This window comes from Schlesneria paludicola DSM 18645, assembly GCF_000255655.1.
GTDB classification, from domain to species: domain Bacteria; phylum Planctomycetota; class Planctomycetia; order Planctomycetales; family Planctomycetaceae; genus Schlesneria; species Schlesneria paludicola.
The window spans coordinates 692,661-750,331 of sequence record NZ_JH636434.1 but is presented as its reverse complement, the minus strand read 5'-3'; the positions used below and the strand labels follow the sequence as shown (position 1 = coordinate 750,331).

Genomic DNA, 57,671 nt, shown 5'->3' with positions numbered 1-57,671 from the left:
GGCACTTTGCAGGTCGTTAACCCACTTACGCGTTGCGGATGGATCAAGCCCCCCTGATTTCGTCGAGGACTTGGCGAATTCCTGCAGCGCCTTGACTCCCTCGTCGCGGGTGTTGATCGAGCAGCCAAAATCCGCTTTACCCGAGGCAAATGTCCGCAGCACCGTGACGAGGTCATCGAGTTGCAGCGTCGGTCGGCCATCGTTAAGCGAAATCGGTTGTCCCTGCGGATTGTATTCCCAGCCGTTTGCGGGGCCGGCGACGACAATTTCGTTTGTTTCTGGATAGACGAAGACAAACTTGACCTGCGACAGTCCGGCCAGTTGTGACATGGTTTCCGGAATGGGCAGCCCTTCTTCCATTCGTCGAGCCACTTCGCGTTCGAGCCGCGTGAGCGACACCATTCGAAGTTCGCTCTTATGAGAGACATCGCTATTCAGGTCTGCCTGCCGGGCGCGAACACCCATCGCCTGCAACTGGCCGGAGTTTTCTTGTTCCGTCACACGATGCAGAAGTCCTGCGGGGGAAACACGGACCCCCGTCTGAAAAGGGGTGATCGCCGATTCACCTTCGACGTCGTCCCATTTTCCGCTGGTATTTCGCTGAATCAGGTTGATGAGCATCCCGAAGTTGGCCTGCCCTCCTGCCAGCCGGGCCGTGTCGGGGCGTGCTGCCAACAGATTGCTTTTGGTGGCAGCAGCCCGCGGCATGCGTCGGCTCGTGCCCTGTGCCGCATCGTGATCACCAGCCTCTTGCTGTGCGGTGGCAATTTGTTTCAAGAGCGATGCTTGTTCATCGGTATTCGCGGTTTCTGTTGCGATCGCCAAGGCGGGGCCGAATTCTCCGGCGGCAAGATGATCGGCGACGCGTTGATCGCGATCACTGAGTGAATCCGCAGCCAGACCGGAGCAGGCCAGAACCGCGACACAGCTTGAGTGCGTCAGCAGTTGTCCGACGATGCGGCGAAAACCGAAACAGACGCGGCCTTGGTGGACCATACGAGGTTCCTCGTGGCAGACGGGGAGGGACGCAGAGCAATGCCGAAAAATTCAGTTGCAACAATTCACCGACAATTCCGGCACTCTAAGTATCAGATTAGAATCGTCCGTGTGTCGGGCAACGTCAAGCAGATTCTGCGAATTCCGGCTTGTGCCGTTTGGTCCGGTCGCGCTGATCGCCAGAATGCGATGGACGGCTAGAATAATCGGTACATTCGGGACGACTGGCCCCAACCGACTGGCGTTCGAACGAGATGCATCGAGTGTCAAACCCGAATTGACAGTTCGATGGACGCATAGCACGCAGGTCAGCGAGACTTCGGGCCATGTTCGCCGACCTGTCAGGGACTTCTGGCCGCGTCACTTGCCCCGTTCCCTTGAATCTCACGCTCAATTTTTAACTGATAATCAATTCTTAACAGGAGTGCGGATTTTGCCGGAGCTTCCCGAAGTGGAAACGATGGTCCGCGGGATCCGTCCCCACGTCGTTGGTCGGACGATTCGCGCCGTGACGGCGTGCCCCAATACGTGCAGGCCGATCTCAGTATGGCCCAAGCTACCCAAACTGCAAAAGCGGTTGATTGGCAATCAGTTCTCGGCCGTTCGCCGGTTGGGCAAGCGTGTGGTCCTTGACGTGGCTGATGGATCGTCGCTGGTTCTGGAGCCCCGAATGACCGGGCTGGTCGTGTTGACTGATCCACCTGACACGGAGCATCTGCGACTGCAATGGACGTTCGATGACGGTCAGCCCTACGAATCGCTTTGGTTTTGGGATCGGCGTGGCCTGGGGACCGTGCAACTTTTCGATTCGGGGCAACTCGAGGCTCACTATTGTTCAAGTGTGCTGGGGCCTGATGCCCTTGAAATGACACTTTCACAATGGACCGAAAGTTGTTCGAGAACCCAGCGGGCAATCAAGGTTGTCCTACTCGATCAGAAGGTGGTCGCGGGAATTGGGAATCTGTATGCGAGTGAGATACTGCATCGAGCAGGCATTCATCCTGCGACGGAATCAAACACAATCGGTCCGCGTGAACTCAAACGGATGGTGCAGGCGGTGCAGGAGATCTTGCTGACCGCCATCGAATATGAAGGTTCGACCTTGGGTGACGGGACATATCGCAATGCGCTGAATCAGAATGGCCGGTATCAGAACAAGCATCAGGTCTACAAGCGCGACGGCCAGCCATGCCTGGTCTGTCGTCTGGGTCAGATCGTCCGCGTCGTTCAGGCACAGCGGGCCACGTTTTTCTGTCCACTCTGCCAGAAAGCCGAGTAGAGATTGAGGCCCGCACAATTGCGGGATGTCTCTTGTTTTTTTAGCGTTCCATTGATTTTGCTCGAATTATTTAAAGTGCCAGCGAACTTTCCAAGGATTGAGGAGTCCAAAGCCATGACCGGAGTCCCGCGAAAACCCGCATCGAAGTTCCCACAGCTACGCAAGCAGCAACTGAAAAATCAGATTGCAAAAGGAGTTATGAAAACGAAACGCTCGAAAACGAAACCGTTGGGCCGGCCCTGATCAATAGTTGCTGAAAACTCACGTGCCAAAAATGCACGAAATGTGAAGCTTGACACCTCTCGTGTAGAGTCTACAATGCGACGGCAGATTCATAGTGGGTAGCATTGCGCGATCTTGTTTGAGATGCCAATTGCACGGATGGAGAAAGGGCAAAGCCCTCGGAGTTGTGGGACATGTTAGTTCTGTCGCGGAAGAAAAACGAAAGCATTGTGGTGGACGATTCAATCGTCATCACCGTTGTCGAGATCCGCGGTGACAAAGTTCGACTTGGTATCGAGGCTCCTCGTGAAGTTCCCATTCACAGAAGTGAGGTCCGTGATGCCATGGCGGCTCAAGCAGAGCCCGTCGTCACCGTTGATCCGCCAGTTGAAGAGAATGCGTCCGCCGACTAACTGTACATTTGGGCGTGAAAAGGTTCTTCCCCGATGTTGAATCTTGGCCCCGCAAAGTTTTTTTAAAAACTTTGTTGAAGAGTGGCCTCGTTGACTCCGATCTTGTATCCACCTTCGCTATAACATGTGCCTGACGGCCCCATCGTCTAGAGGCCTAGGACATCGGATTTTCAGTCCGAGAACTGGGGTTCGAATCCCCATGGGGTCAGTAGCGTCCGAGTCCTTCCAGGATTCGGACGCTCTTTTTTTTAACAGCGTCAGCGCGGCCCGCCGTCTCGCTGGATTACCGTTTGGTTTGTATGCTTGAACACGTCAATGCGGGCTTGTCGTGCTGCATTTCTTGGAACAGGCGATGTGCGACGGAGGCGGCGAGCGGTATTGAGTCGGAATCCTTCTCCCGACGATGGACGTGTGAGCAGCAAGAATCGAGTGCCGCTGATGTGTCGAAGTTGCCTGCCTGACATTGATCCGACGGGCCGTCGGTGTCTCGTTTGATTACGAACAATGAGTAATCAAACGAGGTTGTCGCCATCACCCTATGGGATCGATTGAACGTGCCCAAAAAATCCTCGAAGAAAATTCGAATCGATTTCCGGAAGAACCGCCAAAATACGCGGCGGCAGAATGATTTCACCCGGATGGCGCATTCGGATGAATCTGGGATCGAACATCTCGAACGCGGGCAGCGAGTCTCTGGGAAAGGGGATTTGTCACGGCGACGTACCGTTCTGGGTGAAACCGGAGACGATAATTCGATTATTCTGCATGTCGACGAAGCGGCATGTCTGAGGGGGCGGGTTCTGGCTGCGATTGGATCAACGCAGTGCACGGTTCAAGTGGACCCGGGGCAAGCTCACGCAGGGCTCCATTTCGAATGTACCGTGCGCCGTGTTGTGCGCACGGTTGCACGTGATGCGCGAAACGCTGTAGTCACCGGCGACTGTGTGCTCTTCTTGCCAGATGAGAATTGCAAGGGGGTCATCGAGCGAGTTGAGCCGCGCGATGGTGTCCTGGCCCGCGGGCACCAATACAAGCAGCACATTCTGGTGGCGAATGTGACACAAGTTGCGATCGTGGCGTCAGCCGCGGAACCGGCCCTCAAACCCGCGCTGATTGATCGGTTTCTGGTGAGCTCTGCCAAGGGAAACGTTCGCGCGCTCATCATTCTGAACAAAGTCGACCTGGCGGATCTGGCCGACCTGCAACCCGTCATTGGTCTTTATGCGCGGTTGGGTTACACAATTGTGCCAACCAGTGTTCAAACAGGGCTCGGGATCGCGACCTTGAAACGTCTCTTGCAGGGCGAGCAGACGGTTTTTACTGGTCAAAGCGGCGTCGGCAAATCCTCGTTGTTGAATGCCATTCAGCCGGGGCTGGCCATGAAGACAGGGGACGTGAGCCGGATCACGCAGAAAGGGCGTCACACAACGCGGTTCGCCCAATTGCGAGAGCTCGATTTTGGCGGCTGGGTCGTCGACACGCCTGGAATCCGACAGCTTGAGTTGTGGGATGTTCAGCCCGAAGAGATGGAAGGCTATTTTCTGGAGTTCCGGCCGTTCGTCGCGCACTGCAAATTCCCGGACTGCCTGCATCTTGTGGAAGAAGGTTGTGCGGTGCGAGTGGCCGTGCAGAATGATTTGATTTCGCAGATCCGCTACGAAAGTTATTTGCGACTGGTCATCGGCGACGACTAGTACCGCCGCCGCCGCCGTGGTTCTGGGCCGTCTCTCGGTTCAGGTCTATGAATTAAACCGCATTGCTCATTAATGGCGTTCGCTCAAGCACGAATTTGACCACAGTCGTCTTGTCAGGCCATACGCTCAGTCTTTTAATCGGCGGCGTTACCGAGTTGGACACCTGGCCGGGACGCGCGATGCAGAGTGAAGTTCCACTCGTACCTCACGGGAAGCGGGGTCATCAGGTAACCATGTATGTGACTGGCTGAATTCGATCGGTTCCCCGGGAGCCGCCCCGACGACGCGAAACCAGCGTCGACTGTTGTGAATGGGGACCGATTGCAATCAACTATCGGCCTGAACGAGAAAATCAGGTTCTGTGGATTGACGACCCTCGAGCAGCACATGGCAGTCGGAGGGTAGTTCGTTTCAGGCGCGAGTGAGAATGTTCACTGTCGTGGTCGTTCTCACTCGGTGTTGTTGATGCTCAGGGGACCTATCCCCCTCTCGCCGAGCTGTGAACAGTTACATGTTCAGGATCAAACCGTCATCAAGTTCATCAGTTCGATCATCCGCGCCTCACAACGTACGATTCCTTTTTGACAGCGATTCGTACATCATGTTTCGCTTCTGTCCGATTAAAGATGTCTCTAGTAATAGAAATCGATCAATATCAAACGTCTGACAACTCAATGTTTTCTGAGCGGCCACCATTAGGGGAGGGACGCGGCGCATGTGGGTTTTGATTGCAGGGCTGGCGACAAGTGTCGTTGGCACACTATTGACGATCTTGATCCGACATCGAATCCGTCGAAATCGAACTCTTTCGACGCTAGCCGCGCAACGTCAGCAACATGGACAGGATCGTCCCGCCCACTTCGCCGCATTGGCAGATCGGCGGGCACTTGCAGAACGCTTTCACTATGAGCGTCTGGTTCGCATCGACAATTTTCTGATGTTAGATGACTTGCGACGATTGCGAGCCGAAGCTGAGCAGGCAATTCCACAGATGGTGCCCAGTTACATCCCGTTGCATAAACAAGGTCAGACACTGTCGTACGAAGACATTCATCGGTTCGCACAAAACTGTCTCGAGCTCTACCACTCGTCCGAGCTCAAGGCGTGGATTTCCTCGATCACTTCCGAGCAGGTCCAGCCCACTCCCGATCGCGATCAAAGTTCGCTTTCGCTGCTGTGCTACAAGAATCCCGGTGATCACATCAATTGGCACTATGATCACAATTTCTACCGTGGCCGCCATTTCACGGTTTTGCTTTCGCTGGCGAACGAATCGTCATCAGGCGGGGTGTCGCAGAGTCAGTTGATGCGGCGCACTTCAGATCGCGACGAAGTGATCGAGACTTCGGCGAACTCACTTGTCGTATTCGAAGGAGCTCGCGTCTTGCATCGCGCCAGCCCAACGCGCGAGGGTGACCTGCGGATCATGCTGAGCATGACATTCTGTACTGATCCGCGCATTCGTCTCTGGAAAGAAATGGCACGTCGTGTGAAAGACACCGCCTTCTTTGGGATTCGCGCACTTTGGGATTGATGTTGGGAACGAATCTGGCCATCGTAATCGAGGTATTTGAGCGGACGCGTTAATTGCGTGTGCCGGAGATCAAACATGTCTGCATCCTCAGGTCGGGGTTGTGAGCATGGCGCATGGTTTGCATCGACGAATCGTCAACTGATGTGAAAACATAAGGGGCGAAGGATCACCTGCGAGGGCCGGTTGCGATGCCACAGATCTTCCATCGCAGTCTAAACACGGTTTCCAAAGTCACAATCTTCGGCGGGCTGATCTTCTGCGCGCTGTTGGCCTTTGGGTGGGACCAGTTCAATCGTTCGTCCTATGTGACGGAGGCGGACGTTGTCCGAGAGCAGCCGATACCATTCAGCCACGAACATCATGTCAGTGGTCTTGGAATCGATTGTCGTTACTGCCACACGAGTGTTGAAACCTCGTCGTTTGCCGGGATGCCCGCGACCGAAACGTGTATGAGTTGTCATTCACAGGTCTGGAAAGACAGTCCGATGCTTGAGCCTGTTCGAGCGAGTCTGAGGACAGGCAAGCCGCTGGCGTGGACGCGGGTGCATGACGTTCCCGATTTTGTTTATTTCGACCATAGCATTCACGTCGCTAAGGGTGTTGGATGCGAGAGCTGTCATGGGCGCGTTGACCAGATGCCCCTAATGCGACGGGCACATACTTTGCAGATGGGCTGGTGTCTCGACTGCCACGCTCATCCTGAACGCTCCATCCGACCGCTCGACGAAATCTACTCGTTTGGCATCAAGCACACGTCTCGTGAGCAAGAGGACTTGAGTCGCGAGTTGCGCATCGATTCCAAACCCCTTCTCGATTGTGGGACATGCCATCGATGAGTGACCCAGTGTTCGATACCACGGAGCAGAGCCGCAAGATCGCCGGCCGCGTCAATGACGCAGAAGAACTGCGACAGTTGTTTGACGTGGATCGTACCGGGCAACCGTTTTCATCTGTACCAAAGGTTGATCCCAATCGTCCATGGCGAAGTCTGGCGGAACTCAGTGAGACGGAGGAGTTTATCGACTTTCTGCACCGTGAATTCCCGCGACAAGCCAGTGAATGGCCCGATTCTGCCAGTCGTCGCAGCTTCTTGAAGCTCATGGCCGGTTCATTGGGATTGGCAGGTGTCGGTATCAGTGGGTGTATGCGGCAACCCGAGGAAAAGATTGTTCCCTATGTGCGTCAGCCGGAAGATTTTGTTCCAGGCAAACCACTTTTCTATGCGACGTCTCATCTACGGTCGGGGTATGCGACGGGCTTGCTTGTGAAAAGCCATTTGGGACGTCCCATCAAGATTGAGGGCCATCCCGAGCATCCGGCCAGTCTTGGAGCAACAGATACCTTCGCACAGGCGTCAATTCTGTCCTTGTATGACCCTGATCGCTCACAGAATACGTTGCATGCCGGACGGATCAGCACCTGGGGCGAGTTTTTGACGGATCTCACCGCGCGCATGGGTGCCATTCGCACCGAACGCGGTCGTGGCTTTGCGATTCTCACAGAAACGGTCACATCGCCATCGTTGGGACAGCAACTCACGTCGTTGCGATCGAACTATCCAGAAGCCACTTGGCATCAGTACGAACCTGTGACACGCGACAATGCCCGTAAGGGGGCGCAAATTGCCTTTGGTGAATTCGTCGAGACGATTTATCACATTGATCAGGCCGACGTGATTCTGACACTCGACGCGGATTTTCTCGCAGATATGCCGGGCAGTGTGCGGTACGTTCGGGATTTCATTAACCGGCGAAAGCAATCCCTCGCCGAGAATGACGGGCCGCAGACATCGCGGTCAATGAATCGCCTGTTCGCCGTCGAGAGCACTCCCGGATTGACTGGTGCACAGGCCGATCACCGACTTCCCTTGCCTGCTCGTGCCGTTGAGGGACTCGCACGAATCATCGCGCGACAACTTGGGGTTTCTGTGGCGGACTCGCGTTTCGAGCTCTCTGCACACATTCCTGACAACTGGCTGAAGACAGTCACGGAAGAACTCAAATCACACGAAGGCCGCTCGCTGGTGATTCCGGGCGAAGGGCAACCCGCCGTCGTTCACGCCCTGTGTCATGCGATGAATCGTCAACTGAACAACGTTGGGAGTACGGTCGAGTATCTCAAAACCGTTGAGCCCGAGCCGACCGATCAATTGGAATCTCTTCGTCAATTAGTTTCGCGGATGACGCAGGGGGAAACTCAACTGCTGATCGTTGTTGGCGGGAATCCGGTCTACAACGCTCCGGCCGAATTGGGGTTTGCTCAAGCGTTTGACCGTGTCGCCTGCCGAGTCCACTTGGCGCTCGAATATGACGAGACCTCATTTGCGTCGCATTGGCACCTGCCGCAAGCGCATCCCCTGGAATCGTGGGGAGACGCCCGGGCCTTCGATGGGACGGTCACACTTCAACAGCCATTGATCGCACCCCTATTTGGAGGGCGAACCGCTTACGAGCTACTTGCTGCCGTCGATGGCCATCCCGAACGAAGCGCCTATGACACTATTCAACAATTCTGGCGGCAGGAGTTCACCGATCAGTTCGAGACACGGTGGCCTCGCGCGGTTCATGATGGTGTGATTCCAGGCAGTCGACTTGCCTCGTACGAACCAGAGTGGAAGTTCATCGACCAGGAGACGGAGGCGATTTCGTCGGGAGTCGCAACGAGATCCGATGATATGACACTCTTTGAAGTCACGTTTCCGCCTGATCCCAGCGTTTTCGATGGACGCTATGCGAACAATGGCTGGCTACAGGAACTTCCCAAGCCACTGACAAAGCTGACATGGGGCAATGCCGCGTTACTCAGTGTGAGTACCGCACGGCATCTCGAGGTGGCGAATGAGGACCTCATTGAATTGTCGCTCGACGGGCGTACTGTCACAGCGGCGGTGTTGATCGTTCCTGGCCAGCCCGATGATTCGATTTCGCTCTCACTAGGGTATGGTCGTCGACACTGTGGCCGAATTGGTCAGGGGGTTGGTGCGGATGCTTACCGTATTCGCCCGGCACGGAGTGAATGGTTCGCGGCAGGTGTCACCGTCAGGCGGACTGGCGAACAGCATGCATTGGCAGTCACTCAAAACCACCACAGTATGGAAGGTCGCGATCTTATTCCTGTGTTGTCACTGGCTCAGTTTCGTCAGAATCCCGAGTCCCTTTCCGAGGAGCGACGGCATCCTCACGAACAGCCGACGCTGTATCCGAAACCCGAACCGTCTGAGAATGCCTGGGGAATGGTCATCGATCAAACGGCATGTATCGGGTGCAATGCCTGCGTCGTTGCCTGCCAATCCGAGAACAACATTCCGATCGTCGGAAAAGAACAAGTGCGGATTGGTCGCGAAATGCACTGGTTGCGGATCGACCGGTACTATCGTGGTGGAATCGAGGCCCCTGAAACCGTCTTTCAACCTGTGATGTGCGTGCACTGCGAGAATGCGCCCTGCGAGCTCGTCTGCCCCGTCGCAGCTACGGTTCATAGCCATGAAGGCCTGAATCAGATGATCTATAACCGCTGTGTCGGGACTCGATACTGTTCCAATAACTGTCCCTACAAAGTTCGCCGGTTCAACTTCTTGGACTACGACCGTCATTTTGAGTACGACAGCGAGCATGCGCCCTCGTTGTCACTGCTCCGAAATCCCGATGTGACCGTTCGCAGTCGCGGCGTCATGGAAAAATGTACGTACTGCGTCCAGCGTATCAATCACGCCAAGATCGAAGCCCAGAAAGAACGTCGTCCGGTTCGTGATGGGGAAGTCGTTACGGCATGCCAGCAGGTCTGTCCTGCACAGGCCATTGCGTTTGGGAACGTGGCGGATCGAGAGAGTGCCGTCTCGAAGATCAAGGAGTCTACCCTCAATTATTCGTTGCTTGCTGAGCTGAATACGCTGCCGCGGACAACGCATCTGGCACGGGTTCGTAACCCTCATCCAGACCTGGAGGAAGCGCCTGCGAACGATGAGCGGCTCTTTCAACTGATCATCAGCAAGCCGGAGGCATCATGAGCCACCGTAAGCGACGACGGCAAAGCAGGGCCAGTCACTCCGATGTGACCCCTGCGGACGATGTGAAGTTACTGCCCGTTTCGGTGGAAACACATGCCGTGATTGAGCCCGGTCATACTTATGGATCGGTCACAGATAAAATCAGCGCGATCGTCCTGACACGGAAAACATCACGCGGCTGGATCTTCGGATTTGCGGTTTCGTTTGCGTTGATGATGGCTTTCATGTATGCGACGGCATATTTGCTCGCCAAAGGAATCGGCATCTGGGGGACGACGATTCCCGTCGGTTGGGCCTTTCCGATTGTCAATTTTGTCTGGTGGATCGGAATCGGACATGCTGGAACCCTGATTTCTGCCGTGTTGTTACTCCTTCATCAGGACTGGCGCACCAGCATCAATCGATTTGCCGAAGCGATGACCCTGTTCGCGGTTTCCTGTGCGGGATTGTTTCCGCTACTGCACATGGGGCGTCCGTGGGTGTTTTATTGGATGCTGCCCTATCCCAACACGATGGACTTGTGGCCGAATTTCCGCAGCCCCCTGGTTTGGGATGTGTTTGCCGTCATGACCTATTTCACAGTTTCGAGTCTGTTCTGGTACATGGGGTTGATTCCCGATCTGGCGACGCTGCGTGACCGATCAAAAAACTGGCTCAGCCGTATCATTTATGGAATGCTGGCCATGGGCTGGCGAGGTTCTGCGGCACACTGGCAGAGGTATCAGACGGCCTACCTATTGATGGCGGGCATCGCGACGCCACTGGTTGTCTCGGTGCACAGTATTGTCGGCATGGACTTCGCGGCGTCGATCGTGCCCGGCTGGCACACCACGTTCTCGCCGCCGTTCTTTGTCACTGGAGCGATCTTCTCTGGCTTCGCGATGGTGATGACTCTCATGATCCCGTTGCGATCGATCTATGGGTTGCAGGATTTTGTCACGATGCGCCACCTCGACAACATGGGGAAAGTGATCCTGGCGACCGGATCGATCATGTTCTACGGGTATGCATCGGAATTGTTCTTCGCCTATTACAGTGGCAATGAGTACGAGCGATTCGTCACGATCAATCGTGTACTTGGGCCGTATGGTTGGAGCTACTGGGCGCTGATCGCGTGCAATGTGATTACGCCGCAATTGCTCTGGTGTGATTCGTTGCGAAACAATCTGGTTGTGCTGTTTGTCGTGTCATTGATTGTCAACGTCGGGATGTGGCTCGAACGATTTATCATTGTTGTCGTCAGCCTGCATCGCGACTTTCTGCCGTCGTCGTGGCGAATCTATCAACCCACGATCTGGGACTATACGCACCTGATCGGGTCTGTCGGTTTGTTCCTGACGTTACTGTTTCTCTTCGTACGTTTCCTGCCGGTCATTTCGATCTTTGAGTTGCGAGAACTCGTTCGGGAAACGGATGCCGAGGCGTGAAGATGGATGTCATTCCCCCTGCTGAACGATTGTATGGGCTGCTGGCCGAATTCGACGTGGCCGAAGCCGTCGTCGACGCGGCGCATCAGGCGCATGCCGCCGGATACCGTCAGATGAATGCTTACACGCCATTCCCTGTTGAAGGACTTTCCGCGGCGCTCGGCCAGCGGCCAACTCGACTGCCGTGGGTTGTCTTGATCGGCGGCGTGCTTGGCGGGGTCACGGCATACGCCACAATGTCGTACGCGAGCATTGTGAGCTATCCACTGAATGTCGGTGGACGGCCGCTGAATAGCTGGCCGTCGTTTATTCCAATTACGTTCGAATTGACGATTCTCGGCGCGGCGTTTGGCGCGTTCTTTGGAATGCTTGCCTTGAATGGCCTACCACATCCGCATCATCCCTTATTCAACGTTCCTGCCTTCAGTCTTGCGACTCGAGACCGCTTCTTCTTGTGTATCCAGTCGCGTGATCCTCGTTTCGAGCTTGAGCAGACACGGGCCTTCCTGCAAGGAATGTCACTGCACGTCCATGAGGTGCAGCCATGACGCGACGCTGCAACGTTCGCGATTGGTGCTTTCGTGTTGTCGGGGCTTTGAGGTGGCATAGCGGACGACCGATGCTGGCCATTGGTGCCATCACGGTGGCGCTCATCTCCGGGTGCGATCGATTGGATATGTACGATCAGCCGCGCTATGAGCCGTACGAAGCCAGCACCTTCTTCGGCGATGGATTGTCTGCTCGGCCGCCTGTTGTCGGAACGATTCCGCGCGGCGGTCTGCGTGACAATATCGCGTATTATACAGGGCGCGGGGATAGCACCTTTGTCTCCGCGATTCCGGAAGAAGCCTATCGCGAACTTCACAGCCGATTTCCCTTGCGATTCCCTCGATCGTACGACAACACCTCTGTCGAAGATCGACGTCTGGGACTGCTGGAACGCGGGCAAAATCGCTTCAACATTCATTGTGCGGTCTGTCACGGGCGAACGGGAGTGGGTGATGGAATGATCGTCCAGCGCGGGTTTCGCCGGCCACCCTCATACCATGACGAGCGTTTGCGGAATGCGGCGGCAGGTCACTTCTTTGATGTCATGACATCCGGATTTGGGGCCATGTCCAGTTATTCGAGTCGTGTCGATGTCGTCGATCGCTGGGCAATCGTGGCCTACATCCGCGCGCTGCAGTTCAGCCAGTTGGTCGAACTCGAAGAGCTTCCTCTGAAGTTCAAAGAATCATTTGACAACTTGACGTCAGACGATGCCGTTCCGATTCCCAGGCAGGAGGGCGCGCCATGACACGACCACCTCCGCCCGCCAAGGAATTGTCGCGATGGCCGAGTCGGGGGCTTGGTGTCGCCGCCATCGGAGTGATCCTGTGCTTACTCGCAGGCCGTCTGGATCGCGAATCATTTCTGTCCGCGTATTTGGTGGCGTTTTGTTACTGGCTTAGTGTTTCCCTCGGATGCCTGGCGCTCGCCATGATCCATGGAATGACGGGTGGTGGTTGGGGCAACATGGTTCGACGGATCATGGACGCGGGATACGAAACAATTCCGTTGATGGCCTTGCTGTTCTTGCCGATCGGCGCCGCGACCGCTCTGATTTATCCCTGGACCGACATGGACTATGTCGCCATCCACGAAGCACTGGTTCGAAAGTCGGGCTACTTGAATCAAACAGGTTTCTGGGGGCGTGCCGTTGTCTACTTCTTGATCTGGATCGTTCTGGCCGCCGTCATTGCTCAGTTTTCGCGTCCGGCTCCGAAAATAGATGAACTGACTCGGGCGCGCCGCCTACAACGCGTTAGTGGCTTGGGCTTCATGGCGTATGGCTTTTCTTTTTCACTGGCATCGGTGGATTGGATGATGTCGCTCGAGCCGCTGTGGTATTCGACGATGTATCCGCTGATCCAAATTGCTGGCCACGGTGCCGCCGGCTTTTCATTCCTGATCATCGTGTCGTACTGGCTGCAGCAGGCGAATCCGCGATTGTCAGTGGTCACCATGGATCGCCTGAATGACTACGGCAACTTGATGCTCGCATCGGTCATGTTCTGGGCCTATTGCTCATTTTTTCAATTTCTGATTGTTTGGTCGGGCAATTTGCCGGAAGAAACGGTCTGGTATTTAGGGCGGCTGCAACACGGCTGGGGTGCTCTGGCATTGGGGTTGGTGGTATTTCATTTCGTCATTCCATTTTCGCTGCTGCTGTCGAAAGCGATCAAGCGAGATCATGGTCGACTGTGTTTGATCGCGGGACTGCTGCTTTTGATGCACTATGTCGATTTGTATTGGACCATCATGCCCGCGATCGGACCGACAGCTCGAACGGCTTCGCTTATGAATGTTGTCGTATTCCCGTTGCTGACGTTGCTGACCGTGGGGGCGGCGTGGCTGTCGGTTTTTGCCTGGCGTCTATCCAGCGCCGCACCAGACGCCGCGATGATTCTTAGCGAGGGAAGGCTTTGATATGGACAATATCGGTCACACACCACAGGCAAAATCTTCCGCGCCGGACCAACATGAGCGGACGGATATCAAGCTGCGTCCGATTGGGCTCTTTGCGATCGTTCTGACGATGATGATTGCCGGAGTGCTGCTACTTCTAGATCGGGCATTCTGGACGTTTGAAACAGCGCCGGAACGAATTGAATTGCCGCAAAGTCAGATTGCGGCCGATCACGTGCTGCGCGGTCCCGCTCTGCAAGCTCAGCCACGGCGTGATCTAGTATCCTTCCGACGTACCGAAGAACAGCGTTTGTCGAGTTACGGCTGGGTCGATTCCAAGCGAAATCTGGGGCGGATCCCGATCGATGCGGCGATGAAAATCCTGGCCGAACGAGGCTTTCCTGAACCGACTGACTCGCCGAAGTCCGCGGTGGAGCGGCCGAGCGAACTGCGGTCACCTGTCGACAAGCAACCGGATGAGAAACCAACGGATGAACAACAGGAGGTCCCGCGATGACGACTGTTGATCGCCCCACTTTGACCGCATGTGCGATAGTCAGCCTCAGGCTCGTGTTGGCAATGATCATGTCATTGCTGATCGATTCAACAGCGTTCGCGCAACGCTTCACGACGGGAAGCCCGTACCGAACGCCTGCCGGACAAAGTCCCACGGCTGAGTTGCTGCGGGACATTGGAATTGAGCAGCAGCTGGATTCGCAATTGCCGTTGGATGCCGTGTTTCATGATGAAATGGGCCGTCGCGTGCCTCTCGGCGAGTTTTTTGATCACCGTCCTGTGGTGATTGCACTCGTCCAGTACCGCTGCCCGATGCTGTGCTCACAGGTGCTGAATGGCTTTCTGAAGACCAGCCAGGCGGTGCCACTTGAGATTGGCCGCGACTACCAATTCATCGCGATCAGCTTCGATGCCCGAGAATCTAGCGATCTGGCCGCTGAAAAGAAAAAGCAATACTCTCGCGCGTATCGTCGGTCGGGGGCGGCGAACGGAATGCATTTTCTGACCGGGGACCAGGACGCGATTGATCGGATCACGCGCGTTATTGGATTTCGTTACCGTTACGTTGAACGAACGGATCAGTTCGCGCACGCCAGCGGTCTAATGATCGCCACTCCAAAAGGTCGTTTGTCTCGGTACATGTATGGAATTGATTTTGCGCCACAGGATCTTCGCTGGGGACTGGAAGAGAGTGCCATTCAGCGCATCGGATCGCGCGTCGATCAGATCCTGCTGCTTTGCTACCACTACGATCCATTGACCGGAAAATATGGTCTTGCGATTTCCAATCTGCTTCGGATCGCCGGCGGACTGACGATCTTCGGCCTCGGGACCTATCTCGCTTTCATGTTTCGGAACGAGCGACGCCGATCGAAACTGTTTCCAGCAGAGAATCGAGCGATCCTGCCGATGGGAGCGTCTGATTCCACACTCAAAGAACTGTCACAGTCATGATCGATGATGGATTTCGACTGATGCCGGAACAAGCCTCGACGTTGGCACCTCACGTCGACCGGCTCTATTTGTCTTTGATTGGCATGTCGCTCTTTTTTACGTTGCTGATTACCGGATTCATCCTCTATTTCGCAATCAAGTATCGCCGAGGCAATCTTGGTGTCGATCGTTCGAGCCGTACCCATCGCGGGGTCTCGATGGAAGTTTCGGTGATGGCCGTGCTGTTCACGCTGTCGATGGGAATCTTCGCTTGGGGAGCCACGCTCTACCTTTCCAGCTCGCGAATTCCATCGGACGGAATGGACGTCCGCGTCGTGGCAAAACAGTGGATGTGGAAGTTTCAGCATTCGAATGGTCGGCGCGAAATCAATGAACTGCATGTTCCGCTCGGACAACCTGTAAAACTGACAATGATCTCTGAGGACGTCATTCACAGTCTGTATGTCCCCGCGTTTCGGATCAAACGCGATGTGCTTCCCGGAAGCTACGCGAGTTGCTGGTTTGAGGCGACGCGGACGGGCGAATTCCATCTCTTCTGTGCGGAGTACTGCGGCACCAATCATTCTCGCATGGTAGGACGCATCGTGGTGATGGAACCCGCGGAGTATGGGGACTGGCTTGGCGGGACGAGTCCGACCGAATCTCCCGCGGTGGCTGGCGAACGGGTGTTCGAGAATCTTCGCTGTCACACCTGCCACCGATCAAATGGAGTAGCGACGCGAGGCCCACCACTGGCGGGACTGTTCGGGCACGAAGTGAAGTTGGCAGACGGTCGAACGATCGTCGCGGACGACACGTATCTACGTGAATCCATTTTGCGCCCCTCATCGAAGGTTGTGGCCGGCTACCAACCGATCATGCCGACATTCGACGGGCAAGTCGACGAAGAGCAATTGATTCAATTGATCGCTTACATCAAATCGCTGGCGCAACCATGAGTATCATCGAACGATCACCACCGATTCAGCCTGTGCAGCCGCCGCGCGCGCGACGCCACTATCTCAATTCGGGATATAGTGTCGCATCATGGTTGTTGACGGTGGATCACAAGCGAATTGCGCTGTTGTATCTTGTCTCGATCACCTTTTTCTTTGTGATCGGAGGGATTGCCGCGACCGTGGTCCGCCTGGACCTGATGACGCCTCAAGGGGATCTGGTTCGTACGGAAACTTACAACAAGCTGTTTACCGCACACGGCGTGATCATGGTGTTCTTTTTCCTGATCCCCTCCATTCCTGCCGTTCTGGGGAATTTTCTGGTTCCTCTGATGATCGGCGCGCGTGATCTGGCGTTTCCTCGGCTGAATTTGCTGAGTTGGTATATTTACATGCTTGGCGGTGCATTCACTCTGTATGCACTGCTGGCGGGCGGAGTCGATACCGGCTGGACGTTTTATGCTCCTTACAGCAGTACGTACAGCAATACCTATGTGATGGCGACCGCTGTAGGAATTTTCATCACAGGCTTTTCGTCGATTCTGACAGGGCTGAATTTTGTTGTCTCGATCCACAAGATGCGTGCCCCCGGATTGACCTGGTTTCGTCTGCCCTTGTTCATCTGGTCGATCTATGCGACCAGCATCATCATGGTTCTGGGAACACCTGTTTTGGCAATCAGCATTCTGCTGGTGGCGATGGAACGTCTGTTTGGATTTGGGATCTTCGATCCTCGACTGGGCGGCGATCCAATCCTGTTTCAACATCTGTTCTGGTTCTATTCGCATCCGGCGGTCTACATCATGATTTTGCCGAGCATGGGGGTTGTCAGCGAAATCATTCCCTGCTTTTGTCGTCGGCGTCCATTTGGCTACGCATTCATTGGATTTTCGAGCGTCGCCATCGCCGTCTTTGGGTTTCTCGTCTGGGGACACCACCTCTTCGTCAGTGGACAATCGGTGTATGCAGGATTGGTCTTTTCGATGCTCAGTTATCTTGTCGCGATTCCTTCCGCGATCAAAGTATTCAACTGGACCGCTTCAATGCATAAAGGCTCGATCAGTTTCGAGACTCCGATGCTGTACGCACTTGGTTTTATTGGTCTGTTTACGATGGGGGGATTGACCGGCCTGTTTGTTGCGGCACTGGCGGTTGATGTCCATGTGCATGATACCTATTTCGTCGTCGCCCATTTCCATTACATCATGGTGGGTGGCGCGGTGATGGGGTATCTCGGCGGAATCCATTTCTGGTGGCCCAAGATGACGGGGCGGATGTATCCCGAGAACTGGGCGCGATTGTCTGCGATTCTCATTTTCTTCGGTTTCAACCTGACATTCTTTCCGCAGTACATTCTCGGATATCTTGGAATGCCGCGGCGCTATCATGTGTACCCGCCTGAGTTTCAGGTCCTCAATGTGATGTCATCTGCGGGCGCGTCCATCCTGGCTGTGGGCTATTTCTTCCCGCTCACCTATTTGCTTTGGTCGCTCTGGTACGGCAAGCCGACAACTTCAAATCCGTGGAATGCAACGGGGCTTGAATGGCAAACTCCTTCGCCGCCGCCGACCGAGAATTTCACGGAAACACCCATCGTTGTGGACGAGGCGTACGATTACGAGCGTTTTGATCAACAGGTCGGGACGGGAGGTGCTCGATGAGTATCCTGCGATCCGCATCTGATGCACCTGCTCTAGGCCAACATGCTATCGCACATCAGTTTGATGATCTGTCCCAGCAGAACGAAGCGTCTGATTTTGGAATGTGGATCTTCCTGGCGACCGAAGCGATGTTCTTTGGCGGACTCTTTCTGACGTACACGATTTACCGCGTTCACGACGAGACCGCGTTTGCTAGTGCCAGTCGCCATCTCGATCTGGTCTGGGGGACGATCAATACCGTCGTCTTGCTGACGAGCAGTTTGACCGTGGTCCTTGCGATCCATGCCGCCGAGACACAACATCGGCATTACGCACTGTTCTGGTTGTCGGCCACGATTGCTCTGGGACTCGGATTCCTCGGGATTAAATCATTTGAGTACTACGAAAAATATCAACTCGGGCTTATGCCGGTCTCCGGGTTGCCGTTCCGGTGGAAGGGGCCTGATTCGGCACAGGCGGAGATGTTTTTTGATTTGTACTACATCATGACCGGGGTGCATGCTATTCACATGGTGATTGGGCTGATTCTTTTTCTGATCCTGCTCGTGCAGGTCGCGAGGGGGCGACTGCTGGGCGAGTTTTCAGCGCCACTTCGCATTACGGGGCTCTACTGGCATTTCGTTGATGTCGTCTGGGTCTTCCTCTTTCCGTTCCTCTACTTGATTGGAACAAGATCACAATGATGTCCGCTGCTAACCCCGTGAAGACGTATGTTGCTGTGTACGCCGCCCTGCTGGTGCTGCTCGCGATCAGCGTTTGTGCGGCTGAGTTCGATTTGGGGCGGGGCAATTTCGTTGTCAGTCTTGCAATTGCGTCCGCCAAAGCCCTGCTGATCGTGCTGTTCTTTATGCACGTTCGGGGTGGCGCAGTCTTGGTCAAACTCGTTCTGATTGCCTCCCTGTTCTGGCTTGCCATCATGTTCACACTGTCGGCGACTGACTATGGGACGCGACATTGGGGACATGAACGGCAGCACCAGAATGAACAGGCTCGCCCAGACGCGATCAATCCCAAGCCAATGGACGACTCCAAGCCGCTTTGAGCTCGGAACAGGCCGAACCGAGAACGGGTTGCCCGTTCAGGGTCGCGTGAACTCGATTCGAATGTGTCACCACCCCAACCTTTGCCAGCGGTAGTCCTTCAAAGGCGGCTTCGAAGTTCGGCACTGAAGCGGGTTCGACTTCGACGAGGAATCGGGTGGGACTTTCTGAGAACAAGACGAGGGCTGGATCTGACAATCCGGCGAGTTTCGCACATTCGGTTAGATCGAGATCGACTCCCAATCCCCCCGCGAACGCCATCTCCGCGGCGGACGTTGCCAGGCCACCTTCACTCAAATCGTGTGTGCTTCGCACCAGGCCGGTGGAAATCACTTCGTGCATTGCATGGAAGATCCGGGGAGCCAATTGGAGATCCACTCGTGGTACTCGGCCACCCTTGAGTTGGTTTACCAACGCATAGTGGCTTCCACCCATTTCATCCCGAGTCTCGCCGACAAGATACAAATGGTTGCCAGCCTGCTTCAGGTCCATGGTCACGCAGTGCCTGACGTCGGCAACTTGCCCGATGGCGCTGATCAGGAGTGACGACGGAATGGTCACCGTCCGTTTTTCTCCGGACGTGGAGTCAACGTAGGAAAACTCATTGTTCAGGCTGTCCTTGCCGCTGATGAACGGCGTGCCGAAGGCGATTGCAACATCACGACATCCCAAGGCGGCGCGTACGAGCGATCCCAGAGTTTCTGGTCGCTCGGTGTTTCCCCAGCAGAAGTTATCGAGGATCGCAATTCGGCGCGGATCGGCTCCAACCGCGACACAGTTTCTCACGGCTTCGTCAATTGCCGCGGCGGCCATCCAGTATGGGTCGAAGTCGCCGTAGTAAGGATTCATTCCGTTCGAAACGACGACACCTCGGTTTGAGGTGAGATCCGGTCGAACGACAGCCGCATCGGAAGGGCCGTCGCAAGCAAGGCCGACCAGCGGCTTGATGACCGATCCCGACTGCACTTCGTGATCGTACTGCCGGATGATCCATTCTTTGCTGCAAACATTCAGCGAACCGAGAATCTGCCGCAACACTGAATCATAGTTGACTTGGCCTGTTGTTGGCGATTGACCCATGAGTGGTGCATCGGCGACGGGAGTGTAAACCGCTTCCCGGACCACTTGAGGCCGTCCTTCGTGCAGGAAACTCATCGCCACATCACCGACGGTTTCGCCCTCATACGTCAGTTTCAGGCGCCCTTCGTTGCCGAATTGTCCGATGACAGACGCTTCAACGCCTTCGGCCGCGCACAGGAAATGGAATTGTTCCCAATTGTCGGGAGGGACGGCAAGCACCATTCGCTCTTGGGCCTCGCTGATCCAGATTTCGGTATACGACAGGCCAGCATACTTGAGCGGACATTTCTCCAGCCAGACGACGGCACCGATCTCTTCGCCCATTTCACCCACAGCGGAACTGAATCCACCTGCGCCGCAGTCGGTGATGGCGTGATAGAGTCCCAAATCGCGGGCTTGAAGGACCACATCGGCGACCATCTTTTCAACGACGGCATTTCCAATCTGCACGGCACCGCCCGAGACGGTTTCACTTTCTTCGGTCAATTCCGCGGATGAGAACGTCGCGCCGTGAATCCCGTCGCGACCGGTTCGACCGCCGACAGCCACAATCAAGTCTCCGACCTCGACTTGTTTTTCCACTTTGTCGACGGGGATCATCGCGGCAGTGCCACAGTAGACCAGGGGATTTCCGAGATAGCGTTCATCGAAGAACACCGCGCCGTTGACGGTGGGAATTCCCATCCGATTTCCATAATCGCGGACACCCGAAACAACGCCTTTCATGACAAGTTTTGGATGCAATACGCCTGGGGGCAGCGATTCCACAGGTGTTTCGGGCGAAGCGAAACAGAAGACGTCGGTGTTGAGAATGGGCCGCGCACCCAGACCTGTTCCGAGCGGATCGCGAATGACTCCGCCGATCCCTGTATTCGCACCGCCGTATGGCTCAATCGCCGAGGGGTGGTTGTGAGTTTCGACTTTAAAGCAGACGTGCTGCTTTTCGTCAAACGTGACGACCCCCGCGTTGTCCTTGAACACGCTGACACACCAGTCGTCTGCGCCGAGTTGACGTCGGATTTCGACGGTGGCACCAAATACGGTTTCTTTCAGCAGGTTTTCGAAGAGCCGTTCGCCGCGCTCGTCGCGATAGCGGATTCGTCCTTTAAGCGTCTTGTGCGAGCAGTGTTCGCTCCAGGTTTGTGCGACCGTTTCCAGCTCGATATCGGACGGATCATGTTGATTCTCAACCCAGTGTTGTTGAATCGTGCGCATTTCCGCCAGGCTAAGGTAAAGTTGCCCATGCTTGCTAAGCGACATCAGTTCGTCGTCGTTCATTGAGCGAATGGCAACTGTTCGTCGTTCGAATTTGTATTCCGAACCGGCTCCGATTCCTTCCATTGCCAGTGGACCAACGACGACGCGTTCGATGGCGTCGTTGGCAAGCACGCGTTTGGAGAGTCGTTCCAACTCGACTGGCGAGGCACTTGCTTCGAACCAGTAGCGGCGCACTGTGGCGACCGCCTCAATCGAAAACTTTAGATCGAGTAGCGCCTTCTTCGTGCTGAACGCGACATTGTCTGTCACGCCCGGCTTGAACAACACATTCAGTTGTGGTCCTTCGGTGGACGGACGCGCCGACTTGGAGATTTGCGTAACCGAAAAGGTCTCGGCGACGGGATCGACCAGCAACGTCGCGGCCGCACGGCGGACATCGGCGTCGGTCAAACTGGGCCCCTGCAACAGGAATGACCGTGCGCTGCGCACATTACGAATCGTTGCCGCTCCCAACGCGCGGGCTTCTTGTGCAATCCGCAATCCTTCGCGGTCGATTTCGTTGGCAGTCGGACAGATTTCAACTTCCCAGAGCATTCCGAATCAATTCCTTACCGTGAAAACTATCCTGACGTCGTTCGCCGTTCGCGATGCCAACGATGTTATACCGCATTTCGAAGTCGATGAACCCATTCCGCCGTTGGTTCCTGCCTCGAATACCGACTTCTAGTCAATTCCCCGCTGGATTCGATCGAGCATCGCCCGGGAGAATTGCCCCTCCAACAAGAGCTTTTGAACTGCCACAGGTTCATGCGATTCAAGTGCGGCTCGATACGCGGAAAGCTGCTGGATGATACGATCGATCCCCTGAACAACGAATTCCGAATTCTGCATCAGGATTCCCGTCCACAGTTTTGGATCGCCCTCGGCGACGCGAGTCGTATCGCGGAATCCGCTGCCCGTCAGCCGGCGATTCTCTTCCGAAAGCGTGGCTGCAAGGGCCGCCGCGACGACATGAGGCAGATGACTGGTCATTGCCAAGGAGTCATCATGTGCCGCAGGAGACATTCGAACTGTCGTCATCCCGACCGCGCGCCAAAATCGTTCAAGTCGATCAATCGACGATTCATTCGAAGTTGGTATGGGAGTAATGACGCAGGTTCGCCCCTCGAATAGGTTTGCGTCTGCCGCTTCAAACCCCTGTCGATGCGATCCAGCGATGGGGTGAGACCCAATAAATCTGGAGACACTCGCCAGTTCATTGCAAATCGGACCTTTGACGCTCCCCACGTCCGTCATTAAGGGAAGGCCAGGTCCGTTGGCAATCAAGTCTCCGTTCTGTGTGGAAGCCAACTGAAGGACGTCAATGGGGACGCGATCAACGGGGGTACAGAAGACGATTAGATCAGCGCGATCGACGACGGTCCGAATGTCTGTCGTCGCTTCGTCAATCAATCCGGCTTCACGTGCGGCCCCGATTCGCGCGATGTCGCGTCCGACACCGATAACGGTGCGGGCGACGGAACGTGCTTTCAAAGCTGCCGCGAGCGATCCGCCGATCAAGCCAACTCCGACAATCACGACGGTGGGCTCGAACGGTCTGGTCGGCGGCGGTGGTGTAAACGGGGGCTCGGACATTTCCGCAAGATTGTAACGCCGTTTCAGCCCAAACTGAATTCAGGCCGCGAGGAGATTTTTGAAGCAGATCATTCAGCCGACCTACCAAAGCCCAAGCAAGGGTGTCCAGAATGATCGGAATGGGCCGATACGACGCTGCGAACTGCGTGGTTGCTCGATCTGTTCAGGTTTCAAAGAACGAAAACGGGCGACATCCAGCTTGGATGCCGCCCGTTGTGTCATGTGAGACTTCAAATCCGTGTGGATCAGGCTTCCGCCTTGGCTGGCTCCCGCGTTGTCGGAATACGATCATCGACATCGTAGGCCAATCCAAACAACCTAAGGGTCTTGATCGCCCACCAAGTGGGGTCAAGTTCCCACCACCGATGGCCGGCAGGGGCCACATGGGGGTGTGCGTGGTGGTTGTTGTGCCAACCTTCGCCGTAAGCCCAGATCGCAACCCACCACAGATTGCGACTTTCGTCGCGTGCGTCGTAGTTCCGATAGCCCCACAGGTGCGTCGCCGAATTCACAAACCAAGTGCCGTGATAGACCAGAACCATTCGCATGCACATGCCCCACAGAAGCATCGACATGCCGCCAATACCTGTCATGGCACCGATGACATAAAGTGCAACACCCGAGGCGACCAGCCACAAAAAGTAGGTCTTTTCGAAGAATTGCAGCATCGGATCAACGATCAGATCCGGTGTATATTTTCTGAACAACGCCTGCCGTTCTTCTTCCTTCCGGCGAATAAACAACCAGGATAGGTGCGACCAGACGGCTGTAATGAGTGGCGAATGCGGATCGCCTTCTTGGTCTGACCGTTGATGATGCAATCGATGTGTCGCAGCCCAGACGATGGGAGACCCTTCACCAGAAAGGACCCCTGCGAAAATGGCCATCAGGCGGGCAGGGCTTTGAAGCTTAAACGACTTGTGCGAGAGAAAACGGTGGTAACCCAGGCAAATTCCGATGCTGGCGGTAAACCAATGCAGAACAAAGCAGGTGGCTAGGGCTTGCCATGTGAAAAAGAAGGGGGCTGCCAGCGCGCCGATGTGCATGGCCGACATCCAAGCCACAACAACCCAGTCAATATTGTCCCAGCGAAGTCGGTTTGGCAACCAAGGTTCCCAAACGGGTGCGGGGCGGTCAGGCGAAGCCTGTGTCGAAGGACCCGCATTCGCCACTTCAACGGGCGCACGGTGCTTCTTATGTTTGTCCTGCGTTGATCGCTTCGGGGAGATGGTTGACATCGTGATCTCCGATAAATTCGGTGTTTCCAGGTTTTCTTCCACCCCATGCGAATCCGTTCGCTTGGTTATCGAGCTGAGGTCTTCAACAAAATCCCGTGAACTCGATTGTCTACCGGCACTATAGGAAAAGATCGGAAATCGAGTGTCAGGCTTCCGTCATGTCTCTGTCAAAGTTGTGTCAAATTGAGAACGCGACGTGCTAAGTCGTGTCGTGACAGGCTTGTTCGGCATGTTGAGCTGTATGGGCTTTGCGGGTTTTTCGGTTCGGACCTCAATTCCCTCCCAAAACTACGCGGTGACGCAAATCACCCATATTCACGACTTTGGCCTCAGGTATACTGAACCTAGACATCCTGACATGAACATCCTGCACGATTTGTACTCCCACAGAAATTCTCGTCGGGACTCGCGATCGAGTCGAAATTCTAAGGTCGGGAGTCATGACTGAACTGCAAATTGAGGACATTATCCAAATGGGTATTCTTGGCCTGTTTCGCGAATGGCAGAAATCCGGATTGACCAGCGTTCGTCCCCGCAGTCGAAAAAGCGTCATTCGAACCGAAGTTCTGGAATTTCGCCGTATGTTGTCCCCGATGCTGACGGGCACGACGCTGCAGGTCGACGGAACAGGTGCGGCGGACGTCATTTCCGTTCTACAGGACTCCAATGGCGTCAAGGTGACCATCAACAACGTCGAGACCAGCTATGGGTCGTCGACGCAGATTGACGCGATCAACATCAGCAGCCTGGGTGGCGACGATCAAATCACGATCGCCAGTATCTTCTCGACAACCCAGGTTTCGGTTGACGGTGGCACGGGGAACAACACCCTGATTTCTGACGTCCAGGCGAATACCTGGTCGATCACCGGGCCCAATTCGGGAACACTCACGCGTGACAACGTCGCGAACGTCAGCTTTTCGAATATTCAAAACCTGACCGGGGGTAGCTTTGACGACAACTTCAACTTCTACGCGAGTGGATATGTTGAAGGAATCATTGATGGCGGCAACGGGATCAATACGCTGGATTACTCCAACCTCAATTCGGGAGCGACCGTCAATCTCGCGAACAGTACCGCGACCAATATTGGCGGCGGATTTGTGAATATTTCAATCACAGATTTCCACGGAAGTCAGGATTTCACGGACACGCTGATCGGCCTCAATTCGTCGAACACCTGGAATATCGATGGCGTGAACTCGGGCAATATCAACAACCAGTTCTACTTCACCGGCGTGGAAAACCTGGTGGGTGGATCTGGCGATGACAGTTTCGTCTTCAGCGACGGTGGCGTGGTCCAGGGCAATATCACGGGTGGATTGGGAGCGAATACCCTTGATTATTCGAATCGTACGGACGCGATTCAAATCAACCGGCTCTTGAATTCTTCGACGGCCATTGGCGGATCGTTCGATCAGATCAATCAGGTGATTGGCGGCAGCAATTCGTCCAACACCTTCATTGGCGATGATTACAGTAATACCTGGAATCTGAACGATCCAAGCGGCAACGCCGGGACGGTTGTCAGCACGTTGACGACGATACAGTTCCAAGGATTCCAGAATTTGTACGGTGGCGCAAGCACGGACATCTTCAAATTCAGTGACGGTGCGTTTGTCTCGGGGGTGATTAGCGGCGGTGCGGGAACGAACACGATCGACTATTCGGCTCGTACCGATACGGTTGACGTGAATCTTCAAACTCAGACGGCAACTGGTGTCGGAGCATCCTTCACGGGCTTTCAGACGTTCATCGGGAACCTGGGGGCGTCTTCGTCGATCACCGGCGCCAATGTCGCGAACACCTGGGACATCACCAAGGGAAATGAAGGAACCGTCGGTGCGGTCGGATTCAAAGGCTTCATGAATGTCCGCGGTGGTACGGGCAACGATACGTATGTTATCGGTGCAACCGGATTTCTGAGCGGAACGGTGACCGATACGACGGGGACCAACACCCTGAATTATTCGTTGCGCGAAATGGGAATCGTCGCCAACCTGCAGACGAAAAAGATTACAGCGGTTGGCGGTGGATTCACGGGAATCAATGTGATCGTCGGTAGTGTTCTGGGAACCGATCAGTTGACCGGCGCCGATCTTGACAATGTTTGGACCATCAGTGGTTCAGACGCAGGCAATGTCACGAACTCGGCAGGAACGGTCAGCTTCATCGGGATCGAGAATTTGGTCGGTGGCACGCAGGCCGACGTCTTCAAATTGGGCAATGCATCAGCGGTGACTGGGGTCGTTAAGGGCGGTGGCGGAACCAACACCCTCGACTATGGGACACGTACAACCGGCGTCGTCATCGACCGTCAGGCCAGCTCGGCGACGGCGATTGGTGGGGGCTTCGTCGCGATCCAGCAGGTCATCGGCAGCAGTTCAGCTGCTGATTATCTATTTGGTTCGAACATCAACAATCTCTGGACGATCAACGGACCGAATGCTGGCAACATTAATGGCTCATTCTTCTACAGCGGGATCGAGAATCTCGTTGGTGGGACATTAGACGACAAATTCACAATTATGGCACCGGGGGTTGGCGTGCCTGGGGCGTTCCAATCTGGAACGATCGATGGTCAAGGCGGGAATAACACTCTTGACTATTCGCAGCGTGGAGTTGGAGTCCTTGTGAACCTGCAAACGTCGCTGGCAACCGCAGTCGGTGGTGGGATTGCGTCGATCCAGAACTTGGTTGGCAGTTCCACGCCGGATGATTTGTTGATTGGAAAGAACACGGCCAGCACCTGGAATATCACGAGTGGCGATTCCGGGAAGGTCAATGGACTGAACTTTACTGGATTCGAAACGCTGACGGGCGGAACATCGACCGACAATTTCGTATTTGGTGCGGTGGGATTTGTGCGCGGTTCAGTCAACGGTGGTGCAGGCGTGAACACGCTTGACTATTCAAATCGCACGTCGGGTGTCGTCACGAACCTGCAGACGAATTCGTCCACGGCAATTGGGAAGGCATTCAGTGGTGTCAGCGTCTTGATTGGGGCCACTGCCGCGTCGAAGGACAACGTCCTGACCGGGAATGATTACAACAACAACTGGAATATCACGGGTGCCAACACGGGGACTGTGACGAATCCGTACACGACGACAACGTTCACGAACTACGGAACCTTGAATGGTGGTGCGCTGAATGACAACTTCAAGTTCCAAAACGCCGGCTCAATCCAAGGTTCGCTGACAGGACGCAGTGGCGTCAACGTGATCGACTATTCCGCGCGAACCGATCAAGTCTCCTTGAATCTGCAGGCGAACACCGCGTCGGCCGTTGGGGGAGTCGCTTCGTCGATTCAGGGACTCGTTGGGACGGCGTCTTTCAACACGACCCTGGTCGGATCGAATATGACGAACACTTGGTCCGTCACGGGAAAGAACACCGGAACGCTCAACAGCAATTTCTCCTTCACGAACGTCGGCAATTTGGTCGGCGGCACGGGTGTGGACATCTTCAGTCTGGCTTCGGCTGGCTCCATCACCGGCCAGGTGAAGGGCGGTCCATCGCTGAATGGAGACTGGATTGACTATTCGTCGCGAGCCACCGCTGTGAATGCGAATCTGACAACGGGAGTCGTGGATGGCATTAATACGATTGTGAATATTCAGAACGTTCACGGCGGAAGCGGTGCCAATACTCTCGTTGGCGGATCCGCAGGTAGTGTGCTTGTGGGGGGGGATGCGGCCGACACGCTGACAGCGGGCATCGGGCGGAGTTTGCTGATTGGCGGTCGTGGTTCCGATGTACTTCATGGTGGTGCGGCCCAGGACATCGTAATTTCCAGCAATACCGATTTCGATTCGAACTTGCTGGCTCTGAACTCGATCCTGGCCGAATGGCAGTCTTCCAGCTCCATTGCAACGCGTGTTACCAATCTTCGTAACGGAGGTGGATTGAATGGCTCAATTCGATTGATCGCCGATGTGACGGTGCACAACGACGTGGTTCCGGATGCGATTTACGGAGGGGCAGGCCCGAACTGGCTCTGGGGCCAACCTGCCGAATTCAAGGATCGAACGGCAAGTGACTACACTGATGTCCCGATCAACAACGCTCCTGTACTGTCCGGCGGAACCGATGTCGTCTTTACGATTAACCGGGGGGCGATCGCCGTCGATCCAAGCATTGTGGTGACGGATCTCGACAATCTCACTTTGAAGTCGGCCACAGTGAAAATCACGAAGAACTACGTTGCGAGCGAAGACACACTCAACTTCTCGGCATCCATTGACACAGGCAACATTACCGGAAGTTTCAATGCGACGACAGGTGTGCTGACGTTGATCTCGGCAGATGGGACTGCGACAGTTGGGCAGTTCCAGGCGGCGCTTCGCAGTGTCACCTACTCGAATGTGAAGGCCTCACCGTCGACATTGGCACGCTCGATCGAGACGCAGGCCTACGACGGGATCGCCTACAGCATAACGATGATCAATAGCATCACCTTTAATCACGCCCCGACGTTGTCTGGAACGAGTACGCTCACCTACACAACGAATCAGGGGGCTGCGGTGATCAATTCGGTGATCACGGTCAACGACATTGACACCCCGAATCGCCTGGCCTTCGCGACGGTACGGTTGACGACGAACTTTATCGTCGCTCAAGATGGCCTGAGCTTCGTTTCGAACCCCGCAACCACCGGAGATATCGTTGGCAGTTACAATGCCACGACCGGTGTTTTGACGCTGACCTCCGCTGGCAGCTTGCCTGCGACCGTTGCTCAGTATCAAGCCGCATTGCGTCAGGTGTTCTACACGAACTCCAGTAAAGCACCTTTCAAACAGCCACGTGCAGTGGTCTTCCAAGTTTCTGACGGCAACGCATTGAGCGATCCGCTGACCAGCGCGATCCAGTTCAATTGATGTGATTGCCTTTACGGCGTGGTGGCGATGGCGCCCCACGCCGTGATGGCGTCTCGATTTCCGGCGATGTCATGGACGCGCAGGATGTCGACATGCTGCTGTGCGAGCGCGATGGAAACACCAACGGTCCCATACGCTCGCTCGTCCAGCTTCTCTCCCAGGATCTTTTGCAGAAATCGTTTGCGTGAGTGGCCAATGAGAATGGGCCGGTTGAGTTCGTGCAGTCGCTCGATGCTCGAGAGAATCTCGAGATTGTGCTGAGCGGTCTTGCCGAAGCCGATTCCGGGGTCGAGCACCACTCTTTCACGCGGGATGCCCACGCGTTCCAGGGTCTCAAGCCGTTCTTCAAAAAAGGTCATCAATTCATCGACCACATTGGTGTACGTCGGATTCTGCTGCATCGTTTGAGGCGTTCCTTGCATGTGCATGCAGATCACCCCGCAGGGAGATTTTGCACAAACGTTGGCCATATCAGTGTCTGCACGAAGCCCCGATATGTCATTTACGATTCGTGCACCACTGTCGAGAGCTTGCTGCGCCACTTCTGGTTTGTAGGTGTCAATTGAAATTGGTACCTGTGTCTGCGCTGCCAGTCGTCGGATGACTGGAATCACACGGCGGAGCTCCTCGTCGAGCGGAACTGGGACGGCACCAGGACGAGTCGATTCACCACCGATATCGAGAATGTCCGCACCTTCGTCAACGAGCCGCAACCCCTGCGCAACGGCTTGCTCCGGATCGAAAAATTGTCCCCCGTCAGAGAAACTGTCGGGGGTGATATTCACGATCCCCATCATCAATGGGCGATTTCCCGGCCGGTATTCATAATTGCCAAAGGTCCAGTGGAGTTCGCGATTCGCGAGAGGCATCAGGGATAAGCCTTTGTCAAGTTCTTTGATTTAGTTGTTCTGTGCAAAACACCCAGGCTTCCGAAAGCTTCGGGCCACTGATCGATTGACGTCTGGTTTCAGGGGGGAGGTTTCAGTTTTACCAAAGTTTCCTATTCGGCAAACTTTTCCATATTTGATTGGAAACCCGATTTTTTTGCATGTTCCTCGCACAATAGTTCCATCGATTCTAAGAAAAGTACCGGTTTTGATGAATCGATGGATTGTGAGGGCCGATAAATAGAACTGCGGGGGAGGAATCGCCTGGAGGCCAAACAGGTACCCTTTCTGAATTGTTTCGTACAAAATTGCTCGGACCCATGGACGGCTGATTCGAGCACCGGAAAAGATGTCACAAGGAGGAATTATGCCTGTTCTGAAGCTGGTTCGCGGCGCTGCGGTTGTGCTTGCCGCTGTAGGAATCGTGATGCCGATGCCATCGGCCCAAGCAGCAGATTCCCGTCCAATTAGCAGCCGAGCCGCGTCAGCGTCGGTCGCCGACGTGAAACTTGCCAGCGACGCCGCCCTGAAGGGACGGATTGTTAACCACACGGGTTCCGTCGTAAAGCATGCTCAGGTGGTGGTCCGCCAAGGCAACAAAGAAGTGGCTTCAGGCGTCGCCAACGAGGCTGGTGTGTTCTCGATCAAGGGACTGAAACCCGGATCGTATCAGATCAGTTCAGGAACGACCGAAGGAACATTCCGCGTCTGGCGCGAACAAGCCGCTCCACCGTCCGCTCACAAGAACGCCTTGCTGGTTCTTGGCGAGAACGGCGTTCGTGGTCAGTTTGGTGGCTATGACGCGATCGAACCGGACATGGGTGGACTACCCGGCTTTGATCCCACGATTGCTCTACTGAGTGCCGGTGTAATTGCCGGTGTTGTCGTCAGCAGTATCTCGCTGGCGGAAATCAACAGCACGAAGAGCAAGGTCAACGACATACAAGGACAGCTCAATCAGATTCAGGCGTTGATTTCGCCCTGACCTGTCTGACAGGATCGCCTCGATCCTTTGCTGATCGACATTGAAATTTCCGATTCCGCCGGGCGTTCTTGAGATGCCCGGCTGGTGTCGTTTGGTGAGCCTCCCAATGACAATTGGTTTCACGATTTGACATTGGCGATCGCGCAGACTCGCCGGTCATACGAGAAGTCTCGCGACAATAAATTGAGCGGCACGTGCTTCCAGGTCCATTCGTCGCCCTCACCGTTTAACTTGATACCGTCCAGTTTGACACCGTGCAGAATGTCGATTCGCTCGGTGATCAGCCCTTGTTTGTCGAGCACGAGCTTCTCGACATCTGTGATCAGTGTCACGATACCGGGGAGGCGCTGCAGGTACCCAAGATGGGCACTCAGGACGTCGTGTGAATAGGCTTCGATTTCCGCCTCGGTGCGGACGCCCTGTTCCAGGAAGACTCCCGGCAAGTAGGCAAGCTGAGACAGGAGATTCACCGAGGCGACGTAGTCGATTTCGGGATCGTCGCAGAACCGGGTTGGAGCTGCCCGGGGCAGCGGAGTCTCTCGTCGACGCGCGACGCGAACCAGTTCTTCCGCCGTCTCGGTTACATCGGCTCGGATCAGTCGAACATTGCGATACCAGGCCGCCGCGGCATACGCCGCCAGGGGGTGCACGGTATCGACCAGAATCACCTCACGAAACTGCTGAGACAATTCTCGCAATGGGATGTCGAGCAGCCGGCCCGACCCGAGAATCAGGCACTTGCGACGTTGAGTGCATTCTTGAATTGCAGACAAGATTGCCATCTTCGTCAGTTCCAGATGTGTCCGCCATGCCCTGCGGCATTGCCGATGACGGACTTTGATTCCCAACTGGCCGCGAAGATAACCTACGCGCCGGAACGACAGCGAACAGGGCGTCAGAATATTCTCAACCAGTTCCAGAATCATGATCGCATCCAGGCGGATCTTTCGAACGACGCCCAGAACATAGCAGAGGGCAACCGGGCCGTGGAGACGAGAATGGTGGCGTGAATTGCGGAGAATCTGTGAACGGTCGTGGCAAACTCTTGACGGTCAATGGAAGGTGCGGGGGCCGCCCTCGATCGGAATCAAGAACTCCATGGCATCCTGAGTATCAAGGTGCCTGTTTCGCAGATTTCCACGGGCTTCTAACGGTTCCTCCACAAGTGGTCGTCGAGAATCCCGAGCCGCTGCTGGACTTCGGCGATCTCATCACGAAAACGGCGCGCATCCAACGGATACCCTTGAGTTGGCCTTAGATCGTCAATGTGTCGGGCCCAGAAGCGATTGAACTGGGTCATGGCAAGCTCGCGAACATACTTGGCCGTCATCGATGCGAGGGCGACGGGCGCGTGGACTTCGGCCCGCGGCTGGAACCGAAGAACCGTTTTTCCGACACGGTATTCGCTACGTTCCGCTGATTCTTCCAAGCGAAAAATCATCTCACCGTCCAGTACTTCCGCCAGCAATTGGTCATAGCGATTGCGGCCGCCGTGCTTGTCACCCACGATAAACGTTTCCGTTTCGTCGGGGTCCCAGACGGATCGAAGTAGTTCGAAGGCGATACGCGAGACGACGAGCGATTTGTTGTCGTATTCGCGCAACAGTCGATTGAAACGCGGCGCTTCGACAAGGGCGACCTTGACTGCTACCAATCGAACATCCCGATCGTGACAGCATCTCTGCCAATGTTCGACCATCGAAAAATCGTGATCGGCTGTCGGAAGTTCAAAATCGTGGTCGCGGTACCAAGATTCGGCCTCGTCGGACTCTGCCTTCAACGCATTGGCTGTGACCAGCAGCTCGTGCAGCTCGCGAAACGTCCGCGGGGTATGTCCAAGGAGTCTGAGCGCCGCCAGAACGGGCCGCTCGAGTCCATGGAGTCCTTTATGCGGCTGAAAGACTTGTTTCGAATCTGCGATATGCAATCGCGCGTCGTTTGTCCCTGGCTCGTTGGTGAAGACCTCCGAGAATGCGTCCCAAAGATCAAACGTTCGCGGCGTCGTCGGCACGTCCCAGACGGTGACTGCCACGACGAACGGGCCCAAATTGGGACCCAATCCAGCTTCATCCATCCCGATCAGTTTTGGCATTGGCTCTTCCGTGCCTGATTCGATTCCGTCAAATTTCAACCGGGCGCCTATTGGCCCAATGGCATGAATCGCACGCAGACCGGGCGACCAACCGTGATCGAGCTGCCGGTGGGCGATAGCAGTCCTGTCTGAGAGTCGATCCGAAAAACAACCACGTTGTTCGTATCCTGATTTGCAGCCAGAATATAACGTCCTGAAGGATCGATATTGAAGTTGCGGGGTGTATTTCCCCCCGTCGGCTGATGTCCCAAAGCGGTCAGGCGGCCCGTTTTTTCGTCGACTCCGAAAATGGCCAGGCTGTCGTGTCCACGATTGGAAACATAAACGAACTTTCCTGACGGATGTGCGACCGTTTCCGCCGTGTAGTTGTTCGGGATTGGCTGTGGAACCGTGGAGGTTGTCTGAATCGCGGTCAATGAACCGTGTGCCGGATCGTATGCAAACGATGTCACCGTGGAGTTCAATTCGTTATTGACGAAGGCATACCGTCCCGTGGGGTGAAAGGCAAAATGTCGCGGGCCGCTGCCAGGTGCGACGACCCCGGCCGGGGGATTGTTCGGTGTCAGTTTTCCGTTTGCGCTGTCGAATTGATAGATCAATATCTTGTCGAGTCCCAGGTCTGCGGCGAATGCGAACTTGCTCGCTCGATCGACGTTGATGGAATGGGCGTGCGGCGCTTCCTGTCGTTCGGGGTTGACGCTTTTTCCTTGATGCTGGATCGAAGACGAGGCGGGCGACAGATGTCCGTCATCACGAATGGGCAGGACTGCCACACTCCCTCCGCCGTAGTTGGCGACGAGGACATTCTTGCCAACACCGTCGACGACCAGATGGCAGGGCCCCGCTCCGGTCGAAGGCTGCTGATTCAAAAGCGTTAATCGTCCCGTGTTCGGCTCGATCAGGAATGCTCCAACACCCCGTTCGCCTTTGCCCTCTGACGTGGTAATCTCACTGACTGCATATAAGAACTTGTTCGTGGGGTGAATCGCGAGGAAGGATGGACTGGCTGCTTCGACCGCAAGTTCTGCCGGAGTCAGCGTTCCCCGCTCAAGGTCGAGCGTGCTAAGGTAAATTCCGCTGGATAGGTCGCTTGAGAAAGTGCCAAAGTAGACGCGGACTTTTCCGCCTACTTGTGCCTGAACCGGGACGGGTAAACTGAATAAGGCGGTCAAGGCAATGATCCACCCGAGATGATGACGATTCATGCGACACGGCCTAATTGGAGTTTGCGATCGAAGTATGGCAAGGATCAGACGATAGAATGCCATGGCGCGAGCGCCAAGCGTCTTCTGCTTCAGCGATCGCCAGAATAGGATGCCCGTCAATTGATGCAGGCCACAAGGAGGATGACAAGACTTGTGGAGATCCGTGGACGAAAGGTATCTCGGCATGCCAACTCGATTGTCCGGTCAACCCGTCAACGCCTCGAACTGCTCGGTGCTTTCATGAGAACGTTACAGTTGCAAGCCAATCGCGACGCGGGCAGGCTCTGGTCGTCGCTCTTGATCGTTCTGGGCTGTTTTTCGACCCTGGGTTTGGCGAATTGTGCGCAGGGTGAGGATGAGATTCGTCTAAAGAATGGCAGCGTTCTGCGTGGAACGGAATTGTTCACACACTCGCTGACGAGCGTCCCCGTCTCGATCAATGTGTTGCGCAGACCAGGCGATGACAACCGCGAAACGCGGAATATTGCTCGCGTCGAGAATGGCTGGCAGTACATTTTCTTCCCCGTGCAGCAGCAGGTGGCCGTCGGAAAACCGGGAGCCGTACCATTAGCGCCTGCTCCCGCGATCTTCAAGATCGATCCACCGAGAGTCAATCTCAAACGCGTCCCGCTCGCCTCGCTTGGCCCGATCACATCGACTGAGCCGTTTTCGGAGATTGGGGTTCGCACGATTACCATGCAGGGCTCCAAAAGCACGCTCTCCATTGTGCAGGCCATTACGCTGGTCGCTCCTGATCATGTCATGGTGGAGAGCCTGAACTGTGACTGGAAGTACGGTGTTTCACTCAAGTCTGTTCCGGCCGACATGATCGAAAAGCTTGTTCGCCGAAAAGTGAAACCCGCCGACGAACACGATCGGTACGGACTCGCCAAGTTCTACTGGGAGGCCGAACTCTACAATCAAGCGTTCAACGAACTGGAATCGATTAGCAAAGATTTCGCCAATCGAAAGGACTTGGTTGATCGAATTCAGGCCGGCCAGGCGGAATTGATGAATTACTTTGGAAGTCAAATTCGGCGTCATCTGGAGCGGCGTAAGCGGGGGGCACAGCATGTTCTGGCCGAGGAATATGCCCGGAAGTTGATGACGCAGCCGCTGAGTGGTGCGGTTCGTCAAGATGTTGAGCAATTCATCCGAAATTACGAGGAAGGTCGACAGAATATCGAGCGTGCCAAACTGCTCTTGGGTGATTGGCAGGCAAAGATCAACGATTCGGAACAGGAAGAACGATTGCAGCAGCTTCGCTCAGAGATCAACGAGCAACTCGACTTCGAAACCTTGCCACGGCTCGATGCATTTCTAAAGGCGGAATCGGACAAGCAATACGAACCTGCAGAGCGGCTGGCAATGGCGTATTCTGGTTGGGTGCTGGGGTCGGCGAATGCCGTCACGGATCTGGATCAAACTCTAAGATTTTGGGACGCCCGACGCTCGGTGCTCGAATACTTGCGAACCAATGAGCCAAGCACTCAGATTGAGGCAATGAAAACGCTGAAAACGACGGAAAGCGTTGGCCCCGATGCGGTCATGAAACTGATCCCGCAACTTCCTCCGATTCTCGACGCATCCGACATTTCACCCAGCGTCGCACATCAGGTTGAAGTGACCGAAGGAACGACCGCGAACTACTGGGTCATGCTGCCGGCCGAGTACTCGCCACACCACAATTATCCACTCGTTATCGCGCTCCGAGCTCAAGGCCGAACGACCGAAGAAACGTTGAAAGTGTGGGCTGGCGAACCGGGGCATCCCGACCTGGGGAATCAGCGAGGTTACATCGTCATCGCTCCGGAATACGTCGAAAAGACCGCGACAGAGTACACGTTCGGCAGTCCGGCTCACGAAGCGGTTCTCAATTGTCTGATCGACGCCCGAAAGCGCTTCTCCGTCGACAGCGATCGTGTCTTCCTGGCTGGACATGCCATGGGAGCGGATGCGGCTTTCGACATTGGTATGGCGCATGCGGATGAATTCGCCGGCGTCCTGCCGATAGGGGGCAACGCGACGAATTACAGCGAGCACTATTGGATGAATGGCGAATACACGTCCTGGTATGTCGTCGGCAAAGGCTACTGGGCGAATGGTGTGCGGGACCCGACCAGCAATCGCGTGCTGAACAACATGCTGACCCAACCCAAGTTCGATGTCATGCTTGTGGAGTATTCGGGACGCAGCGGTGATAACATGACGGACGAAGTTCCCAAGTTCTACGACTGGATGGAATTGGCGGCGCATGTTCGCGATCCGCTTCCAAAGCAATTTCAGATGCGCTCGATGCGAAAGGCGGATAACCGATTCTTCTGGCTGACAGCCGCCGGCTTACCGCGTGATTTTGTGCTTCCGTTGCCCGCCGGGTCAGGAATCAAGGTTGAACCGATGGACTTCAAGGCCAGGATTACAACCGCGGGGAATCTGATCACGCTACCGGGTTTGACGCAGAACTACACGATCCGCCTGACTCCAGAGCTGGTTGATTTCGACAAACCCGTCTCCGTGAAGATTGGGGGACGCAGTCCGTCGAATTACCACGTGACGCCCGAAATTGATGGCCTGTTGGATGACTTGCGAACGCGTGGCGACCGAAAACGATTGCCCTTGGCAGTGATTCGCCCGAAGTGATGGGGCGAAGGACGCTGTATCGTGTGACTGGCTGTGAATCTCGCAGGTCTGCATCGTAGATGGCCAGCGCAGATTCGACATCGACTGGAATCGCGCTCGTCCGTCACGACTACAAAATCGCGAGCGGATTTCGGCGTTCTTCGAGAGTTCCACGAGTCACACCAACTCGATTGGCGGCATTCAATTGTCGCCAGACGTCCTCGCCACGAATTTGTCCTCGCAGTAAGTCGCGGTACAACGCCAACACACGTCGCAAGTCGTCCGGTTGGTCGTCGAGGAATTCGACTCGAAAATCCCGTACGCCCTGAGCCAACAGTTCGGGAACAACATCGGCTGCAGACTGAGGGACCGCATTATACAGCGTATTGCGGCAGCCCACGTCCGCTTTCAACGGATGCTCGCTTCCCACTCGATCACGAAGCTGAACGAGATGAGTGTCACAGGGGCGCCCGCAATTGGTCTTGTTCGTTCCAGGCGACAAGACGGCACAGAACACACAATGCTCCATATGGAACATCGGCATGTGCTGGTGAATGACGATTTCCAGGCGATCCCCGCGCACGGCTGAAACCAGTTCCAGCAACTGGTCGCGGTTCAAATCGTACGACGCCGTGATCCGCTGAGCGCCGTATCGCAAAAGATAGTCGACCGTCAGTTCATTCGTTGCGTTCAGCGAATAATCGGTGACGAATGGAATTTTGCGATCCGTACAGAACCGCATTCCTGCCAGATTCCGGACAAGTAACCCATCGGGCTCATACTTGGCGATGGCCGAAAACAGTCCTGCTTCAGACGGCTTTTGGATTCGCGTCGGCGCGACATAGATCGGGAGATCTGCCGCCCGCGCGAGTGCGACGGCTTGCCGGTACTCGCGGATATCTTGAAAGTCCGCGTAGATCAATTCGGGTTGGAAATTCGAGTTCGATGATGCTTCGTTCGTTACCACTTCAATCTGGGCCAGCGTGCGGCAAAGGAGATGCAATCGCGGCGCTTCCTCAGCGTGTGTGCTCTCAACGGAATTTGAAGCAATTCGTGATTTGAGATGTTTGAGCGTGGATGGCGGGTTGATTGTTCGTGCGCGCGGCTCGATCGTCACTTCATCAAGACGTGCAACAAGTTCCTGTCGAAGTTTGGATAACACACTCAGCGGAATCATCGGGTTGCCGCTGATTTCGGTTTCCAGCTTTGCGAGTTCGTAGGCGGTATTTCCCAATCGCCCCAGTTGCTCCGCCAGAAACTCAACCGTGATGGGATGCTTTCTCGCAACTGCCAGCGGTTCTGATGAAATGACTCGGGCCGTTACAACAGCATCGGTCGAGGGGTCGACGGACAATGTGCCTTCAATCTCGGCCGGTTGGCCGGCGATCGTGCGAACGGCAAGCGACAACGGGCGTTTGCGAATAGGATCGGGCCCCGAATAAGACCGCTTCAATCGCGCCGTCAAGGCGGGATCATCGGTCTTCCAGATCGCCTGACCAACGCTCAATCGTGAAAAATCGATCGCCCCCCGTTGAAATTCGAGTTCAACGATCCCGTTCGAAACGCCATCTGGCTGAGCGATCCGATCCACGAGAACTTCGAAGATTCGTCCACCCTGTTCGTCGCTGGCGGCCCGGTCACCAGTGAATACTACGCCGTCGCCGCGGGCAACGGGCGCATCCAGCTTGACCTCAACCGATTCACTGTAAATCTTTTCAATGGTGCCAAGCAGAACTCCGCGCTTCGCGGACGACAATGCCGGAACCAGCATCTTGTGATCGTCGCCCAGTAGCCATCCGGGTGAAAATCCTCGTGAAAATGAGAGTTCCATCTCACGGACTTCATCGCGTGAGAACTCGACGAGCTCACCACGCATGGCCATGTCGATCGCCTCTCGATAGTGACGGGTCATGTTCGCCACGTATTCGGGTGTCTTGAGGCGACCTTCGATCTTGAATGACGACACTCCCGCAGCGATCAAGTCCGGCGTCAGTTCGTAGGCCGCGAGATCTTGTGGGCTGAGGAGATACTTCTGGGCTCCCAGATCCACGTCTTGGCCGTCGCAGATCAAATCATAAGGCAGGCGGCAGGCCTGGGCACACTGGCCACGATTGGCGCTCCGGCCTCCCAGCGATTCACTCGTCAGGCACTGTCCTGAGTAGGCGACACACAGCGCACCGTGGACGAAGCATTCGAGCGCCACCGTGGTCGAATGTCGAATCTGTGCGATTTCACGAAATGAGAGCTCCCGAGGTAAAACGACGCGTTCGACTCCCAGTTCTTCAGCCACGCGAATCGATTCGGCACTGGTCAGCGTCATTTGCGTTGACGCGTGGATGGGAAGATCCGGACAGACGGCACGAACGAGGTGCAACACACCGAGATCTTGCACCAGGACGGCGTCGACATCCGACTCAGCAATTGTTCGAATCAGTGATTCCAGATCGGAAAGCTCGTCGGTGAAGGCCAAAGTGTTGAGCGTTACATAGCCCTTGACGCCGCGATGGTGCAGGAACTTCATTACCTCACGCAGTTCACGTGTCGCCACATTCGTGGCGCGGGCCCGTGCGTTAAATCCGCAATTCAGGCCGAAATAGACTGCGTCGGCACCATTCTCAACGGCCGCTCGCATGCATTCCTGGTCTCCTGCAGGGGCGAGTAGTTCAGGACGAAGAGCGGCGGGCAAACACATACTGAAGACCGATTCGAACGGAGTCAGACAGACGGATGTGGCAAAGGCTGAATCATCTTGCAGTGAAACCCCGACGTCAACCCGCGAAATTGGCTTATTTCCTAATGCCGGGAAGAGTTCCGAAGATCGGCCGCACCAATTCATCACATCGGGCTGTCGGACTCAGAAAATCGGTCGCGAAGGGTGAAGTTGTGTGGGGTTTGCGAGGTGGTCACCAAGCGCGGGCATGGCGACCCGACACAACGAATCGACGATGGCGATGGATCCCCCGGACGATATTTTGAATTCCAGTCGATCGTCACTTGGCAACTCACAAGAATCGTTTGATGCGAAATGAGATGGATTCGTACTTCGCGAATGGAATTCTCGCTTCCACTCGGCGCGCGAAAATGCGATATCATTCGTGACTGTTGAGTTTGATCGATCGAAAACACCTCGAATTGCACTCACGAGAACCGAGCGATCTTGTGAATCAGGCCCAATGGGCACGGATGGCCTCAATGACGGAACTAAATCAGGCGCGAGACATTGATGTCAAACGCGTCGCCTCAGAGTTACACCTGCGCTACGACCAGGTGCAGCACACCGTCCAATTGCTGGACGAAGGTAATACCGTGCCGTTCATTACACGGTATCGAAAGGAACGCACGGGAAATCTGCATGAAGAGCAAATCCGTGCGATTCAAGAGCGCGTCATTTCGCTCCGGCATCTGGCCGAACGGGCTGGTGACATCCTGCGACTCATCGAGGCGCAAGGGAAGTTGACGCCGGGCTTGAAGTCTGAAATCGAACAGGCTGATTCACTCAAGCGACTGGATGATTTGTATCTGCCATTTCGCCCCAAGCGACGTTCTCGGGCGACGATGGCCAAGGAACGTGGCCTAGAACCCCTGGCCGATTCCATTTGGAATCAATCGACAAGCGGTCAGACATTGGAGAGCGTCGGGGCGAAATACATTCGCCCCGAAAACGAAGTTCCGGACGCAAATAAGGCGCTCGAAGGGGCGGCCGACATCATTGCCGAACGTATTGGTGATGACGCCAATTTGCGTGAACTGTGCCGTGCGGTGGCACGCGAGACGGGACAGTTAAAGTCGTTTGGTACGAAGAGCGCCGACCAGTCGCATCCCGAGTTCCGCGACTACTTCGAATACGCTGAACCGATTTCCAAGATTCCGCCACATCGGATTCTCGCCCTGAATCGCGGCGAAGAACAGAAAGCGCTGCGTGTCACCTTCACTTGGAATGACGAACGCGCGACACGTGTCACCTGCGATCACTTGGAACTCGATCGTCATCGGCATCGCGAGTTCATGTCGGCTTGCGCTTCGGATGCCCTGGAGCGATTCGTTCAGCCGGCCCTGGATCGTGAGTTCCGCCGTGATTTGACCGAAAAGGCCGAGCGGCACGCGATCTCGGTCTTTGCCCAAAACCTGCGAAATCTTCTACTGCAGCCGCCCTTGCACAGCCAGCGCGTCCTTGCGATTGACCCCGGTTTTCGCACCGGTTGCAAGCTGGCGGTGTTGGACGAAGTCGGAAGCGTTGTCGTCGTCGACGTGATGTACATCCTCTCGGATGAAAAGAAGGGGGAGGCCAAGACGAAGCTTGTGACCCTGATTCGGGAGCACGGTTGCCAGGTGATCGTAATCGGAAATGGGACCGCATGCCGCGAGACGGAAGAACTGGTTACCGAGATGATCGCTTCGGAATGTCCCGAAGTACAGTACATCGTCGTGAACGAAGCCGGGGCCAGTATCTATTCCACAAGCTCCGTCGCTCAACAGGAATTTCCCCAGCTCGATGCAATCGCCCGCGGGACAATTTCGATTGGACGCCGCCTGCAGGATCCACTGAGCGAACTCGTGAAAATTGAGCCTCAGCATATTGGCGTGGGGATGTACCAGCATGACCTGAACCTCAAACAACTCAAAGATGCGCTGGATCAGGTGGTCGAATCGTGCGTGAACTATGTTGGGGTTGATATCAACCGGGCAAGTTCATCTTTGCTTGCACATGTTTCTGGATTCAATCAACTGCTCGCCCGGCGCGTGGTCGAGTATCGGGACAAGCAGGGATCGTTTACCAATCGCCAGCAACTTCTGAACGTCCCGGGAATTGGTCCCGCCACATTCACACAGGCGGCAGGATTCTTGAAACTCGACGGCGATGAACCGTTCGACAATACCTGGATTCATCCGGAAAGTTATGACATTGCGCGCAAGCTGCTGAATCGCTGCTCGCTGACGCCCGAAGACGTCAGGCCCAGTGCCGATCGATCGGTACTCAAAGAACGGCTGAGCGACGTGGTTGCCGCGCGGCTTGCCGACGAATTGGGATGCGGAATTCCGACGCTGGAAGACATTCTTGACGACTTACAGCGCCCTGGACGCGATCCTCGCGCCGACCTTCCGCCGCCTGTGTTCCGGAAAGGTGTCCTCTCGTTAAGCGACATTGAAGTCGGGATGGAACTGCAAGGTACGGTGTTAAACGTTGTCGATTTTGGTGCCTTCGTCGATGTGGGATTGAAAGACTCGGCATTGGTACATATCAGTCAGTTGGCGACACATTTTGTCAAATCGCCACACGATATCGTCTCGATTGGCGACGTCATTAAAGTGTGGGTGCTCAGCGTTGACCGTGATCGAAAACGTGTCGGTCTCACGATGATTCCTCCGGGTGCCTCTGAGTCTGCAAGTGCTCCGAAGCCGTTGCCCGTGCGGGCTGATACTTCTAGTCCCGCTCCTGTCGCTGCCAAGCCAAAATCCTCGAATGTGGCCCCAAAGCCAAAGCAGCCAGGGATGCTGAAGGGATTTGATGAACTGAAACAACAATGGAAGACATCGCGCGAGTGAACCTGCCTTGGCCGGTCGTCACTACTCCGACAAGCACCATTGTCTTGCATTCTGGAATCGGGCTAAACACTTTTAACGCGAACCGCCATCGGCAGAATCAGCCGGTGGCGGTTTGTCCGCGCTGACGCGGGGGGGCAATCGGTTCGATTACCGTCAATTGAAGAGATTTTCGTGTCAGGCGCGCCGCTTCCTAGCCTGCCCAATCCGACTGAGTCGCGCAATTCTCCTTACGGATTTGAGGGGAATTTTAGGTTTTCATCGCCATTGGTCGATTGTTACGAAAGCGACAGCGACGACCGTTCCTTCTTGGACTGACAACGTGACAACCCGGCTGTTCCGACTTGCGGTATCGATGATGGCCGCTGTTTGTTGTCTGGCAAACGTCACTTCCTTCGATGTGAATGCGGACGACAGGGCGGCTGTGGCACAGGTCTGGGATGACGTTTCAGGCGACGACAATCGTCTTCCTGTCATGCTGACTGCGGCCAACGGCGGCTTCTCTCCGAGTCCCGTATGGAACCCGTCGCTGCAAGGGCTCGAAGGCATTTCTGAACTGATCGACTACGTGCCCTATATCGGTGGTAGTAACTTTCCTACTCGCCAGCAAAGTGCCGGAAGTTCGCTCTCGAAAAGCACGAGCAGCAGCGGCAGCGGACTTGATGGGCTGCCATCGTTTCGCGGAATCAAAGGGATTAAGAATTTGCCCGGTGGTGTGGGCACTCTGTTGATGGCCAATCCACATGTTGGAGCGTCATGGTATCCGGAACAGAGTACTGATCAGAACGGCACGACGCTCAGTATGGAACGCGAGTACTTCCAAGGGGCCGTTCCAATTTACCATCGCGGTCCAAGTACCTACGTGCTGACAGCGGAAACAGAAGTCACCACGATCCGTACGAATGCAATTCTGCCAACCACGAATCAACCGTTCCCCAGTCAGTTGTTCAACATCGCAATTGGAATGAACTATTTTCATCAGTTCGAAGGCGGAAACGTTGGGGGATTTGTGTTTGATGTCGGTTCGGCCAGCGATAAACCGTTTGAGTCTGGCCGGGATATTCTCGCATCGGGAACCGGTTTTCTGCTCATCCCCCAGGATGAAGACGGCTCTTGGTTTCTCGGAGTGAATGCGTCAACCAACAGTCAGGTCCTTTACGGACTGCCAATTCCTGGAGGGGGGTACTTCTACCATCCCAGTGAAGACTTTCAGGCGATCGTCGGTTTTCCGTTCTCTGTTTTCAGTTGGAAACCCTCGCGCGATTGGCAATTGCAATACGTGTATGCCTTCCTGACGACAATGCATGCTCGGGCCGTCTATCAGCCAACGGATAAATGGCAAATCTATAGTGGATTCGAATGGACCAACGAGAACTGGAATCGATCGGGGCGAGTCAACGAAGAGGACCACTTCTTCTACTATGAGAAGAAGTTGGCCACCGGCTTTCTGTGGTGGTTCAAGCCACACGTCGGACTCGAAGTCTCAGGTGGATGGGCATTCGATCGATACTTCACCGAGGTGAACGGCTTCAAGCTGGTGGGCGAAAATACCGTTCACATCGGCAGTGGGCCGTACGTGACCGCTCAGATCGACCTGCGGTTCTAGCCGCGCCGCGACTCTGTTCTGGCAGAGATGTGGCGATCGCTCGCAGGCTAGCGACACGGCGCTCAACATGTCCTGCCAGGATTGCGGCTTCAACAGAGCGAGACGAGAGTGAGGTTGGACGGCCGTTTCGCCGACCTTTCACTTTCTCATTCGACCGCCTGCAAGGGCTCGTTCATTACCAACGAGTCCTGCTGAACGAATTCGTTCCAAACGAATCCCGAAATCTCAGAAGTCGATCACTGGTTCATTTCCTGTGGCCGTCAACCAGGGGCGTAGGACATCTTCTGCAAGATCAATCGGAACGAGTCTGACACTGCCGTCAGCAAAGCCCGCGACGAAGTAATCCTTGAACGCACTTCCCAGCTTGGGGAGTGGTTTGCTTGGGTCATAAGAAAGGTCTTCCGGCTGCGACCACGTGACGGGATTGGCGGCTTCCACGACGAGTATCGTCGTTGAAGTACCGTCAGTGATCTGATTGAGCCGCATTCCTTTTTGGCCCATAAACGGCATCGTTGGACCCACAAAGACCTGCCAATGCGTCTGGCCTGTGGAACGAGCCGTCGCTGATTCTGCGTAGATGTCTGGCATCTGGGGGACGAGCTTGATGTTGTGCGGGCTATCCCAGGGCTCATCGAGTTTGAATTGCTTGTACAAGTCGTTTTGATCGATAAACGGAAGCACGTGGACTCGCCAGCTAAGCAATGGTTGCCCCGTTTTGCTGTAGCTGGCAGAGGCTGGAAAACTTCCATACATCGCAAGATAGTTGTGCATTGCGAGCCCCATGAACTTCACATGACGCTTGCTCCTTTCTTTCGCCATTCCTTCCTCATCCAATGTCAAATTGACACCGGGATGATGGATTTCGACGGCCGCTACCGGATCAGGAGTTTTTCGTTGCAGGCTGGTCACCAGATTCCGAATCGTGACCACAGTTGCCGTCGTCATCAGCAGGCTAAGCACGACCGCAATGCCCAGAGATTTTATTTTTGCATTCGCCATCGCCACCAGGACTCCTTGAGTGAGTGCAACAACTTCGGACGAAATGACACCACCAATGATTTGTTGACCGACACCCACTAACGACAGGGTACTGACTGTCGAACTGGCGAGCGCAATTGGCACCTCGGCGACAGCTTGCTGTGCAAGCACCGTGGAGAGCGCCGTCAATGAATAGACCACGCCACGATTGCGCAGTCGCGTTTGAAGCAGCGCGCGGGCTCGTTCTAACCGGCCCTTGAGCGATCCCGGTGACCATCCCAATTGTTCGGCGGCGCTTTCTCGCGTCGCGCCTTCCAGGCAACACAGGATCAATGGCAGGCGAAATTTCTCTGGTAGTTTGCAGATCTCGTCGTGAATGAGATTGAGTGTCTCATCATCGGTAACTGGCGCGATTGGAGTCATCGGAGTTCCTGATGCTTCCCGTTTTTGTCGCCACAACGATCGTGCCTTCGATTTGAGCGTGACTCGATGTGCAACGCCATAAAGCCACCCGGCCAGAGAGGTGAACTGGTCGAGCGTTCCGGCTTTCTTTAGCAAGATCAAAAACGTGGCTTGGAAGGCGTCGGCGACATCATGCTCGTTCTTCAGCACTCTGCGGCAAAGCCCCATGACGAGTGGACCATGTCGAGAAATGATTGCTTCCATCGCGGCCGGATCATTTGTCTCAACAAACTGCCTTAGGAGCTCGACGTCAGTTTGGTGAATATGCAGCTCGTCTGGCATCAATGATGTTGGCTCGTTCACGCCAGATTGTCGGTATTTCATCGGATTCATCAAAACATTGCGGCATTCTGCTTGGGATGTATGGCAAACCAGGGGAATCCAGGTGATTTGACTGGAAGACTTCTGTTCGATGTCTTCGTCTGACAGCGTCAGTGAAAGACAAGTTGCCTTGAAGCACAATAGAGAATGCCGTTTCCCAAACAAACGGCACGTTTTTTTTTCGCGGTTCCGAAAAATTTCAATTGCACTCGAATGAAAGCGGCGACGAATTCGAAATCGGGGCTAACAGAGAACCCCGGTGCGAAGTCAGCTATGGGGCAATTCTCTTGCTTATGCTGCTTAAGACTCAAGTATCTGGCGTCGAATAACTTGAGGAATTGCGCAGGTGGCGATTCGGCATTTCCAAGGTGCGGGCGCGCGTTTTCGAGCTTCAAACCTGAATTCATGGATTGAAGAATCGGCCACGAGTTGGCAAATGTCCAGGCAGGCATTCTCCTCGGGCCCGTCTGGACTAGGTGAGCTATGCCACTCTATTTCGTCGACATTTCGCAAAGTGGATGGCTGCCGGTCGGTTCTGCAAGTAATTCGGCGAGCGTCGTGCTTCCGAATGCGTTTTCGACAGTGGCCATGGCGTCGTCCATCCGCCGATGCAAAGGACATAGGTTCTTTCCGTGTGACTTCAATCCCAGTGGGCACGTCTTGATTCTGACGATCGGCTCAACTGCGTTCACGACCTCCAGAATCGTTAATTGATCCGGAGACTTGACCAACACGACTCCGCCCCCAATTCCCCGCTGACTTCGGACAATCTCGCTACGCCCGAGATTCTGTAACACTTTGACCAGGTAAGGCTTCGGGACCTTCGTTGCCGCTGCAACTTGTTCTGTTGTGCATGCATCCGGCGCATGGTCGGCGAGAAATGCGACGGCACGCAGCGCGTATTCCACGGTTTGGGAAAACATGCCTGATCTCCATTTTTATTAAAACTGGACGTTGAAGTCCTATTTAGCCGATGCTACTCTTGTCTGAAATAGGATGTGTAAATCTTATTTTAGTTCGGAATCGCTCTCCGTACAAGTTGCCTATGGCACGAAAGACTCCCATGAAACGCATTGACGAACGACGGCTTGAATCCGATTTAGCTTACCGTTGTGCCTATTTGACCGAATTCATCGGTTTCGACGACGACGATATTCGTGCCGTTCATGGGGCCGCAAGCCTGCTGGCCCCGCTGGTGCCGGGATTGGTGGATGCCGTCTATCACAAGCTATTCGAGTATGACGCCACGAAGCGTCATTTTGTGCCGCGTCAATCAGGGTATGAAGGTGACGTCCCGACGAATGTGGAGTCCCTATCGCAGGATCACGCGATGATAGAGTTCCGAAAACAACATTTGGGACGGTATCTCGTCACGCTTGTGACCAAACCATACGATGCCAAGATGATGCAGTATCTGGATTTCGTGGGAAAGATGCATACGCCAAAAGCCGGATCGAAGGAATTGGACGTACCACTCGTTCAAATGAACGCTCTGATGGGATTTGTTGCCGATGCTTTGCATCAGACGATTTTCGGGTTGAATTTGGAGCGACCGCAAGAGATTGCGACGCTGCGTGCGTTTAGCAAGTTGCTCTGGATTCAGAACGACCTCATCAATCGACACTATCAGACACGGTAAAAACTTGTCGTCGAACTGGAGCGACCACCACCTGTCCAGCAGCCGGAATTTGGGATGTTACATCGCCTTTCATCGAATGATTGCCTCACGTTCTTCCTATCGAAGTCGAATTGCGGCCGACGAGCATGGAGCAATTTCATTCGATGCGGATGGGTAAGCCGGGGTTTGGTGGCCCTCAGCCTTGTCGTGATATTGTGCCTCAGAACGGCAGCCGGAGACGATTTCGAGAATACTCCGATCTATTATTCGTCGACACCTGCCGAGAATCGGATTTCGAAGCTTCAGTCTCGCATTGACGCGGGGCAGGTGGAACTTGCCCGCGTAGGACAACAAGGATATCTCGCCGCCGTCCTGCGAGAACTTGAGGTTCCGATTTCTTCGCAAATGTTGGTCTATTCAAAGACGAGCCTGCAACGAGATCGAATCACTCCGCGAACACCAAGGGCAATTTACTTCAGCGATGATGTCTACGTTGGCTACTGCCATCGCGGCGACGTGATCGAGATTTCGACGGCTGACCCGAAGCTGGGCGCCGTGTTCTATACCGTCAGTCAGTTGGCCGACACTCCTCGTTTCGAACGGCAGACAGACAATTGTTTGTCGTGTCATGGAACGACGAACACCAAAGGCGTGCCCGGACACCTGGTGCGTTCCGTCTACACGGATCGAGAAGGTTTTCCGGTCCTTTCAATGGGGACACATCGCGTCGATCATACGTTACCAGTCGAAAAACGCTGGGGTGGATGGTATGTCACTGGCACGCATGGGGTCCAGACCCATCTAGGCAATCTGATGATTGAAAAAACCTCGCAGCGTGACGACGTCGACAATTCGGCAGGGCAAAACGTCACTTCCCTCCAGGCTCGATTCAATACGAAAGCCTACCTGACAGACACCAGTGATCTCATCGCTTTGTTCGTGCTGGAGCATCAGGTCGAGGGACACAATCTGATCACTCGAGCCAACTTCCAGACGCGGCAGGCACTGGCATCCGAAGCGAGACTCAATCAGGAGCTTGGCGAATCCCCGGATCATCGCTGGGACAGCGCCAATAGTCGGATCAGAAGTGCCTGCGAAGCTCTCGTCAAGTATTTGCTGTTCTGTGACGAGGCACCACTTAAGGGACCTATGCGCGGAACGACGTCATTCGCAGAGGAATTCACGCATCTCGGGCCACGCGATTCACAAGGGCGATCACTACGCGATCTTGATTTGGAACATCGTCTGTTTCGTTTTCCCTGCAGCTATCTGATCTACTCCCGTGCTTTTGATGAATTGCCGCCCGAGGCGAAAGCCCTCGTTTGGCATCGAATGGAAGAAGTCCTTTCCGGCGCCGATCAAAGCCGTCCGTTCTCGCATCTTTCTCTCGCTGATCGCTCGGCGATTCGCGAAATCCTGTGCGCAACGAAGCCGGGGGTGCCAGAGAGCTGGACGACGACTCAACCTGACGCTTCGCCTTCGAAGTAGCCGGTGCCGATTTTCCCGCATCGATGACTGACACGATCTTCGATCGCAGTCAACACTCGACACACTTGGAACCGTTGCGATCAGATCGCGTTTTATCGTGAATCTGCGTCGGTCTGTCGCTCCGAACAAGGAACAGTGTTCCGATTCGTTGACGCTCGTCACGGCGGAATCGCTCTTCTTGAATTGAAATCAAATCGATAGCATTCGCGCGACGACAACGGAAAAAATCCGACGAGGAGTGTCACATTGATGTCGATTTCCATTTCGACGGCGGCAACGCGTACAGCGCCTGTGGGCCGTATGAATCGCGGGCTGCGATGGACGAGGACTGTGCCTCTAACCTGCATCTGCATTCTCGGTCTTGTGTGGTGCATGCCATTACAGGCGTCGGACACCAAAGTCTCGTTTGACATTCCCAGCAAGGTGGAATGCGACGATGTCACGCCGGCTCATTGTCGAGAGATGCATCCAACGATGAAGGTTGTTGAGGCGAAATTCCGAATCTCGGCCAGTTTCGTCGAAGGACAAGAGGCATCGGCTGTTGATTTTATTTATGTGATTTCCAGCCCGGACATGCGGTTGAATGTCCTCGACTTCTTGCCAAACACGACTCTTGAGAGTTCGACGGCCGAAGATCGGATTGAGGTCACAGACAGTACCGAAAATTCGGACGCGACCTCGGGCGATGCTCGTGTCAGTTACAGTCTGCTCTCGATTGGCACCGCGAAAAATCTTTCCAGCAAGAAGACCGAGCAAAATCGGTATCAGAAGATCGCTCCAAAGCACCTGGTCCTGGCGAGTGGTACCGTCAATCGCGGGCACGGTGTCTTTTACAAATTGCGTCCATCCCATGACGGCTCATTGGAAGGAGCTAAAGAGTTCGCAGTCTTGTGCTTCGTTCCCCAGAACTGGCGCGGTGACTGGTGCACCGTAATTTGCTCTGCGCGTGCGAACAAGAAATCGACGCTTTCCACGTCCATTGCGACCGCAGGTATGGAAGTGGCGCATGTCGGCTTGTATCTTGCGGGCGACCGCGAAGCGAGCCAGCTTGCCGACGCGTTGACCGACATTCAACTCGCAAATTCCGGTTTGCTTTCCAGGCATCTGAGGAAAGAAGCGTCTCAATCGGTCGATCTGATGCACGCGATTCCCACGAACCAACTCTCAAGAATGCCCGCCAGCGACCGTCTATTCAATGTGGTGAAATTCAAGTCCTCACCGCGCCCGACGTCCCTCGAAACCGCTAAGAAAAAACTCTTGGACATCCAGCACCGGTTCCGAGAACTTGCGGGACGGGATGAATCGTTTCATTGAGCGGCGAATTCCGAATACGTCACGTCTTGCGGCTCCCATTCAAGTGTGAATTGATGTCGTGACATTCAGGGCGGCGATCGCAAACTTGATGCGAGAGAGAAATGCGGAATGATGTCGCGTGAACAGCGAGATAAATCCTCCGGCACGGCAGCCAGTCCTCGAATCGTCTTTGCCTGCGCCACAATTCTGTTGTCGTGGCTGTTGATGCAAGCGGTGCATGAGTTCGGACATGTGTGTGGCGCATGGACGACAGGGGGGGCGGTACGGCAGGTGGTGCTCGTTCCGTGGGAACTCTCGCGCACAGACCTTCAAGAAAATCCCCATCCGCTGATGGTCTGTTGGTTGGGGCCGATTTTTGGAGCGTTTTTGCCCCTCGTCGTTTGGTTGATGCTTCATGGATACGGGGCCAAATCCGCGTTCTGGTTCCGTTTTCTTGCGGGCTTTTGCCTTATCGCGAACGGCGCGTATCTCGGTGTCGGCGCGTGGACGCACGACGGTGATGCAGGAGATCTCTTGCGCTACGGCGCGCCAAACTGGGCTCTGTGTCTGTTTGGCCTCGTGACGATCGTCATGGGATTCCTCGTCTGGCATCGGCTGGGGCCATCGTTCGGATTCGGGATGAGCGCGCAGCCGATTTCATGGCGAGCTATCCTCACTTGTCTGGGCTGGCTCACGTTCGTCGTGGTACTTGAATGCGTCTGGACTTGGATCCAGTTCGTGATGCTACACGCTTGAGCCGATAAGGCTTGATCTGAACAAAACCTTTACCGAATTCAAGTTCCTGCCTTCGATCAGCGCGAAGGAATCCAGCGAGGATGGTCGGCTCCCAAGTCGTCGATTCCTCGCGTCAGCAGGCGTGCGTTCTGGCCGTGGCTGTCCATCACCCAAACTGCTGGGGATTCACCCGTCGCCGCTCGACAAAACAGAATCTGCGCTCCGTCGACGGACTGACTCGCACGAAAATCCCAAGTCTGCTCAACAAGCGGCGTCAGCGCCGTCACCGAACCCGTGTTCGGGTCGATGCGGCAGATCTGCGTGCCCCCATGTGCCAGCTCTGGCTTGAAGTCTCGGTTGAAATGATCCTCGTCGCGCTGACCAACGCGGAACTCCCAGGCAACTTTGGCATCTTTCGATCGCTGTGGAAAAAGGATCTGGCCCTCGCGCGTCCAGGATGGAACATTGGACCCACCACCACGTGTCATTGGGTTTCCATAGGTGGCCGCGAACCACATCGCTTGATCGGATGTGAGCACACGATGTTCCGAGCCATCGGCCCGTCCGATGCAAACGTCAGCCCAGTCGTGCCCCGGGTCCTGCTGATACAGGCAGTCGACGTACAAGACCCATTGGCCATCCGGTGACCACTGCGTACCGAAATACAGATGTCCGGGTTGAGCGGCCAGTCGAACTCGATCGCCGCCATTGATGTCGCTTGTCCAGACTTGATAGCCCTGGGGGCTCGCGAGATGAAACGCCACTCGTTTACCGTCTGGACTCAGGCTCAGTCCATAGGGCAGACCTTCACCCGCTTTCGTGAATTCCTGTGCGTCGGAGCCGTCGAGACGCATACTGTAGATTTGTCCGACCTTATTCTTGACCACCTGAACAAGCAGCCGTTCGTCTGACAATAGCAATGCGGGAGTGGTGAAGGGGGCGATGCGGTCTTTGGTGCAGATCTCTTCTAGTGACCCGGATTCCAGATCGTACGTCCATAAATGAGTCGGCGTCTGCGTGTAATATTCATCAAAAGGACGACCTGGGCCGTCTCGGCGTGGCTCCATGCTCAAGACGACCACTCGTCGCCCATCACGAAATCCAGGTCCCGGCTGCCACGTTGCCTGCCCCGGGGCTTCGAACTGCAGGTATTTCGGCGGCGCTCCGTCGGTCGTGGCCAGCGCCGTCTTCCCTTGAGAAGTGAAAAAGAACTTGGAGTGTTGATTCGCCGGTGGCGCTTCCTCGGCGGCCCAGCCGCAGACGCGCGACATGATCCACGGGGTCAGAAACGCCTGTGCCATGAACGTGCGTCGGCTTGGTTTGTAAAATGAACTGGATCTGTGCTTTCGACATTCGTCGGGCATCGCCGCTTCCGTTATGTATTGACTCGGTGAGTCTGTAATTCAGCGCTGATTTCAATAGCCCAGCACAGAATACAGAGCGGCGCGGCAGAAGGAAGCCATATGTACGGCGATTTATGATGATCCACACTTGCGCCAGGCGTTTGAGGCAGCCGATCAAGCGGATATTTGCCGCACTTGCCCTGGTCTACGCAAGCCGCAAAATCTCGGTCGATCCATGTATGAATCACGATCGTCAAAGTGGATGCAACGTAGCGTTTCCAGAATTTTTCTTGATGGCGAGAACCGCGTTTTTAACGGTATATTCAGATATGCCTTCTGCAGGCGAACGAAATAATGAGAAAGGGCTTTGCTCCATTTCGTGATTCCCACGGCAAGGGGCATGTCCAAGCTCGTTCCATCGATTTCAGGTGGATTAAAGGAAGAGCGGTGAATGCGACGGTCACATCATGTTGAGGAAGTCGCTACGCGCCGCGATTCGAACTGAGGATCACGGAATCATGCTGGCGTTTTTCCGTTCGGTCAAACTCGGGTTTGACGTCAACGCGACACGCCATGAGTCGGCACCATTGATGGAGAGACATATGCAACCTAATTCGTCGCGATTGATGTCATTTGGTACTCGCGGCCTTTGTCCATTCGTTGCGATTGTCTGCGCATTCTTATTCACGGCACAGATGGCGACCGCTCAAGCGACGAAAGGGCCTGAGGTCGAAGAGAAGGGATTGCTCACCGAAGATAACTTCGAGCTAAAAATCACGTACTTCAAGTCCACCATGAAGAAGAATGCTCCAGTCGCCATCCTGCTGCACGGCGGAAAGAAAGGGAACCGGCGGAACTGGACCGGATCAAAAGGCATCGCATCCTACCTTCAGGAAAAAGGCGGATTTGCGGTGGTGGCGGTCGATTTGAGGGGACACGGCGACAGTGTTCTTCCAAAGCGGTCGGAACTGAGAAAAAACGACTACCAGAACATGGTCCTTTACGACATGCAGGCCGTAAAGGAGTTTCTGCTTGAGGAGCATCAGAAGGGGAACTTGAATATGAACAAGCTTGGGATTGTGGCTTGCGATTTCAGTACCTCAGTCGCGTTAGCTTTTACGGAAATTGACTGGGAACGTGAGCCCTACGACGACAGTACGACGCCAGAGCAACGCACGCCACGCGGGCAAGATGTTCAAGCATTGGTGCTGATCTCGCCCGAATTGAGCACCCCCGGGTTGGCCGCCACGAAATCCGCCGCAGTCATTCGCGGACGCGATCTTCCGGTGATGATCGGCACTTCGGAAAAGAATGCGCATGACCTGAGCGCCGCGAAGAAGTTGTTTGATGCACTCGTCGCCAAGAAGAAGAAAGATGACAAGGTGTCGCTCAAGCGGTATCCCGAGGATTACCGTGGGATGGATCTCGTCTTGCAAGATGTGCAGACGCAGCATGACATTGTCGATTTTCTGGATAAGTACGTGAAGGGTTTCGAAAGCCCCTGGCGTGATCGAAGCAGTCGACTCGAACGTGAATAAGACCTTAGCCGTTGTTCAACTTGATCTAAGGCGAAGGCGACGCCTGACGCGAGCATCCCGCTGAGCTTGAAGGCTCGAATTTCGCTGCGAAACTTGCTGGATTTCACGTTCACTTGGTGCGAGCGATCAGCGAGTTGTTCGAGAAGCGCGGCCCCCCAGGGACATGCAAGCGGCGAATTGAATGCCTTTCATGCCCACCAGAATCAAATGTCTGTTCTCACTTTGCCCCCCGTTGTCTTCGCATAGCGGAAATGTCATTTGGAATCAGTCGGTTCATGGACGTCCGTGCAAAAAATATCCCGGTCAGTGCATGAACTGACCGGGATTCTTCGTGCCGATTGAATTGCGTCTCTTTACCAGACGGGGCTGGCGCTCGACATTCTCACGGGAGATGTCACGGGCGAATACCGAAACGTGGCCGGTGCATACACCGGACTTGGTGAAATCTGTGTCGAGGCGATAGGCATCGGAGCGGCAGGGACCGAGTCAATCGCGGCGGGAGCTGGTGGCGTGTAAGCAGTCGTCGTCGAATATGTGGGCAGTCCCCACGAAGCATATTCAACAGGTGCATTTGCAACGGGCATCCGACTCGCCGATGGTCGCGCATATTCGACAGGCGGAGCGGGATAGGGGGCCGGTGCGACGGTTGACGGCGTCGAAATTACCGAAGACGAAGGTGTGTAGGTCGACGACCCTGATCCATAGGAGGGTGTTGGGCTGGCATAACTTGTCGGCGCGTACACCGTTGGTTGTGCCGGGTAACTGTAGTTGGAAGAACTGTAGCTGGAATAGTTGTAGGAGGCGGGCTGATACGAGACGTACGAGCTTCCACAGCCGCAGGCCGTCGCATAGGGCGAGGCATAGCTGTATCCCGAGTAGTATGCGGGGGCATAATAGTTTCGGTAGGCGTATCGCGGATACGAATAATAGATCGGGCGAGCGTAGCCCCATCCGGCATAACCATAGCCGGGGTAGCCGTAGCCATACCCGAAACCTCGATAGCCGCCCCATCCGCCGTAACCACGATAGCCGCCGTAGCCCCAGCCACGATAGCCGCCACCCCAACCCCATCGGTGCCAACCCACCGATGCTCCGGTAAGCGACGACTGAATTTGTGTCACTGCCTGCTGTGTTGCGACCGGTCCTGCCGCTTCCGACGGACTGGCTGCGAATCCGGCTCCCACCAGTGAGACTGCCAGCAAACAGATTCGACCTCTGATTGAATTCATCTAACGTCCCCCTTCACGATTCAAAACAGATTGGATGGTCCAAGGGCCACCCGAATTCTCCTCAATGCATGGTAAGGCCGGCGATTTCAGCCGGTCAAGGACGAATTCGATCGCTTGTCCTTCCAACTTCTTTAATTCTGCCGGGCTCCAATGGCAATTTGCTCGCGAATGCCGCTGTCGTCGATCGCAGGGTTTGATCATTCCAGGTGGATCATTTCGACCTGCGAAAATTGCCCGAACCAAACTCCGATTTCCAGCCTCCTCAAGACGTTGCCCCACGCGCAATGATCCGCTAAACTCCGCGAGTCGTTGGCAATCGAGCACTCGTCCGGCAAGTCCAAAACCGATCGAACTTGGCTTGGCCTCAACAAGAGCACCTGACGGGACAGCAAACGACAAGTATGCAATCACTCGGAGAGGTGGCAGAGTGGCCGATTGCACCGGTCTTGAAAACCGGCATGTCCGCGAGGGCATCGTGGGTTCAAATCCCACCCTCTCCGCATTCAGAAAACACCCGTCGCAAACACTTGTTATATCGCGATTTGCGGCGGGTGGTTTCATTGACACAGTTCACTGAGTCAATGCTGAGCCAATGCCGCAACACCCGAGCCCGGATGGGGTCGGGTGAGCGTGCACAGGAGCAACAGAAACTAAGTAAAGACTTCATCGTTGCCTCGGATCCTCATCGCAGTCAGCTGCGGTGACGGACACCTCCGAAGGTGTGCGGGCCTGTCGTTTGGAAGACAGCGCCGGCCCGCAGTGCACTGTCACCACAAAATGCTACTTTGAAGGCGTGCTTTCGGTAAAGTCGATTTTCTCCATCGACCTTTGCGACGCCGCGTCATTGAGATGATAGTACCGTCGGATCATCTGGCTCGTGCGATGACCGCGCCAGGTCATCAACTGCTGTTCGGGTACACCGGAGTCGGCGCAAATCGAGCAAAAGAAATGGCGGAAACTGCGTAAGCGACCGACGACGAAACCTGTCGCGTCGCCTGCGGGTGTCGGAAACTGCTTTTCCAGGGGCTCAAGGACGTCGCGAATTAGGCAGCGACGGACCGTATCGGGCGGATGTTCAGATGACCTCCGAGAGGCGTCATGGTTCGTGACTTTCGAGACGTTTCCGCTCAGCAGCGTTTACTTCCTTGTTAAAGAAGACAAGGCGAACGAATGGCTGATTTCAATTCGTGAGTCCGGTGGTGGCTCATTCGACGGCATGCAGTCTTCGTATGAAGGTTATACAACCTCAATTCCTTACTTCACTGTCGTCACCCCGTTGACTCTGCTGTCCGCGTGGCTTCTCCTCAGCAAGCCACGGGCGAGGACGCCAACTCCAGAGAACCCTGCTGCTCCGAGAATTTGAACAGTTGCGGGATGTTGAGCGCGTACGGCGAACGAGTCCTCTGGTTGAGAGAGGCAAGAATGTAAGTACGTCCGACAGTCAGTTTTCTTGATCAAGCTTTCGCGGTCGCAGGCTGACTTCGTGCCCCAGAGCTTCCAGGCGATGAACGAGATATCGCTGGAGGCGTTCGGCACTGTGGCAATCAAAATAGTCTCGACCGAGGTCTTGATAGTCTTTGTGTTCCTTGAGAACGTGGTAGATGACGATTAATAGTGAATGAGCCACGGTGATAAGAGCTCGTTTTTTCCCTCGCCGCGGCGCCAGTCGACGGTACTGAGCCGCAAAGTAACTGGTCTGAGTCTGACTGGCCCCCCACGCGGCTTCACTGAGGTCTCGTCGCAACCAGCGATTCCCGTGACGGACGGCACTACGCAACCGCTTTCCCGCTGATTCTTCGTTTCCTGGGCACATTCCTGTCCAAGAACTCAAGTGATGCTCATCGGGAAAGACAGACATGTCCACACCGATTTCGGCCAGGATCGCCTGAATCGAGACGCGATTCAAACCGGGAATGGCCCTTCGGTTCCGTAGACCGATGGTCGCGTCACCAAGAGGCCGTGCTACTGTTTCCTATTTAGAACGGCATTTGGTCATTTTGTAAAAGCCCGGGACGTTTCTTAAGAGCTTGTTCTCATATGGCTTAAGGATAGAAAATGCGATGAATGTTTTCGCATGGCGATCTTCTGGAAACGGACAAGGAATGGCGTGGTATGAATTCAATTCTTCGCATCAAGGAATAATGTGGTATTGGCGTGCTGAAGTGGACCCCGTTTTTCGGACCACCGTCTTAGATAGAAAACGGAGTTTGGATCGAGGATTATTGAGGCATCGTGTCGAGCAATTGAGCGGGAGACAACCGTGCCTCGGAGCAGACGTAAATTCGACGGACCATTTAAGGCGAAAGTTGCCTTGGATGCGATTCGTGGATTGAAGACGACGAGCGAATTGGTATCGATTCATAAAGTTCATGCGACGCAGATTGCACTTTGGAAAAAGCAGCTGTTGGAAGGAGCGATTTCGATTTTCGAGAGTCCTTCAGCGAGCAAGGCCACCACCGACGAACCGAGTTCCGCAGAGCTCTATGAACAAATCGGTCGACTGAAGGTTGAGCTCGATTGGCTCAAAAAAAAAGTGGCCGAGCACGGTGGCTGAA

Annotated in this window: 41 protein-coding genes and 2 tRNA genes (1 of these 43 only partly in view); 29 read left to right on the top strand and 14 right to left on the bottom strand. The window is 55.0% G+C overall.

Annotated features, from left to right (window positions below; genetic code table 11):
* Positions 1-996 carry the 5' portion of a DUF1598 domain-containing protein gene (locus OSO_RS0103655; RefSeq protein WP_010582181.1) on the bottom strand. It extends 750 nt beyond the left edge of the window, so 996 of the gene's 1,746 nt are visible here — the first part of the coding sequence; it begins with the start codon at positions 994-996; its stop codon lies beyond the left edge, outside the window.
* A gap of 433 nt (positions 997-1,429) precedes the next feature.
* On the opposite strand from OSO_RS0103655, the gene mutM reads away from it, so the two are divergent.
* The 17 genes from mutM to OSO_RS42000 all read left to right on the top strand — a co-directional run bounded on the left by mutM (position 1,430) and on the right by OSO_RS42000 (position 19,127).
* Positions 1,430-2,275, top strand: coding sequence for a bifunctional DNA-formamidopyrimidine glycosylase/DNA-(apurinic or apyrimidinic site) lyase (gene mutM, locus OSO_RS0103650; protein WP_029246608.1), 846 nt, complete (start codon positions 1,430-1,432; stop codon positions 2,273-2,275).
* A 416-nt stretch (positions 2,276-2,691) separates the two neighbouring features.
* Positions 2,692-2,910: a carbon storage regulator CsrA gene (gene csrA, locus OSO_RS0103640; RefSeq protein ID WP_010582179.1), complete on the top strand. Its 219-nt coding sequence runs from the start codon at positions 2,692-2,694 to the stop codon at positions 2,908-2,910.
* Positions 2,911-3,045: 135 nt separating this feature from the next.
* Positions 3,046-3,118: transfer RNA gene (locus OSO_RS0103635), tRNA-Glu, on the top strand.
* Between the two features lie 430 nt (positions 3,119-3,548).
* Positions 3,549-4,604: a ribosome small subunit-dependent GTPase A gene (gene rsgA, locus OSO_RS0103625; RefSeq protein ID WP_010582177.1), complete on the top strand. Its 1,056-nt coding sequence runs from the start codon at positions 3,549-3,551 to the stop codon at positions 4,602-4,604.
* Positions 4,605-5,319: 715 nt separating this feature from the next.
* Positions 5,320-6,138 (top strand): HalD/BesD family halogenase, encoded by an 819-nt coding sequence (locus OSO_RS0103620; RefSeq protein WP_010582176.1) that lies wholly within the window; start codon positions 5,320-5,322, stop codon positions 6,136-6,138.
* A 188-nt stretch (positions 6,139-6,326) separates the two neighbouring features.
* Entirely contained in the window at positions 6,327-6,974 is a 648-nt protein-coding gene (locus OSO_RS0103615; RefSeq protein ID WP_010582175.1) for a cytochrome c3 family protein, read from the top strand.
* Positions 6,971-10,144 carry a TAT-variant-translocated molybdopterin oxidoreductase gene (locus OSO_RS0103610; protein ID WP_157605013.1) on the top strand — a complete coding sequence of 1,058 codons (3,174 nt, stop codon included), beginning with the start codon at positions 6,971-6,973 and terminating at the stop codon, positions 10,142-10,144. Before OSO_RS0103615 ends, OSO_RS0103610 begins: the two co-directional genes overlap by 4 nt.
* Complete coding sequence (gene nrfD, locus OSO_RS0103605) at positions 10,141-11,571, top strand: NrfD/PsrC family molybdoenzyme membrane anchor subunit (protein ID WP_010582173.1); 1,431 nt, start codon at positions 10,141-10,143, stop codon at positions 11,569-11,571. The genes OSO_RS0103610 and nrfD overlap by 4 nt, the downstream gene beginning before the upstream one ends.
* A gap of 2 nt (positions 11,572-11,573) precedes the next feature.
* A complete protein-coding gene (locus tag OSO_RS0103600; RefSeq protein ID WP_050985988.1) occupies positions 11,574-12,119 on the top strand; it encodes a DUF3341 domain-containing protein in 546 nt (181 codons plus the stop codon).
* Complete coding sequence (locus OSO_RS42010) at positions 12,116-12,868, top strand: c-type cytochrome (RefSeq protein ID WP_010582171.1); 753 nt, start codon at positions 12,116-12,118, stop codon at positions 12,866-12,868. The genes OSO_RS0103600 and OSO_RS42010 overlap by 4 nt, the downstream gene beginning before the upstream one ends.
* Entirely contained in the window at positions 12,865-14,040 is a 1,176-nt protein-coding gene (locus OSO_RS42005; RefSeq protein ID WP_010582170.1) for a hypothetical protein, read from the top strand. The genes OSO_RS42010 and OSO_RS42005 overlap by 4 nt, the downstream gene beginning before the upstream one ends.
* 1 nt (position 14,041) lies before the next feature.
* Positions 14,042-14,536: a hypothetical protein gene (locus tag OSO_RS0103585; RefSeq protein ID WP_010582169.1), complete on the top strand. Its 495-nt coding sequence runs from the start codon at positions 14,042-14,044 to the stop codon at positions 14,534-14,536.
* Complete coding sequence (locus OSO_RS0103580) at positions 14,533-15,489, top strand: SCO family protein (RefSeq protein ID WP_010582168.1); 957 nt, start codon at positions 14,533-14,535, stop codon at positions 15,487-15,489. The genes OSO_RS0103585 and OSO_RS0103580 overlap by 4 nt, the downstream gene beginning before the upstream one ends.
* Positions 15,490-15,509: 20 nt before the next feature.
* The gene (coxB, locus tag OSO_RS0103575; protein ID WP_202799920.1) at positions 15,510-16,427 is read left to right on the top strand and encodes a cytochrome c oxidase subunit II; all 918 of its coding nucleotides are present in this window, start codon (positions 15,510-15,512) and stop codon (positions 16,425-16,427) included.
* The gene (ctaD, locus tag OSO_RS0103570; protein WP_010582166.1) at positions 16,424-18,085 is read left to right on the top strand and encodes a cytochrome c oxidase subunit I; all 1,662 of its coding nucleotides are present in this window, start codon (positions 16,424-16,426) and stop codon (positions 18,083-18,085) included. The genes coxB and ctaD overlap by 4 nt, the downstream gene beginning before the upstream one ends.
* Positions 18,082-18,768 carry a cytochrome c oxidase subunit 3 gene (locus OSO_RS0103565; protein ID WP_010582165.1) on the top strand — a complete coding sequence of 229 codons (687 nt, stop codon included), beginning with the start codon at positions 18,082-18,084 and terminating at the stop codon, positions 18,766-18,768. The genes ctaD and OSO_RS0103565 overlap by 4 nt, the downstream gene beginning before the upstream one ends.
* Positions 18,765-19,127 carry a cytochrome C oxidase subunit IV family protein gene (locus tag OSO_RS42000; protein ID WP_010582164.1) on the top strand — a complete coding sequence of 121 codons (363 nt, stop codon included), beginning with the start codon at positions 18,765-18,767 and terminating at the stop codon, positions 19,125-19,127. Before OSO_RS0103565 ends, OSO_RS42000 begins: the two co-directional genes overlap by 4 nt.
* Here OSO_RS42000 and purL read toward each other — a convergent pair.
* The 3 genes from purL to OSO_RS41990 form a co-directional block, all read right to left on the bottom strand.
* Positions 19,090-22,017, bottom strand: a complete 2,928-nt coding sequence (gene purL, locus OSO_RS0103555) for a phosphoribosylformylglycinamidine synthase subunit PurL (protein ID WP_010582163.1) — start codon at positions 22,015-22,017, stop codon at positions 19,090-19,092. The two genes, OSO_RS42000 and purL, sit on opposite strands and share 38 nt — an antisense overlap.
* A gap of 129 nt (positions 22,018-22,146) precedes the next feature.
* Positions 22,147-23,058, bottom strand: coding sequence for a prephenate dehydrogenase (locus tag OSO_RS41995; RefSeq protein ID WP_010582162.1), 912 nt, complete (start codon positions 23,056-23,058; stop codon positions 22,147-22,149).
* Positions 23,059-23,303: 245 nt separating this feature from the next.
* Positions 23,304-24,296: an acyl-CoA desaturase gene (locus tag OSO_RS41990; RefSeq protein ID WP_157605009.1), complete on the bottom strand. Its 993-nt coding sequence runs from the start codon at positions 24,294-24,296 to the stop codon at positions 23,304-23,306.
* Positions 24,297-24,736: 440 nt separating this feature from the next.
* On the opposite strand from OSO_RS41990, the gene OSO_RS0103530 reads away from it, so the two are divergent.
* Positions 24,737-29,176, top strand: coding sequence for a beta strand repeat-containing protein (locus OSO_RS0103530; RefSeq protein ID WP_010582160.1), 4,440 nt, complete (start codon positions 24,737-24,739; stop codon positions 29,174-29,176).
* A gap of 11 nt (positions 29,177-29,187) precedes the next feature.
* On the opposite strand, the gene folP is transcribed toward OSO_RS0103530, so the two are convergent.
* Positions 29,188-30,045 (bottom strand): dihydropteroate synthase, encoded by an 858-nt coding sequence (gene folP / locus OSO_RS0103525; protein ID WP_010582159.1) that lies wholly within the window; start codon positions 30,043-30,045, stop codon positions 29,188-29,190.
* A gap of 385 nt (positions 30,046-30,430) precedes the next feature.
* On the opposite strand from folP, the gene OSO_RS0103520 reads away from it, so the two are divergent.
* Positions 30,431-31,048 carry a carboxypeptidase-like regulatory domain-containing protein gene (locus OSO_RS0103520; protein WP_010582158.1) on the top strand — a complete coding sequence of 206 codons (618 nt, stop codon included), beginning with the start codon at positions 30,431-30,433 and terminating at the stop codon, positions 31,046-31,048.
* 119 nt (positions 31,049-31,167) lie between these two features.
* On the opposite strand, the gene OSO_RS0103515 is transcribed toward OSO_RS0103520, so the two are convergent.
* The 3 genes from OSO_RS0103515 to OSO_RS0103500 form a co-directional block, all read right to left on the bottom strand.
* Positions 31,168-31,974 (bottom strand): hypothetical protein, encoded by an 807-nt coding sequence (locus OSO_RS0103515; RefSeq protein ID WP_010582157.1) that lies wholly within the window; start codon positions 31,972-31,974, stop codon positions 31,168-31,170.
* Positions 31,975-32,195: 221 nt separating this feature from the next.
* The gene (locus OSO_RS0103505) at positions 32,196-33,140 is read right to left on the bottom strand and encodes a hypothetical protein (RefSeq protein WP_010582156.1); all 945 of its coding nucleotides are present in this window, start codon (positions 33,138-33,140) and stop codon (positions 32,196-32,198) included.
* Positions 33,141-33,187: 47 nt separating this feature from the next.
* Complete coding sequence (locus tag OSO_RS0103500) at positions 33,188-34,345, bottom strand: lactonase family protein (protein WP_040591586.1); 1,158 nt, start codon at positions 34,343-34,345, stop codon at positions 33,188-33,190.
* Between the two features lie 240 nt (positions 34,346-34,585).
* On the opposite strand from OSO_RS0103500, the gene OSO_RS0103495 reads away from it, so the two are divergent.
* A complete protein-coding gene (locus OSO_RS0103495; protein ID WP_010582154.1) occupies positions 34,586-36,985 on the top strand; it encodes a hypothetical protein in 2,400 nt (799 codons plus the stop codon).
* A gap of 109 nt (positions 36,986-37,094) precedes the next feature.
* Here OSO_RS0103495 and OSO_RS0103490 read toward each other — a convergent pair whose 3' ends face one another.
* The gene (locus OSO_RS0103490; protein ID WP_237729253.1) at positions 37,095-39,596 is read right to left on the bottom strand and encodes a U32 family peptidase; all 2,502 of its coding nucleotides are present in this window, start codon (positions 39,594-39,596) and stop codon (positions 37,095-37,097) included.
* A gap of 560 nt (positions 39,597-40,156) precedes the next feature.
* On the opposite strand from OSO_RS0103490, the gene OSO_RS0103480 reads away from it, so the two are divergent.
* Positions 40,157-42,508 carry a Tex family protein gene (locus tag OSO_RS0103480; protein WP_010582151.1) on the top strand — a complete coding sequence of 784 codons (2,352 nt, stop codon included), beginning with the start codon at positions 40,157-40,159 and terminating at the stop codon, positions 42,506-42,508.
* A gap of 319 nt (positions 42,509-42,827) precedes the next feature.
* Entirely contained in the window at positions 42,828-44,111 is a 1,284-nt protein-coding gene (locus tag OSO_RS0103475; RefSeq protein WP_157605006.1) for a hypothetical protein, read from the top strand.
* Positions 44,112-44,336: 225 nt separating this feature from the next.
* Here OSO_RS0103475 and OSO_RS47410 read toward each other — a convergent pair whose 3' ends face one another.
* Positions 44,337-45,875, bottom strand: a complete 1,539-nt coding sequence (locus OSO_RS47410; protein ID WP_237729252.1) for a sigma-70 family RNA polymerase sigma factor — start codon at positions 45,873-45,875, stop codon at positions 44,337-44,339.
* A 488-nt stretch (positions 45,876-46,363) separates the two neighbouring features.
* Complete coding sequence (locus OSO_RS0103460; protein ID WP_010582147.1) at positions 46,364-46,795, bottom strand: RrF2 family transcriptional regulator; 432 nt, start codon at positions 46,793-46,795, stop codon at positions 46,364-46,366.
* Between the two features lie 140 nt (positions 46,796-46,935).
* Between OSO_RS0103460 and OSO_RS0103455 the strand changes: the two genes are divergently transcribed.
* The 4 genes from OSO_RS0103455 to OSO_RS41980 all read left to right on the top strand — a co-directional run bounded on the left by OSO_RS0103455 (position 46,936) and on the right by OSO_RS41980 (position 51,027).
* Positions 46,936-47,511: a protoglobin family protein gene (locus tag OSO_RS0103455; protein WP_010582146.1), complete on the top strand. Its 576-nt coding sequence runs from the start codon at positions 46,936-46,938 to the stop codon at positions 47,509-47,511.
* Between the two features lie 168 nt (positions 47,512-47,679).
* Positions 47,680-48,978 carry a hypothetical protein gene (locus tag OSO_RS0103450; RefSeq protein WP_202799919.1) on the top strand — a complete coding sequence of 433 codons (1,299 nt, stop codon included), beginning with the start codon at positions 47,680-47,682 and terminating at the stop codon, positions 48,976-48,978.
* Between the two features lie 249 nt (positions 48,979-49,227).
* Positions 49,228-50,292 (top strand): hypothetical protein, encoded by a 1,065-nt coding sequence (locus OSO_RS0103440; protein ID WP_010582144.1) that lies wholly within the window; start codon positions 49,228-49,230, stop codon positions 50,290-50,292.
* Positions 50,293-50,400: 108 nt separating this feature from the next.
* Positions 50,401-51,027, top strand: coding sequence for a hypothetical protein (locus OSO_RS41980; protein WP_157605003.1), 627 nt, complete (start codon positions 50,401-50,403; stop codon positions 51,025-51,027).
* A 56-nt stretch (positions 51,028-51,083) separates the two neighbouring features.
* Here OSO_RS41980 and OSO_RS0103430 read toward each other — a convergent pair whose 3' ends face one another.
* Complete coding sequence (locus OSO_RS0103430; RefSeq protein ID WP_010582142.1) at positions 51,084-52,370, bottom strand: TolB family protein; 1,287 nt, start codon at positions 52,368-52,370, stop codon at positions 51,084-51,086.
* A 497-nt stretch (positions 52,371-52,867) separates the two neighbouring features.
* Between OSO_RS0103430 and OSO_RS0103425 the strand changes: the two genes are divergently transcribed.
* Entirely contained in the window at positions 52,868-53,887 is a 1,020-nt protein-coding gene (locus OSO_RS0103425; RefSeq protein WP_029246600.1) for an alpha/beta hydrolase, read from the top strand.
* A gap of 353 nt (positions 53,888-54,240) precedes the next feature.
* Here OSO_RS0103425 and OSO_RS51550 read toward each other — a convergent pair whose 3' ends face one another.
* Positions 54,241-55,116 (bottom strand): hypothetical protein, encoded by an 876-nt coding sequence (locus OSO_RS51550; RefSeq protein WP_010582140.1) that lies wholly within the window; start codon positions 55,114-55,116, stop codon positions 54,241-54,243.
* Positions 55,117-55,529: 413 nt separating this feature from the next.
* Between OSO_RS51550 and OSO_RS0103410 the strand changes: the two genes are divergently transcribed.
* Positions 55,530-55,616: transfer RNA gene (locus tag OSO_RS0103410), tRNA-Ser, on the top strand.
* A 941-nt stretch (positions 55,617-56,557) separates the two neighbouring features.
* On the opposite strand, the gene OSO_RS0103400 is transcribed toward OSO_RS0103410, so the two are convergent.
* Positions 56,558-57,022, bottom strand: coding sequence for a transposase (locus OSO_RS0103400; protein WP_010582139.1), 465 nt, complete (start codon positions 57,020-57,022; stop codon positions 56,558-56,560).
* 354 nt (positions 57,023-57,376) lie between these two features.
* On the opposite strand from OSO_RS0103400, the gene OSO_RS0103395 reads away from it, so the two are divergent.
* A complete protein-coding gene (locus OSO_RS0103395; RefSeq protein ID WP_010582138.1) occupies positions 57,377-57,670 on the top strand; it encodes an IS3 family transposase in 294 nt (97 codons plus the stop codon).
* The last annotated feature ends 1 nt before the right edge of the window (position 57,671 follow it).

Coding starts and splice junctions, on each gene's coding strand:
- csrA (WP_010582179.1), top strand. CDS start 2,692: ATGTTAGTTCTGTCGCGGAAGAAAAACGAAAGCATTGTGGTGGACGAT.
- rsgA (WP_010582177.1), top strand. CDS start 3,549: ATGGCGCATTCGGATGAATCTGGGATCGAACATCTCGAACGCGGGCAG.
- OSO_RS0103620 (WP_010582176.1), top strand. CDS start 5,320: ATGTGGGTTTTGATTGCAGGGCTGGCGACAAGTGTCGTTGGCACACTA.
- OSO_RS0103615 (WP_010582175.1), top strand. CDS start 6,327: ATGCCACAGATCTTCCATCGCAGTCTAAACACGGTTTCCAAAGTCACA.
- OSO_RS0103610 (WP_157605013.1), top strand. CDS start 6,971: ATGAGTGACCCAGTGTTCGATACCACGGAGCAGAGCCGCAAGATCGCC.
- nrfD (WP_010582173.1), top strand. CDS start 10,141: ATGAGCCACCGTAAGCGACGACGGCAAAGCAGGGCCAGTCACTCCGAT.
- OSO_RS0103600 (WP_050985988.1), top strand. CDS start 11,574: ATGGATGTCATTCCCCCTGCTGAACGATTGTATGGGCTGCTGGCCGAA.
- OSO_RS42010 (WP_010582171.1), top strand. CDS start 12,116: ATGACGCGACGCTGCAACGTTCGCGATTGGTGCTTTCGTGTTGTCGGG.
- OSO_RS42005 (WP_010582170.1), top strand. CDS start 12,865: ATGACACGACCACCTCCGCCCGCCAAGGAATTGTCGCGATGGCCGAGT.
- OSO_RS0103585 (WP_010582169.1), top strand. CDS start 14,042: ATGGACAATATCGGTCACACACCACAGGCAAAATCTTCCGCGCCGGAC.
- OSO_RS0103580 (WP_010582168.1), top strand. CDS start 14,533: ATGACGACTGTTGATCGCCCCACTTTGACCGCATGTGCGATAGTCAGC.
- coxB (WP_202799920.1), top strand. CDS start 15,510: ATGCCGGAACAAGCCTCGACGTTGGCACCTCACGTCGACCGGCTCTAT.
- ctaD (WP_010582166.1), top strand. CDS start 16,424: ATGAGTATCATCGAACGATCACCACCGATTCAGCCTGTGCAGCCGCCG.
- OSO_RS0103565 (WP_010582165.1), top strand. CDS start 18,082: ATGAGTATCCTGCGATCCGCATCTGATGCACCTGCTCTAGGCCAACAT.
- OSO_RS42000 (WP_010582164.1), top strand. CDS start 18,765: ATGATGTCCGCTGCTAACCCCGTGAAGACGTATGTTGCTGTGTACGCC.
- purL (WP_010582163.1), bottom strand. CDS start 22,017: ATGCTCTGGGAAGTTGAAATCTGTCCGACTGCCAACGAAATCGACCGC.
- OSO_RS41995 (WP_010582162.1), bottom strand. CDS start 23,058: ATGTCCGAGCCCCCGTTTACACCACCGCCGCCGACCAGACCGTTCGAG.
- OSO_RS41990 (WP_157605009.1), bottom strand. CDS start 24,296: ATGTCAACCATCTCCCCGAAGCGATCAACGCAGGACAAACATAAGAAG.
- OSO_RS0103530 (WP_010582160.1), top strand. CDS start 24,737: ATGACTGAACTGCAAATTGAGGACATTATCCAAATGGGTATTCTTGGC.
- folP (WP_010582159.1), bottom strand. CDS start 30,045: ATGCCTCTCGCGAATCGCGAACTCCACTGGACCTTTGGCAATTATGAA.
- OSO_RS0103520 (WP_010582158.1), top strand. CDS start 30,431: ATGCCTGTTCTGAAGCTGGTTCGCGGCGCTGCGGTTGTGCTTGCCGCT.
- OSO_RS0103515 (WP_010582157.1), bottom strand. CDS start 31,974: ATGATTCTGGAACTGGTTGAGAATATTCTGACGCCCTGTTCGCTGTCG.
- OSO_RS0103505 (WP_010582156.1), bottom strand. CDS start 33,140: ATGCCAAAACTGATCGGGATGGATGAAGCTGGATTGGGTCCCAATTTG.
- OSO_RS0103500 (WP_040591586.1), bottom strand. CDS start 34,345: ATGAATCGTCATCATCTCGGGTGGATCATTGCCTTGACCGCCTTATTC.
- OSO_RS0103495 (WP_010582154.1), top strand. CDS start 34,586: ATGAGAACGTTACAGTTGCAAGCCAATCGCGACGCGGGCAGGCTCTGG.
- OSO_RS0103490 (WP_237729253.1), bottom strand. CDS start 39,596: ATGCGAGCGGCCGTTGAGAATGGTGCCGACGCAGTCTATTTCGGCCTG.
- OSO_RS0103480 (WP_010582151.1), top strand. CDS start 40,157: ATGACGGAACTAAATCAGGCGCGAGACATTGATGTCAAACGCGTCGCC.
- OSO_RS47410 (WP_237729252.1), bottom strand. CDS start 45,875: ATGAAATACCGACAATCTGGCGTGAACGAGCCAACATCATTGATGCCA.
- OSO_RS0103460 (WP_010582147.1), bottom strand. CDS start 46,795: ATGTTTTCCCAAACCGTGGAATACGCGCTGCGTGCCGTCGCATTTCTC.
- OSO_RS0103455 (WP_010582146.1), top strand. CDS start 46,936: ATGAAACGCATTGACGAACGACGGCTTGAATCCGATTTAGCTTACCGT.
- OSO_RS0103440 (WP_010582144.1), top strand. CDS start 49,228: ATGTCGATTTCCATTTCGACGGCGGCAACGCGTACAGCGCCTGTGGGC.
- OSO_RS41980 (WP_157605003.1), top strand. CDS start 50,401: ATGATGTCGCGTGAACAGCGAGATAAATCCTCCGGCACGGCAGCCAGT.
- OSO_RS0103430 (WP_010582142.1), bottom strand. CDS start 52,370: ATGCCCGACGAATGTCGAAAGCACAGATCCAGTTCATTTTACAAACCA.
- OSO_RS0103425 (WP_029246600.1), top strand. CDS start 52,868: ATGCTGGCGTTTTTCCGTTCGGTCAAACTCGGGTTTGACGTCAACGCG.
- OSO_RS51550 (WP_010582140.1), bottom strand. CDS start 55,116: ATGAATTCAATCAGAGGTCGAATCTGTTTGCTGGCAGTCTCACTGGTG.